The sequence below is a fragment of the Petroclostridium xylanilyticum genome (genome assembly GCF_002252565.1).
Lineage (GTDB): Bacteria > Bacillota > Clostridia > SK-Y3 > SK-Y3 > Petroclostridium > Petroclostridium xylanilyticum.
Genome location: NZ_NPML01000018.1, coordinates 1 through 57,671 on the forward strand (window position 1 = coordinate 1; position 57,671 = coordinate 57,671).

General features: G+C 36.5%; 50 protein-coding genes, 2 riboswitches and 1 other annotated feature (1 of these 53 running past the window's edge). Of the genes, 5 read left to right on the plus strand and 45 right to left on the minus strand.

Features of this window, described 5'->3' with window-relative positions:
• Window positions 1-260: 260 nt before the first annotated feature.
• A riboswitch (cyclic di-GMP riboswitch) is annotated at window positions 261-347 on the minus strand.
• A gap of 202 nt (window positions 348-549) precedes the next feature.
• From CIB29_RS10030 to rpmG, 41 genes are all read right to left on the minus strand, one after another.
• Window positions 550-1,470 (minus strand): DUF4351 domain-containing protein, encoded by a 921-nt coding sequence (locus tag CIB29_RS10030; RefSeq protein ID WP_094549313.1) that lies wholly within the window; start codon window positions 1,468-1,470, stop codon window positions 550-552.
• Window positions 1,471-1,638: 168 nt separating this feature from the next.
• On the minus strand, window positions 1,639-1,875 hold the full coding sequence (locus CIB29_RS10035; protein WP_094549315.1) for a DUF2442 domain-containing protein: 237 nt from the start codon (window positions 1,873-1,875) through the stop codon (window positions 1,639-1,641).
• A 760-nt stretch (window positions 1,876-2,635) separates the two neighbouring features.
• The gene (locus CIB29_RS10040) at window positions 2,636-3,544 is read right to left on the minus strand and encodes a DUF4351 domain-containing protein (RefSeq protein ID WP_094549317.1); all 909 of its coding nucleotides are present in this window, start codon (window positions 3,542-3,544) and stop codon (window positions 2,636-2,638) included.
• A 168-nt stretch (window positions 3,545-3,712) separates the two neighbouring features.
• A complete protein-coding gene (locus tag CIB29_RS10045) occupies window positions 3,713-3,949 on the minus strand; it encodes a DUF2442 domain-containing protein (RefSeq protein WP_094549315.1) in 237 nt (78 codons plus the stop codon).
• Between the two features lie 760 nt (window positions 3,950-4,709).
• Window positions 4,710-5,618: a DUF4351 domain-containing protein gene (locus CIB29_RS10050; protein WP_094549317.1), complete on the minus strand. Its 909-nt coding sequence runs from the start codon at window positions 5,616-5,618 to the stop codon at window positions 4,710-4,712.
• Window positions 5,619-5,847: 229 nt separating this feature from the next.
• Window positions 5,848-6,186, minus strand: coding sequence for a CpsD/CapB family tyrosine-protein kinase (locus tag CIB29_RS10055; protein WP_094549318.1), 339 nt, complete (start codon window positions 6,184-6,186; stop codon window positions 5,848-5,850).
• A 153-nt stretch (window positions 6,187-6,339) separates the two neighbouring features.
• The gene (locus CIB29_RS10060; protein WP_094549320.1) at window positions 6,340-7,002 is read right to left on the minus strand and encodes a YveK family protein; all 663 of its coding nucleotides are present in this window, start codon (window positions 7,000-7,002) and stop codon (window positions 6,340-6,342) included.
• A 250-nt stretch (window positions 7,003-7,252) separates the two neighbouring features.
• A riboswitch (cyclic di-GMP riboswitch) is annotated at window positions 7,253-7,339 on the minus strand.
• 452 nt (window positions 7,340-7,791) lie between these two features.
• Window positions 7,792-8,499: a type II toxin-antitoxin system PemK/MazF family toxin gene (locus CIB29_RS10065; protein ID WP_094549311.1), complete on the minus strand. Its 708-nt coding sequence runs from the start codon at window positions 8,497-8,499 to the stop codon at window positions 7,792-7,794.
• A 250-nt stretch (window positions 8,500-8,749) separates the two neighbouring features.
• Complete coding sequence (gene hepT, locus CIB29_RS10070) at window positions 8,750-9,160, minus strand: type VII toxin-antitoxin system HepT family RNase toxin (protein ID WP_094549322.1); 411 nt, start codon at window positions 9,158-9,160, stop codon at window positions 8,750-8,752.
• Window positions 9,150-9,569, minus strand: coding sequence for a type VII toxin-antitoxin system MntA family adenylyltransferase antitoxin (gene mntA, locus CIB29_RS10075; protein WP_094549324.1), 420 nt, complete (start codon window positions 9,567-9,569; stop codon window positions 9,150-9,152). Before mntA ends, hepT begins: the two co-directional genes overlap by 11 nt.
• A gap of 215 nt (window positions 9,570-9,784) precedes the next feature.
• Window positions 9,785-11,308, minus strand: coding sequence for a murein biosynthesis integral membrane protein MurJ (gene murJ / locus CIB29_RS10080; RefSeq protein WP_094549326.1), 1,524 nt, complete (start codon window positions 11,306-11,308; stop codon window positions 9,785-9,787).
• An 89-nt stretch (window positions 11,309-11,397) separates the two neighbouring features.
• Window positions 11,398-12,255 (minus strand): dTDP-4-dehydrorhamnose reductase, encoded by an 858-nt coding sequence (gene rfbD, locus CIB29_RS10085; RefSeq protein ID WP_094549327.1) that lies wholly within the window; start codon window positions 12,253-12,255, stop codon window positions 11,398-11,400.
• A gap of 62 nt (window positions 12,256-12,317) precedes the next feature.
• Complete coding sequence (gene rfbB, locus CIB29_RS10090) at window positions 12,318-13,352, minus strand: dTDP-glucose 4,6-dehydratase (protein ID WP_094549329.1); 1,035 nt, start codon at window positions 13,350-13,352, stop codon at window positions 12,318-12,320.
• A 12-nt stretch (window positions 13,353-13,364) separates the two neighbouring features.
• Window positions 13,365-13,922 carry a dTDP-4-dehydrorhamnose 3,5-epimerase gene (rfbC, locus tag CIB29_RS10095; RefSeq protein WP_094549331.1) on the minus strand — a complete coding sequence of 186 codons (558 nt, stop codon included), beginning with the start codon at window positions 13,920-13,922 and terminating at the stop codon, window positions 13,365-13,367.
• A gap of 34 nt (window positions 13,923-13,956) precedes the next feature.
• Entirely contained in the window at window positions 13,957-14,847 is an 891-nt protein-coding gene (gene rfbA, locus CIB29_RS10100; protein ID WP_094549333.1) for a glucose-1-phosphate thymidylyltransferase RfbA, read from the minus strand.
• Window positions 14,848-14,894: 47 nt separating this feature from the next.
• Window positions 14,895-15,947, minus strand: coding sequence for a glycosyltransferase family 4 protein (locus tag CIB29_RS10105; RefSeq protein WP_094549335.1), 1,053 nt, complete (start codon window positions 15,945-15,947; stop codon window positions 14,895-14,897).
• Window positions 15,944-16,879, minus strand: a complete 936-nt coding sequence (locus CIB29_RS10110) for a glycosyltransferase family 2 protein (RefSeq protein WP_094549337.1) — start codon at window positions 16,877-16,879, stop codon at window positions 15,944-15,946. Before CIB29_RS10110 ends, CIB29_RS10105 begins: the two co-directional genes overlap by 4 nt.
• A 292-nt stretch (window positions 16,880-17,171) precedes the next feature.
• On the minus strand, window positions 17,172-18,383 hold the full coding sequence (locus CIB29_RS10115) for a transposase (protein ID WP_094549339.1): 1,212 nt from the start codon (window positions 18,381-18,383) through the stop codon (window positions 17,172-17,174).
• Between the two features lie 172 nt (window positions 18,384-18,555).
• Window positions 18,556-19,788, minus strand: a complete 1,233-nt coding sequence (locus CIB29_RS10120; protein WP_094549341.1) for an O-antigen polymerase — start codon at window positions 19,786-19,788, stop codon at window positions 18,556-18,558.
• Between the two features lie 475 nt (window positions 19,789-20,263).
• Window positions 20,264-21,238, minus strand: a complete 975-nt coding sequence (locus CIB29_RS10125) for an SDR family oxidoreductase (protein ID WP_094549343.1) — start codon at window positions 21,236-21,238, stop codon at window positions 20,264-20,266.
• A gap of 1 nt (window position 21,239) precedes the next feature.
• Window positions 21,240-22,616: a nucleotide sugar dehydrogenase gene (locus tag CIB29_RS10130; RefSeq protein WP_094549345.1), complete on the minus strand. Its 1,377-nt coding sequence runs from the start codon at window positions 22,614-22,616 to the stop codon at window positions 21,240-21,242.
• Window positions 22,613-23,731, minus strand: coding sequence for a glycosyltransferase family 4 protein (locus tag CIB29_RS10135; protein ID WP_094549347.1), 1,119 nt, complete (start codon window positions 23,729-23,731; stop codon window positions 22,613-22,615). Before CIB29_RS10135 ends, CIB29_RS10130 begins: the two co-directional genes overlap by 4 nt.
• Window positions 23,728-24,909 carry a LegC family aminotransferase gene (locus tag CIB29_RS10140; RefSeq protein ID WP_094549349.1) on the minus strand — a complete coding sequence of 394 codons (1,182 nt, stop codon included), beginning with the start codon at window positions 24,907-24,909 and terminating at the stop codon, window positions 23,728-23,730. The genes CIB29_RS10135 and CIB29_RS10140 overlap by 4 nt, the downstream gene beginning before the upstream one ends.
• 5 nt (window positions 24,910-24,914) lie before the next feature.
• The gene (locus CIB29_RS10145; RefSeq protein WP_094549351.1) at window positions 24,915-25,544 is read right to left on the minus strand and encodes an acetyltransferase; all 630 of its coding nucleotides are present in this window, start codon (window positions 25,542-25,544) and stop codon (window positions 24,915-24,917) included.
• Between the two features lie 14 nt (window positions 25,545-25,558).
• Window positions 25,559-26,194: a sugar transferase gene (locus tag CIB29_RS10150; protein WP_094549353.1), complete on the minus strand. Its 636-nt coding sequence runs from the start codon at window positions 26,192-26,194 to the stop codon at window positions 25,559-25,561.
• A gap of 97 nt (window positions 26,195-26,291) precedes the next feature.
• The gene (locus CIB29_RS18540) at window positions 26,292-26,465 is read right to left on the minus strand and encodes a hypothetical protein (RefSeq protein ID WP_198543830.1); all 174 of its coding nucleotides are present in this window, start codon (window positions 26,463-26,465) and stop codon (window positions 26,292-26,294) included.
• Window positions 26,458-28,314 (minus strand): polysaccharide biosynthesis protein, encoded by a 1,857-nt coding sequence (locus CIB29_RS10155; RefSeq protein WP_094549355.1) that lies wholly within the window; start codon window positions 28,312-28,314, stop codon window positions 26,458-26,460. Before CIB29_RS10155 ends, CIB29_RS18540 begins: the two co-directional genes overlap by 8 nt.
• 416 nt (window positions 28,315-28,730) lie before the next feature.
• Entirely contained in the window at window positions 28,731-29,933 is a 1,203-nt protein-coding gene (gene tuf / locus CIB29_RS10160; protein ID WP_094549356.1) for an elongation factor Tu, read from the minus strand.
• Window positions 29,934-30,170: 237 nt separating this feature from the next.
• Window positions 30,171-32,255, minus strand: coding sequence for an elongation factor G (gene fusA, locus CIB29_RS10165; protein ID WP_094549358.1), 2,085 nt, complete (start codon window positions 32,253-32,255; stop codon window positions 30,171-30,173).
• A 126-nt stretch (window positions 32,256-32,381) separates the two neighbouring features.
• The gene (rpsG, locus tag CIB29_RS10170) at window positions 32,382-32,852 is read right to left on the minus strand and encodes a 30S ribosomal protein S7 (protein WP_094549360.1); all 471 of its coding nucleotides are present in this window, start codon (window positions 32,850-32,852) and stop codon (window positions 32,382-32,384) included.
• A gap of 175 nt (window positions 32,853-33,027) precedes the next feature.
• Window positions 33,028-33,465 carry a 30S ribosomal protein S12 gene (gene rpsL / locus CIB29_RS10175; RefSeq protein ID WP_094549362.1) on the minus strand — a complete coding sequence of 146 codons (438 nt, stop codon included), beginning with the start codon at window positions 33,463-33,465 and terminating at the stop codon, window positions 33,028-33,030.
• 204 nt (window positions 33,466-33,669) lie between these two features.
• Window positions 33,670-33,915 (minus strand): ribosomal L7Ae/L30e/S12e/Gadd45 family protein, encoded by a 246-nt coding sequence (locus CIB29_RS10180; protein ID WP_094549364.1) that lies wholly within the window; start codon window positions 33,913-33,915, stop codon window positions 33,670-33,672.
• 199 nt (window positions 33,916-34,114) lie between these two features.
• The gene (gene rpoC, locus CIB29_RS10185) at window positions 34,115-37,630 is read right to left on the minus strand and encodes a DNA-directed RNA polymerase subunit beta' (RefSeq protein WP_094549366.1); all 3,516 of its coding nucleotides are present in this window, start codon (window positions 37,628-37,630) and stop codon (window positions 34,115-34,117) included.
• Between the two features lie 17 nt (window positions 37,631-37,647).
• Entirely contained in the window at window positions 37,648-41,376 is a 3,729-nt protein-coding gene (gene rpoB / locus CIB29_RS10190) for a DNA-directed RNA polymerase subunit beta (RefSeq protein WP_094549368.1), read from the minus strand.
• 327 nt (window positions 41,377-41,703) lie between these two features.
• A complete protein-coding gene (gene rplL / locus CIB29_RS10195) occupies window positions 41,704-42,093 on the minus strand; it encodes a 50S ribosomal protein L7/L12 (protein WP_094549370.1) in 390 nt (129 codons plus the stop codon).
• A gap of 86 nt (window positions 42,094-42,179) precedes the next feature.
• Window positions 42,180-42,722, minus strand: coding sequence for a 50S ribosomal protein L10 (gene rplJ, locus CIB29_RS10200; protein WP_094549372.1), 543 nt, complete (start codon window positions 42,720-42,722; stop codon window positions 42,180-42,182).
• Between the two features lie 83 nt (window positions 42,723-42,805).
• Window positions 42,806-42,981, minus strand: a sequence feature (ribosomal protein L10 leader region).
• A gap of 55 nt (window positions 42,982-43,036) precedes the next feature.
• Window positions 43,037-43,732 carry a 50S ribosomal protein L1 gene (gene rplA, locus CIB29_RS10205; protein ID WP_094549374.1) on the minus strand — a complete coding sequence of 232 codons (696 nt, stop codon included), beginning with the start codon at window positions 43,730-43,732 and terminating at the stop codon, window positions 43,037-43,039.
• A 133-nt stretch (window positions 43,733-43,865) separates the two neighbouring features.
• The gene (gene rplK, locus CIB29_RS10210; RefSeq protein ID WP_094549376.1) at window positions 43,866-44,291 is read right to left on the minus strand and encodes a 50S ribosomal protein L11; all 426 of its coding nucleotides are present in this window, start codon (window positions 44,289-44,291) and stop codon (window positions 43,866-43,868) included.
• Window positions 44,292-44,483: 192 nt separating this feature from the next.
• On the minus strand, window positions 44,484-45,005 hold the full coding sequence (gene nusG, locus CIB29_RS10215) for a transcription termination/antitermination protein NusG (RefSeq protein ID WP_094549378.1): 522 nt from the start codon (window positions 45,003-45,005) through the stop codon (window positions 44,484-44,486).
• A gap of 38 nt (window positions 45,006-45,043) precedes the next feature.
• Complete coding sequence (gene secE / locus CIB29_RS10220; RefSeq protein WP_094549379.1) at window positions 45,044-45,265, minus strand: preprotein translocase subunit SecE; 222 nt, start codon at window positions 45,263-45,265, stop codon at window positions 45,044-45,046.
• 37 nt (window positions 45,266-45,302) lie between these two features.
• Entirely contained in the window at window positions 45,303-45,452 is a 150-nt protein-coding gene (gene rpmG / locus CIB29_RS10225; RefSeq protein ID WP_094549381.1) for a 50S ribosomal protein L33, read from the minus strand.
• A 284-nt stretch (window positions 45,453-45,736) separates the two neighbouring features.
• On the opposite strand from rpmG, the gene glgP reads away from it, so the two are divergent.
• Window positions 45,737-48,328, plus strand: a complete 2,592-nt coding sequence (gene glgP, locus CIB29_RS10230; protein ID WP_094549383.1) for an alpha-glucan family phosphorylase — start codon at window positions 45,737-45,739, stop codon at window positions 48,326-48,328.
• Between the two features lie 185 nt (window positions 48,329-48,513).
• Here glgP and CIB29_RS10235 read toward each other — a convergent pair whose 3' ends face one another.
• Window positions 48,514-49,572: a type I phosphomannose isomerase catalytic subunit gene (locus CIB29_RS10235; protein WP_094549385.1), complete on the minus strand. Its 1,059-nt coding sequence runs from the start codon at window positions 49,570-49,572 to the stop codon at window positions 48,514-48,516.
• 291 nt (window positions 49,573-49,863) lie between these two features.
• Here CIB29_RS10235 and CIB29_RS10240 point away from each other — a divergent pair, with 291 nt between their 5' ends.
• From CIB29_RS10240 to CIB29_RS10255, 4 genes are all read left to right on the plus strand, one after another.
• Window positions 49,864-52,329 carry a CoA-disulfide reductase gene (locus CIB29_RS10240; protein ID WP_094549387.1) on the plus strand — a complete coding sequence of 822 codons (2,466 nt, stop codon included), beginning with the start codon at window positions 49,864-49,866 and terminating at the stop codon, window positions 52,327-52,329.
• Window positions 52,330-52,400: 71 nt separating this feature from the next.
• Window positions 52,401-52,679 (plus strand): ArsR/SmtB family transcription factor, encoded by a 279-nt coding sequence (locus tag CIB29_RS10245; RefSeq protein WP_094549388.1) that lies wholly within the window; start codon window positions 52,401-52,403, stop codon window positions 52,677-52,679.
• A gap of 118 nt (window positions 52,680-52,797) precedes the next feature.
• The gene (locus CIB29_RS10250; RefSeq protein ID WP_094549390.1) at window positions 52,798-53,562 is read left to right on the plus strand and encodes a transposase; all 765 of its coding nucleotides are present in this window, start codon (window positions 52,798-52,800) and stop codon (window positions 53,560-53,562) included.
• A gap of 133 nt (window positions 53,563-53,695) precedes the next feature.
• A complete protein-coding gene (locus tag CIB29_RS10255; protein ID WP_094549392.1) occupies window positions 53,696-53,890 on the plus strand; it encodes a hypothetical protein in 195 nt (64 codons plus the stop codon).
• 80 nt (window positions 53,891-53,970) lie between these two features.
• On the opposite strand, the gene CIB29_RS10260 is transcribed toward CIB29_RS10255, so the two are convergent.
• From CIB29_RS10260 to CIB29_RS10270, 3 genes are all read right to left on the minus strand, one after another.
• Window positions 53,971-55,323, minus strand: a complete 1,353-nt coding sequence (locus CIB29_RS10260; RefSeq protein WP_094549394.1) for an O-antigen ligase family protein — start codon at window positions 55,321-55,323, stop codon at window positions 53,971-53,973.
• Window positions 55,324-55,385: 62 nt separating this feature from the next.
• Window positions 55,386-55,829 carry a hypothetical protein gene (locus tag CIB29_RS10265; RefSeq protein ID WP_094549396.1) on the minus strand — a complete coding sequence of 148 codons (444 nt, stop codon included), beginning with the start codon at window positions 55,827-55,829 and terminating at the stop codon, window positions 55,386-55,388.
• A 230-nt stretch (window positions 55,830-56,059) separates the two neighbouring features.
• On the minus strand, window positions 56,060-57,671 hold the final stretch of the coding sequence (locus tag CIB29_RS10270) for an AAA family ATPase (protein ID WP_094549398.1). The gene runs 1,997 nt beyond the window's last position; 1,612 of the gene's 3,609 nt are visible here — the last part of the coding sequence; its start codon lies beyond the right edge, outside the window; its stop codon occupies window positions 56,060-56,062.

The window sequence follows — 57,671 nt, forward strand, 5'->3', positions numbered from 1 at the left end:
CCCCTTTTTAAAATTTAATTTACATGGGTATCTTAGACTATTTTTTTGTCTCTTTTCAAATGAAATTCTTTCCTTGGAATATTATTCATCAACTAAATTAAATGCACCCTTTATTTCCTCTGCTGCGTTAACAATCTCTGAGCCTTTCCACAATATTCATAAACCAGATTAAATGCACCCTTTAATACCGGTTCTTAGATTATCAATTAAAATGGCCCAATACTCCCGTAATTACCATATTGAGCCTTAAAAACACTCTTTTCGGCAACCTGGCAATCATAGTCAAAAACAACTTTAGACCCATAGCTTTGCGTCCTTACCTTTCGATAAGTTTGCCTTTTTGCGAATTATTTTTAAATTTACCATCATTAATACATTTTACATTTCTTGTTAAATTATAAACTATTTTGGCGAATTGTGTCAAGACATATATTGTAAAAAAACAAATGTGACATGGGTGTGACATGTGTGACATGGGGACGGTTCGTGTGTCACATGTGATTAAGGAACCGTCCCCATTGTTCCGCACTAAGCACCTGGCACCGCTTCTTAGTTATTTAAGTATGGGTCCAAGTCTTCTGCCTTTTCAATATTAAATATATTCAGTGCTATTTTTTTAAGCTGTTCTTCTCCTAATCGCTCAATCTTCTGCCTGTAATCCGATGGAATGTTTTTAATTCTTTGTTCCAGTTGCATCATGATTACTTGCTCTATTCCTTTTTCTATCCCTTTTTCTATTCCTTTTTCTATTCCTTTTTCTATCCCTTTTTCTATTCCTTTTTCTATTCCTTTTTTCTCCGCAAATTTTATTACATTCAACATGCTTATCTCCTCCCATATCTCTTCATAATCATTCAAATTTAAAAACTTATCGGCCAACACAAGAACTGCCGATACTATGGCCTCATAATGGCTTTTCTTTAACTTTATTCTACTGCATAATTTTATTACTTCTTTGGTTCTCTCTTTTACAGTTTTTGTGCTTTTCATAATTGGTAGAAATATCAGGTTAAGCCAGTCGGGCTGTTGCCCACTGTTAATTTTTTGTACTTCCTGTTCATAAATTATGTCTCCATCATATTGCTTCATATGTATTATTTCAATTCTATAATTGATTGCACCCATCTCAAAACCCTGTTCCAGCTGCTCATTTTTGCCACTGTATATTACCACTGTCTTGACCGGCTTTTTATGCTGCATTATCATTCTGGCATCGTACATGAATATTCTATAAAGAGTCTCCTGTGTAAAGTCCGATTGAAACTCCAGATGCAGTAAACTGCTGTCCTTTAGTTCAAACATGAAATCAGTGTGCATGGTATTGGCTTCTATCTTAGGAAGTTCTGTAGGGAATATCCTTTCTATTTGTGCACATTTTATTCCCAGAAATTCCAATATCCTTCCCTTGAATACACCTGCCGCCAATTTGAATATTAAATCATAATTCTTATCCGTTACTTTCTTTTGCATCTTCACACCTCCAGTTTATCATATTTGCCACCTATTGTAAATCCAGTATATATCAAACATATGTTCGTGTCAATGGTGAAAATATGTGACATGGGTGTGACATGGGGACGGTTCTCTGTCACATGCTCTTTTTATGTGTCAGAAGAACCGTCCCCATGGTTTACTGGTTTACCATGGTTTACTATCCTCATAAAGAACTTCAGGGTCAATATCCGCTTGATTACTCCACTCTATGCTGTCAAAACTCACTCTAACTGACCTAAACAATTTTTCATCTTTTAATTCTTTAAAAATACCTTTGTTCAGATAAGGTTTCATATCAAATATTCTTTTTTCCCCATTTTCAAAAGTTAATAGCAATTGGTAGTCCCTTAAAGGTTCAACATCAATAATAGCTAAATACATAAACATACCTCCTTTACTTTAACGGTTCAATTTTAAAAGGAAGCTCGCCATTCATTGCTAGAATTCATGTGACATGGGGACGGTTCGTCTGTCACCTGCGCTTTTTATGTGACTGAGGAACCGTCCCCATGTCACATTTTATGTGTCAGAAGAACCGTCCCCTTGGTTTGTGTCTAAGGATTTCAAAAAGTTTTTTAATTCTAGCATCTTACTATTAAAATTAATTCCTCTTGCAGAACAAAAGTTTTCAATCCACTTGTTAGTGCCGGCTTAAAAAATCCGCAAATCTATCAAATTTCCAATGTAAAATTACGTATTTGTGTGAAAAAATAAAAAGAAAAAAAGAAAACTACTCATAACAGAGTTATGAAGTAGCAACAACAAAATCTTATTTCATATGCTTTCCGGTCCATTTCCGCCAAATCACCGAATAAGTCCGAAACCAAACACAGTAAGCCTTAGAACACTGGAAAGGTATTTAAAACTCTATTATGAAGGTGGTCTTGAGGCATTAAAGCCAAGTCAAAAGGAACGGGCCTCCAGAATACCAGTGGACTATCTGGAACAAGCTGCCCTATTAAGACGTGAAAATCCCAAGCGCAGTATTCTAACCATTATCTCTATGCTAGAAAAATCCGGACCGACGGTTCGTCTGTCACATGCGCTTTTTATGTGACTGAAGAACCGTCCCTATGTCACCCTAGAACCGTCCCCTTGGTTCATATTCGTTTTTCCATTACTAAGCGCCTGGCACCGCTTCTTAGTTATTTAAGTATGGGTCCAAGTCCTCTGCCTTTTCAATATTAAATATATTCAGTGCTATTTTTTTAAGCTGTTCTTCTCCTAATCGCTCAATCTTCTGCCTGTAATCCGATGGAATGTTTTTAATTCTTTGTTCCAGTTGCATCATGATTACTTGCTCTATTCCTTTTTCTATCCCTTTTTCTATTCCTTTTTCTATCCCTTTTTCTATTCCTTTTTCTATTCCTTTTTTCTCCGCAAATTTTATTACATTCAACATGCTTATCTCCTCCCATATCTCTTCATAATCATTCAAATTTAAAAACTTATCGGCCAACACAAGAACTGCCGATACTATGGCCTCATAATGGCTTTTCTTTAACTTTATTCTACTGCATAATTTTATTACTTCTTTGGTTCTCTCTTTTACAGTTTTTGTGCTTTTCATAATTGGTAGAAATATCAGGTTAAGCCAGTCGGGCTGTTGCCCACTGTTGATTTTTTGTACTTCCTGTTCATAAATTATGTCTCCATCATATTGCTTCATATGTATTATTTCAATTCTATAATTGATTGCACCCATCTCAAAACCCTGTTCCAGCTGCTCATTTTTGCCACTGTATATTACCACTGTCTTGACCGGCTTTTTATGCTGCATTATCATTCTGGCATCGTACATGAATATTCTATAAAGAGTCTCCTGTGTAAAGTCCGATTGAAACTCCAGATGCAGTAAACTGCTGTCCTTTAGTTCAAACATGAAATCAGTGTGCATGGTATTGGCTTCTATCTTAGGAAGTTCTGTAGGGAATATCCTTTCTATTTGTGCACATTTTATTCCCAGAAATTCCAATATCCTTCCCTTGAATACACCTGCCGCCAATTTGAATATTAAATCATAATTCTTATCCGTTACTTTCTTTTGCATCTTCACACCTCCAGTTTATCATATTTGCCACCTATTGTAAATCCAGTATATATCAAACATATGTTCGTGTCAATGGTGAAAATATGTGACATGGGTGTGACATGGGGACGGTTCTCTGTCACATGCTCTTTTTATGTGTCAGAAGAACCGTCCCCATGGTTTACTGGTTTACCATGGTTTACTATCCTCATAAAGAACTTCAGGGTCAATATCCGCTTGATTACTCCACTCTATGCTGTCAAAACTCACTCTAACTGACCTAAACAATTTTTCATCTTTTAATTCTTTAAAAATACCTTTGTTCAGATAAGGTTTCATATCAAATATTCTTTTTTCCCCATTTTCAAAAGTTAATAGCAATTGGTAGTCCCTTAAAGGTTCAACATCAATAATAGCTAAATACATAAACATACCTCCTTTACTTTAACGGTTCAATTTTAAAAGGAAGCTCGCCATTCATTGCTAGAATTCATGTGACATGGGGACGGTTCGTCTGTCACCTGCGCTTTTTATGTGACTGAGGAACCGTCCCCATGTCACATTTTATGTGTCAGAAGAACCGTCCCCTTGGTTTGTGTCTAAGGATTTCAAAAAGTTTTTTAATTCTAGCATCTTACTATTAAAATTAATTCCTCTTGCAGAACAAAAGTTTTCAATCCACTTGTTAGTGCCGGCTTAAAAAATCCGCAAATCTATCAAATTTCCAATGTAAAATTACGTATTTGTGTGAAAAAATAAAAAGAAAAAAAGAAAACTACTCATAACAGAGTTATGAAGTAGCAACAACAAAATCTTATTTCATATGCTTTCCGGTCCATTTCCGCCAAATCACCGAATAAGTCCGAAACCAAACACAGTAAGCCTTAGAACACTGGAAAGGTATTTAAAACTCTATTATGAAGGTGGTCTTGAGGCATTAAAGCCAAGTCAAAAGGAACGGGCCTCCAGAATACCAGTGGACTATCTGGAACAAGCTGCCCTATTAAGACGTGAAAATCCCAAGCGCAGTATTCTAACCATTATCTCTATGCTAGAAAAATCCGGACCGACGGTTCGTCTGTCACATGCGCTTTTTATGTGACTGAAGAACCGTCCCTATGTCACCCTAGAACCGTCCCCTTGGTTCATATTCGTTTTTCCATTACTAAGCGCCTGGCACCGCTTCTTAGTTATTTAAGTATGGGTCCAAGTCCTCTGCCTTTTCAATATTAAATATATTCAGTGCTATTTTTTTAAGCTGTTCTTCTCCTAATCGCTCAATCTTCTGCCTGTAATCCGATGGAATGTTTTTAATTCTTTGTTCCAGTTGCATCATGATTACTTGCTCTATTCCTTTTTCTATCCCTTTTTCTATTCCTTTTTCTATCCCTTTTTCTATTCCTTTTTCTATTCCTTTTTTCTCCGCAAATTTTATTACATTCAACATGCTTATCTCCTCCCATATCTCTTCATAATCATTCAAATTTAAAAACTTATCGGCCAACACAAGAACTGCCGATACTATGGCCTCATAATGGCTTTTCTTTAACTTTATTCTACTGCATAATTTTATTACTTCTTTGGTTCTCTCTTTTACAGTTTTTGTGCTTTTCATAATTGGTAGAAATATCAGGTTAAGCCAGTCGGGCTGTTGCCCACTGTTGATTTTTTGTACTTCCTGTTCATAAATTATGTCTCCATCATATTGCTTCATATGTATTATTTCAATTCTATAATTGATTGCACCCATCTCAAAACCCTGTTCCAGCTGCTCATTTTTGCCACTGTATATTACCACTGTCTTGACCGGCTTTTTATGCTGCATTATCATTCTGGCATCGTACATGAATATTCTATAAAGAGTCTCCTGTGTAAAGTCCGATTGAAACTCCAGATGCAGTAAACTGCTGTCCTTTAGTTCAAACATGAAATCAGTGTGCATGGTATTGGCTTCTATCTTAGGAAGTTCTGTAGGGAATATCCTTTCTATTTGTGCACATTTTATTCCCAGAAATTCCAATATCCTTCCCTTGAATACACCTGCCGCCAATTTGAATATTAAATCATAATTCTTATCCGTTACTTTCTTTTGCATCTTCACACCTCCAGTTTATCATATTTGCCACCTATTGTAAATCCAGTATATATCAAACATATGTTCGTGTCAATGATGAAAATATAAGCCGCCTGCCCAATTTAAAACAGGTGGCTTAACACTTGCATCCATGTCACACAATCTTCTCAACCACTCTGTGACATGTGTGACATGGGGACGGTTCGTCTGTCACATGCGCTTTTTATGTGACTAAGGAACCGTCCCCGTGTCACACAGCTGACTTCTGTATATGCTGCTTATAATCATCATGCTGCGCAAGGACATTCGTCATCCCCTTTTGATTAGACAAATAAAATGTCCTATGTACCTTTGGCTTTCTTAAATCCGCATCAATCAATAAAGTCCTGCTTCCCGACTGTGCAAAAGTAATAGCAAGATTCGCTATGGTAGTCGTCTTACCCTCCCCTGGCCCGGCACTTGTCACCACAATTACCTTCAGAGGTTTATCAACACTGGAAAACTGTATATTCGTCCTCAAAACTCTATAAGCCTCCGAGATAGGCGACTTAGGGTTGGTATGGGCAATTAACGATCTTTCACCTGACATCAAATAAACTCCCTTCTTAGAATTAACAATTCGACATACAATTCATAATCATTAATCATCAGTTATAATTCTTTCTGGTTATTTTAATAATTGCGCTTATCATATTCTTACACCCTTTGTTGTCAAAAGTAATTGACAATTGTCAATTGCCAATTATTCCGGAAATACCGGAATAGTCCCGATAACTGGTAAACCAAGGTGTTTTTGCACGTCTTCCGGCGTCTTAATCGTATTATCCAGGTATTCTATCAAGAAAATGATTCCCAGTCCTGTCATCAACCCTACGAATGCGGCTATGGCAACATTGAGTTCTTTCTTTGGCTTAACAGGGGTAAGCGGTACTTCTGCCTTGTCTATTATCTGAACGTTCTCTACGTCCATCAGTTCTACAACTTTTTTCTTAAAAACTTCAGCTACTTTGTTGGCAATCTCTTTTGCCATTTCAGGATCTGTATCCTGTGCAGTTATCTCAATCAACCTTGTATCATTTTTTAAACTAACACCTAACTTGGCTGCCATCTGGCTGGTGGTCATGTCTTTGAGCCCTAATTCCTGTATAACTGTACTGGAAACCAGCCTGCTCTTTACCAGTTCACGGTAGTCTTTTACCAGCTGATTTCCTACCAGCAAATCGTTGTAGGCAATTCCCCCCTGGGTATCTATCTTTTTAAATACATATAACGTAGTATTAGACTGATAGATAGGTTTTAGTACAAAAAAGCTAATCACTGCCGATGTGGTAGTAGAAAGTAATGTGATAAGAATGACAACCCATAATCTTTTTCTAATAATTTGCAAATACTCTCTTAACTCCATAATTAACCCCACTTCAATAAATTTTATAATATGTCGCTTTTTATGTATGATATAAACAAAATTATTATACCATTATAGCCTTTTCCCTTCAAATAAAAATTTATTTCCTCTGCTGCGTTAACAATCTCTGAGCCTTTCCACAATATTCATAAACCAGATTAAATGCACCCTTTAATACCGGTTCTTAGATTATCAATTAAAATGGCCCAATACTCCCGTAATTACCATATTGAGCCTTAAAAACACTCTTTTCGGCAACCTGGCAATCATAGTCAAAAACAACTTTAGACCCATAGCTTTGCGTCCTTACCTTTCGATAAGTTTGCCTTTTTGCGAATTATTTTTAAATTTACCATCATTAATACATTTTACATTTCTTGTTAAATTATAAACTATTTTGGCGAATTGTGTCAAGACATATATTGTAAAAAAACAAATGTGACATGGGGACGGTTCTCTGTCACATGCTCTTTTTATGTGTCAGAAGAACCGTCCCCATGGTTTAAGAACCGTCCCCATGGTTTAGTCCCCATGGTTTATGTTTGATTATTTCAAAACTTTAAAATATAATGGGTGGCCTTTGCCACCCTAAGAAATATAATGTGCTCAACCTTAATGCTGAGCTAAATACTTTCTTATTATATAATATTCCCCAGAATTATAAAAATAACCAAAAAAGATGAAAAGGACAATACAAATTGTCCTTTTCTAAAAAACGCTATTTTATAGCCACGTGCTTGACCATATATCAAGCTAAATAATTATCTTAATTTAATTATATGGGACTAGTTATGCCATGTCAAGGTTTTTCTTTAATCTATCGCAAATTCGTTTTACTGCTTCAGGTTCTAGTTCTGCAACTTTGTGTATAAGACGCGCTTTATCTAAATAATGAATTTGCTCTGTTTTTGCCTTTGAAGGAATTTTATCTAACCTACCACTTTTTATATCTTTTAATTCTATTTTTTCATGTGGTGGATATAATTTTCCGCTACTTGATATTGGTATGCAAACTACTGTATTGCCATATAAATTTCCTTTATTGTTTTGCACAATTAAAACAAGATGCTTATTATTTATTTCTTTTCCAATATTTTCCCCTAATTGGGCTAAATAAATATCTCCTCTTCTAGGTCTAATGGGATGAAATTTTTTCTTATCTTTATTCCTAATTTCCTCCTGCTCAGATGCTAATAAATTAATATCTAATTTTTCATTTAACCAGTTACAATATCTTATACTATCACTGTGCTTTCTTTTGTTAATCCCTTGTTTTAATTTCATTATACAAGATTCTAGTATTTTGATTTCTTCTAATGATAAATCATTTAAACTTGGCGAAAGGTAATACTTTAAAACATTTATTAATTCATTAAAATCATTATCACAAGCCCTTTTTTTTATTTCAGAAAAGATACTATCTAATATAGAATTCTTCTCTTTTGTTAGTTCATTAATGCCATCTTTTTCTTCAAATGTTTCAAAATTAAATTCCAATTCTTATGTTCCCCCCTTTCTTACTAAAACCGATACCCTTGTCTTTGTTTTTAATAATAGAACAACGCTATTACTCTCTAACGTATAAAGCTCTGTGAGGTATTCTCTCCAGAGCCTATATTCTTCCACATTTTATACTATATCATTTTTCTTTACATGACATGGGGACGGTTCGTCTGTCACATGCGCTTTTTATGTGACTAAGGAACCGTCCCCGTGTCACATATGTGACTAAGGAACCGTCCCCGTGTCACATATCAAGTTTTAAAACAATCTCTGCAAACGTTAATAAATCATCCAAATGCAACGCAATAATTTTCTCAATGATTTTAATATTAATAGATTGATAATCATGCACTGCAATATTACGAAATCCTACCATAGCTTTTAATTTCGCAGCTAAATCATTATCAATAATATGATGCTCATAAAGAAAATCAAACGCATCCCTGCTATTCTGCGGCAAACCTAATGCCTTTTCAGACACAATATGCATCGCAATGTCTATTGCCGCTTCACATGCTCTCTGAATATTTAGAATAATGGCATCCTGCTTTGTAAAATTGTTTAAGTTCTCAAGGTTGTTATCATATTCCTCGTGTATTCTCTTTATACAGCGCCGGATTATACTAACTTTGTTTAAAATAATATCAGTTGGCATAATCTACACCTCGTCCCTTTATCCTATCAATGACACACTGCCGTTCTTCATTCAATAAAGCATATTCCTTCAATGCCTTCATTTGAAATATCATTCTCTTATAAGGTTCTTTATCATAAATTACTTTTCCATTGGCAACAATTTGTGCTTTAAAAACCGTAGACGCTTTATTTAGATCAATCAGATCTACTTCCCTACCTAATGTATCCGCAAGCTCCTGAGCAATCATAAAAACGTGATATTCATCACAGCTACAATTGCTCATAAACGCAATGTCAACATCACTATCATCCCTTAGTTTACCTTTTGCTGCAGAACCAAATAGGATGGTAAAATCCGGCGACAGCTTATCTTTTAATAAATCATTAATTTTCTCTATATCGGTTGATTCTAAACTTCTATTTTTCATCCTAATCACATCCCGATTCCTGTTATTCTGTGTGTCATGGGGACGGTTCGTCTGTCACCTGCGCTTTTTATGTGACTGAGGAACCGTCCCCATGACACATCTCCACTCTCGCTGTCCTTGGCATTTCTTCCACCCCATTTACCTCCTCTCAATTTATCTTATCATAGTATTAAATTCAATTCAAGAACCGTCCCCAAATTCACCCCCAATGCGCTTTAAACTGCAGCACCTTTCAACTTTCTCTTAAGTACGTTTACCATTGTGTCAACTTCTTCTATATTCATAAAGTAAATAATTATAAAATAGGTTAATGTACCTATTCCTATTGAAATGATTAAAGATAAATTAGCGTTTATACTGTTAAGCAATGCATTATAAGAAACCTTTGCTATTATCCCCATCACCAATGAAGCACACAGGATTTTTACAAAGGAAATGGTTATGTTCTTCATGCCATATGGACCAATCTTTTTTCTTAAGCTGATAAATAATAATACGGTACAAAATATAGCCGATATACTTGTTGCTAAAGCAAGCCCTCCTATACCTAAAAATTTAGATAGAATGATGTTTAAAATAATATTCATACCCATGGCTATAGCAGCATTCATCATAGGTGTCCTGGTGTCGTGCAGGGAATAAAATGCTCTTGATAGCACTTCCCTTAAACCAAAACCAATCATACCCATGGAGTAAAAGAATAAAGCATAAGAAGTCATAAATATGGCATTGGTATCAAACGCCCCTCTGCCAAATAAAAGTCTAACCACTGGTCCTGCAAAAATCATAGCTCCAACAGTAGTGGGTATGACTAACAAATTAATAGAGCTTACAGCTTCTGACAGAGATTTTTTAAGCCCGGTCATATTGTTTTCCGCTGCCATTTTGGAGATCATAGGATACATGACAGTAGCAATTGATGAGACAAATATCCCCTGCACGAACCCATTAAGCCTGTTGGCATAGTTAAGAGCAGATATCCCACCTTCAGCTATTTGAGAAGCCAAGGTCCTGTCCACCAAAGTATTGATTTGATTGACCGATACCCCTATTATTACCGGAAGGGCTATACAGGCCATAGTCTTTATATGTTCATCTCTTATGTTTAAAACAAACTTATATCTATATCCTTTTTTATATACATATGGTAATACAAAAAATAATTGAGATGCAATTGCTGTCACGCTGCCTATGGCTAATACGAATATATTCGTCTTAGCACTTAAAAATATAAATAGTATTACCAAAAAATTAAAAGGGAATCCCACAAGTGCAGGAATAGTATAGTTCCCTTTTATTTGAAGAAATCCATTAAATACATATGCAAGTCCTGTAAAGTATATCCCAAATAAACTTATTCTTGTCAACTTAACAGCTAATGCTAAAGTTTCTCCTTCAAAACCTGATGCAAAAACTTTTACTATTGGATTAGTAAATAAAAGTCCTAGAATCACTATGATAGTACAAATTACTATTAATACATTTACAAGATTATTAGTATATCTATTGGCCTCTTTTATCCCATTACTATTTTCTATTTTGCTGTACATGGGAATATAACCTGTAGTTATACCTGTCCCTATAAAAGCAAATATCACCATCGGTATAGTAGTAGATATTAAATAGGCATCACTAATATTAGATGCTCCGTAAAAGTATGATAGCGTAATATCTCTAGCAAAACCAAATATTTTCGAAAGTATTGTGATTAACATTAAAAGCATTGCCATTTTTTTCATGTGTTTTACCTCTATTACTTTAACGGTGTTTTCAAATATTTTATATTAAAATCACTCTAACTCAAATAGTAATATCCCAGTGCCTATCACTATTTTTCGTTTACTAAATCCAATTCGTCTAAATACCTTTTTAAAGCATCCTTCCATTCAGGAAGCCTTGTAAACAAAGACCTATCAAGACTCTTTTTTGACATTCGTGAATTTTTCGGCCTTATTGCTTTTGTTGGATACTCTTCTGTACTTATAGGATTAACACACACATCAAGTCCAGTTAAATTAAATATTTCTTTGGCAAACTCGTGCCAGCTGCAATAACCTTCATTTGTGGCATGATACGTCCCATATTTGTTTGTAACAGACATATCTGTTATAAGACGTGCAACGTCAAAAGTATATGTTGGAGAGCCTATTTGGTCACAGACAACATTCAGTTGTTTTCTTTCTTTTCCTAGTGTCAGCATAGTCTTTACAAAATTATTTCCGTTCTTTCCGAACACCCATGAAATTCTGATTATAAATGCTTTATCGACCAGTCTCTTAACTTCGAGCTCACCTTCATATTTAGTTTGACCATAGTAGTTTATAGGGGCAGGCATATCAGTTACTTCATATGGCACTTCTCCTTTACCATCAAAAACGTAGTCAGTGCTAATATATACCATCTTTGCTCCTACCTCCGAACAAGCCTGAGCAACATATCTGGTTCCAAGTACATTTACGGCATAACACACAGCTCTGTCTTCTTCTGCTCTATCAACTGCGGTATATGCAGCACAGTGAACAACTATATCAGGTCTATAGTTTCTAATAAAGTCCATAGTCTGTCTTTCATCGGTAAGATCAAATTTTTCTTTATCTACCCCAAGGCATTCAACATTTAAACTCTTAAACCTTTTTACAACATCATATCCAAGCTGACCTTTAACCCCTGTCACAAGAACTTTCAAATAGCATCACCTTTATTCCTTTATTTTTGTAAATCTGTTAACCAGTCTGATTATAAACACAATTAACCGGCAATTACCTGCCTGTTGCCATACATCTTTTCATAATAGCTGCTGTACTCACCGTTAATAATATTTTTCCACCATTTACTATTTTGAAGATACCATTTTATGGTCATCCTTATTCCTTCATCAAATTTAACTTGTGGCTTCCATCCAAGTTCCCTTTGGATTTTCGATGAATCGATGGCATATCTAAGATCATGACCTGGCCTGTCAGTAACAAAGGTAATAAGAGAGTCTGGTTTTCCAAGTTCCTTTAAAATTGTCTTTACAACCTCAAGGTTAGTCCTCTCGTTATGTCCTCCTACATTATATACCTCACCTTCGGTACCTTTATGTATAATGAGGTCAATTGCACTACAATGATCTTCGACATAGAGCCAATCTCTTACATTTTCACCTTTACCATAAACCGGTAGGGGTTGATCATTAAGAGCCCGTGAAATCATAAGTGGAATAAGTTTTTCCGGGAAATGATATGGACCATAGTTGTTGGAACATCTGGATATTGTTACAGGAAGTTTGAAAGTCCTATAGTATGATAGTACCAGCAAGTCAGCAGAAGCCTTTGAAGCAGAATAGGGTGAGGATGTATGTATCGGACTTTCTTCAGTAAAGAACAGGTCAGGTCTATCAAGAGGAAGATCGCCATAAACTTCATCTGTCGAAACTTGATGATATCTTTTTATCCCGTATTTACGACAAGCATCCATAAGTACCTGTGTCCCAAAGACATTAGTTCTCAGGAATATGCCAGGGTTCTCAATAGACCTGTCAACATGAGATTCAGCTGCAAAATTAACTACAATATCAAATTTTTCTTCTTCAAATAAATCAAATATAAACTCCCTATCAGCAATATCTCCTTTTACAAATTTAAAATTAGGGTTGTCCAACACAGGTTCTAATGTAAATAAATTACCTGCATATGTAAGTAAATCTAAACATACAATTCTATAATTTGGATACTTCTTTAACATATAAAATATAAAATTGCTACCAATAAAACCAGCTCCACCAGTAACTAATAAATTCATTGAACTGTCCCCCTATTCATTATATTCAAAATTATGATCACTATCTTTAAGTAAAGGTGCTTTTAAATCTTTTTCTGAAAGAATAGGATTATCAATTCCCCAATCTATTCCTATATCAGGATCATCATATCTAATACTGCGATCATGCTCTTGAGAATAATATTCGTCTACTTTATATTGTACTTCCACATTATCTGTTAATGTAAGAAATCCGTGTGCAAAACCCTTTGGAATTAATAGCTGCTTTTTGTTTTCCTCTGAAAGCTCAACAGATATCCATTGTTTATATGTTGGTGAACCTTTTCTTATATCTACAGCCACATCTAAAATTCTACCCTTTGTACAACGAACAAGCTTTGTTTGAGCTATAGGATTAATTTGAAAATGTAATCCTCTTATAGTTCCTTTTTTAGCCGATAACGAATGATTATCTTGAACAAAATCTATATCTATTCCATTTTTTTTAAATTTAATTTTAGAGTAACTTTCCATAAACCAACCACGATGATCTCCAAAAACTTTAGGTTCTATAATGTATACTCCTTCTAACTTAGTTTTTATTATTCTCAAAATATCACCTCAATTTCTAAGTCAACCTTATAGTTTAATATCTAATTTTTCCTTCAGCTACCTTTGTAAGGTGTTGACCATAAGGAGACTTGCCATATCTGTTTGCTGATTCTAATAGTTGTGCTTTTGAAATCCACTTATTTATATATGCAATTTCTTCAAGAGCAGCTATTTTTATTCCCTGTCTTTTCTCAATCATTCTTACAAACTCAGCTGCCTCAACAAGGGTATCCATAGTACCAGTATCAAGCCAGGCAAAACCTCTTCCAAGAAGTTTTACATCCAAATCCCCTTGTTCTAAATATAACTTATTTAAATCAGTTATCTCCAGCTCTCCTCTTGCACTGGGTTTTAATGTTTTTGCATATTCAACCACACGATTGTCATAAAAGTATAAACCTGTAACTGCGTAGTTTGACTTTGGATTTTTAGGCTTTTCTTCTATTGAAATAACTTTGCCATCATCATCAAATTCAACAACTCCAAATCGTTCGGGGTCATCAACATAATAACCGAAAACAGTCGCCCTCCCTTTATTTTCAACTGCTTCTTTTAAAATCTTTCCAAAGTTATTGCCATAAAAGATGTTATCTCCAAGAATTAAAGCGCAGTCATCATTGCCAATAAACTCTTCGCCAATAATAAATGCTTGAGCAAGTCCGTCTGGTGACGGCTGTTCTGCATAAGATAAATTAATGCCAAATTGACTACCATCCCCTAATAGTCTTTTAAAGTTTGGTAAATCAACAGGAGTTGATATTATTAAAATATCTCTAATACCAGCTAACATCAATATAGATAATGGATAATAAATCATAGGTTTATCGTAAACAGGTAGAAGCTGTTTACTTGTTACCATTGTTAAAGGATAAAGTCGGGTTCCTGAGCCACCAGCTAGGATTATCCCTTTTGTTTTTTTTATCATTAACATCTACCTCCTAAATCAAATCGTCAATAATCTATAGAAATGTCTTAATCTATTATTGCATTTTCAACAAATTTTACATATCTTTTACCCCATACTTGATATGAATAGTTTTTTTCTATCCTGTCTCTTCCTTTAGAGCCTAGCCTAATGCGCATATCTTTGTCTTCTAATAATGTTTTTAGATACTCATACCAATCTTCATGGTCCTTTGCAATAAATCCCGTTTCTCCGTGTATAATAATTTCTTCATTGGCTGGTGAAGATGATGCTACTACTGGTAAAAAAGATGCCATATATTGAATACATTTAAAACCACATTTACCACGTTCCCATAATGTGTCCTCTAGTGGCATTATTCCTATATCACTGGAATATAAATATTCAAATTCCTTATCTTCAAACCACTGTAAACACTCTATATTGACTCCTTTGATATCTATAACACTACCTATTACTCTTAATTTAAAATTAAACTCTTTGCTCAGCTCAATTAATACTTGTTGTACAGTATATAAATATTTAACTGTAGATGGAGAACCTATCCAAACAATAATTGGTATATCATTAATCCTCTTTCGAATGTTTTGGATTGAGTACTTTTCCATATCAACTACTGTTGGTAAGTATTTTAACTTGCCTTGGGTTATTTCCTGCCAGTACCACTTATTACCCACTGTTGTTAATATAGCACTTCTAGATAATTTATTTATCTTATTACCTAGCAATATTCTTTTTATAAAATTGACTTTATATCTAGTACTTATAGCATCATCAAAATCTAACGTATATCTACTACCCACCAAAAGCATTCTTTCTATAAAATATGGAAAATATGGGAATAATTCTTTTTCGATTATTAATACATCATATTTAGCCTTATATAGTAAAAGATATTTAACTCGATTTAAAATATCTGTTAGTATTTTTATATAATTTTTAGATTTTTTCTTATATAAATTACTAACATATCCATCATGAAAGAGAGGCTTTATTGTTATCTCATATCCCGCATTTTTAAAGTATTTTATATAGTTGTGTGTTCTATATCTAGAACTAGGTCCTTCTTTGTGGTATTTAGGAAGAAAAAGTATTCTCATATTATCATCCTTACTATATTAGGAATATCTTTAATTAACATTCTATACGCTTTTATAACCTCTCTAATATCTTTTAAAGATAATCTCATTATGCCTAATCCTATTCTTGACATTGGCTCGATAAATAAAGTAGCCAAAAATAATATTATAGCAGACCCTAAACTAAAATGTTTAAATCCATATAGAATCCTGCTTCTAATTGAATAAAATAAACGTGTAGCTTTTACTTGCTCAGAAGTCCCTCCACCTTTATGAAAAGCTTGAACATTTGCTAAATACATGCTTTTGAATCCTATTTCTTTTACGCGATACGATAAATCTACTTCTTCAAAATATACAAAAAATCGTTCATCGAAACCACCCAATATTTCAAATAAACTTCTTCTAATCAGAAAAAATGCACCTATAACTTGATCAACTTCTAAATTTTTCTTATGATCCCATTCTAACATGTGATGGTTTAAGTTAGGAAATAGCTTATTAATTAGAAACATCTTTGAAATAAAGTATTTTGTTCTAGGAAAACGAGAACATGTACGTGTAACTTTTCCGAATTCGTCTATAAGCTGAATACCGCATATTCCAACATCTGTATTCTTATCATCTTGCATAAATTTCATAGGAATATTTAAAGATTCCTCATATAATATAGTATCCGGATTTAAAAACAATATGAAATCTGAATTACTTAATTTTGCTCCCTGATTGCATGCTGTTGCAAATCCTAGATTTGATTTGTTGCGAATGATTTCTAACGGAATATCTAATTTTAATAAATTTTTCAGAGAATCATCAGTTGAAGCATTATCGACTACAATTACCTTGTTCAGCTTAAAAGATTCTTTATTAGTATTTTGTATAGATTCTAGACAATCATAAAGTTGTTTTCCTGCATTCCAATTAACAATAATAATATCTAATGTCTTTTTCATTCTAATCCCTCAATTATTTATTAGTTTTTGTTTGATAACTAAGTAATACTATAACTACAAGAAACCTTTATTTTACTGGTTTATAGATTAGGATTTTATTTTCTTTTAAAAAACATTTAAATCAATTGAGGATATTTCATAATTCAAAAATCAAGAATGTGGATAACATTTGCTAAAATAACTGAAAATGTGCAAAAAAAGGGTAGACTATCCCTGCAATAGATAGTTATCCACAATTATGAAGTTTCTAAATTAATGAAATATCATCTCCTGTTCTTTGATAATTAAATTATTAAGCTGCAATATTTTTTGATTGTTCTGCTTTTGCAATTCTTGCAGCAATAATTGCAATGCAGGTCAAGTCCACAAATACTTTTGCTTTTTTTAATCCTGCTACTCGTAGATTATTCAAAGCATAGTTTTCTTTTCCATTACCAAAGAAACGTTCAACAGATGTTCTTTCGTCATATAGATTATCCCATGCTTCTGTTCCTCGTAATGGATAAGAAATAAACCTTGGATTGTCTTTGATTTTAACCTTGCCAACATACCCTGATTTTGCAGTGGTACACCAATTTGAACCCATAGGACAATTAGCTTTTCCGCAAGTATGAGGACATAATAACCGAATGGTTCCATTATCATTGCCGCCATTCACATATGGAAAATTCATGGTGCAAACAAGTTGACCTTCCCAGTTGATGCCTTCAGGCGGAATTTTTGTATTTCTCCAATTAATGGATATGATGGCTTGAGCACCAAGCAATATGGCATGCTGATAGATGGCTGGTGTATCATAGCCTGTATCCATAATGTAATATGATGGTTTGAATAAGTTTTCATAATCTTCTTTAAGCTTATTCATGAGTGGTATTGCCATTACCATATCTGCTATATTTGCAGGGGTTATGATATACCCTAATGGTATACCGCTTGTTGTATCAACTACGGCGTGCATCTTCCAGCCAAACCATTTTATCATATTACCGTTGGTATCTTGCTTGGCACCCCAGTGAGGAAACTCAGGATTGTTTTCTGGTATCCTCGATTTTGGTATAGCATGCTCAAAAGCATCAATTTTTGATGCATCAATAGAAACGTGAGTACCATCAATAAGTCCCAAGGTTTTAGCTCTACGTACCATTCGGTGAAAAGTCTTTTCAAGCACATTTGTTTTAGAAAGCTTTTCAATAAATCTTGAAAAAGTTGCTGCACTGGGTGTTTTACCAACAGCATCAAAACCACAGGTTACTCTTAAAACAGGGTCGGTTTTTAACCTTTTAACCAATGCCTTAACGGTAGGAAGTTGTTCAATCTGCATTGCAAGCAAGGCATTGAGCAAGCTGGAATATGAAAAACCTTTAGGACCTCGCTTGCTGGCATCAATTTTAAAAGCTTCAAGCATAATTGAATAATCAACAAATGTTAAAATAGCTTGTAATTTTGTTAATGGTTGAATTTCTAAAATTTGATCTAAAGTAAATAATGTTGTTTGCCGATACATAATTCGTAGTTTACTCCTTTCTGTGGATTATTTGGACGAATTATTTATCGGATTGGGGTAAACTATTTTTTATACCCTTTTCTAATCCTTTGATTTCAAGGGTTAGAAATTATGAAATTAACTCAATTAATATAAACATATATAATAGAAAAATGATAGAAAAATGCCTATTTTATATTTTGATTTCTCTTAGTTTTTTCTTTTGATAATATATCTCTGAAAATATCTTTAAAATGATAATAATAAATGCATAATATATCCAACTTAAATACTTAAACGTATATTCAAAAAAAGATATTATTAAAGGAAATAATAGAAGACTATAATAAACACTTATCAAGAGATTAGCCTTTCTCACTTGAATATAAAGTAGCTTATAAAAAATTCCTAAAAATAGTGGGATAAAAAACACTCCAATAATACCAAAATCTAAGTATGGATCGCTTATTACAGTAAATACATTAAAAGCGTTTCGTTCTAAGAAAATAATCTCAGCTTTTGGCACAATTCTCTCATTAGTAAAGATATTAAAAATCTTTATTATTGGATAAAATACATTTTTTCCTTTTCCATGTCCTGCATAACTTAAAATATATTTGTCAAAAGCTATTATTGGATATCCCAAATAACTCATAAATGTTGATATAAAATTCTCTTGAATTTTTCCTGTTGCAATACCGAATATCCAAAAACTGATTATTAAAAAAATACTTACTAATATAAACGGTTTGGATTTTATTTTCGATTTTTTCTCAAAATATCTGTAACGAATGAAATAACTTGCTAAAATACTAATTATAGCGGCAAACAAACTCGTTCTTGCCATTGTAAATATACTAGAAAAACACCATATCATAACTAATAAGACTAATTTGTTTCTTTTTATATTCCAAGATTGATTATTTATAATTGCTAGTAAAGTAGCCACATGAAAGAATAAAAATAAATGCTGCCCATAAAGAATTTTCCCCTCTACAGTATTAGCATATCTTAGATTAAAAAAATAACTTCCTGGACCAGTTATCGCGTATCTAAATGCAAAAAAAAGATCTATGAAAAAACCTATTAAACCAATAATAAAAAATAGTTTTATAACTGTTATATATATATTGTTATTATGGATTGCGTTTTGTTTGCTATAGTCACTTCTTTTAATAAATATTAATGACAAATAGAAATAACCTATCATAAATGATAGTATAGCTAACAGATATAAAAGATACGTCTGATTGTTCAAAACAGGTATTGATTTATATTTGTAATAGTAGAAGAAATAACTCAAGTAACCAATGCTTAAGGATAGTACATATATATGCACAGGATTTAAAAAATCCCTAATTCTAATAGAATATATAACAGTTAATATATAAATAATTAAAATTAATACTAATGTTATTTCCGCCATTTAACAACATACCTCTACTTTTCTAATTTAGTTAAAAAATCTACTTAATATATTTTTAACTTAAATTTTTAGCTAATATTGAGAGCCTATCTATTTTCACAATTACTAGACATTACATTTTACTGTAATATTCTCTATACCAACTAATAAATTTATCTATCCCATCGATAAGATGAACCAAGGGGACTGTCTCTGAAACTGCTAAAAAAGTACTTGTTTTGAAAAAATACTAACGAAGTTATGCGAGTTTCAGGCCTCAATTTTCAGAAAAACATGACTTTTTCAGTGGTTTCGGCTTGTTTCGCTGGTTTTCTGCGATATTATTCATAGTGGTAAAGATTTTTCTATTAATTTTTCAGCTCCTCCAGAATCTAAATTGTTTATAATATGAAGTACTTTCAAATATATCACCCTTTAAGTTTACTTAGCTTTAAAATTTGAACTTCGTCATTTAATAAAGTAGCTTTAATCTATTTTAAATCTTATCCATATACCACTTAACAGCCTCAGTAAACCCTTTAATAAAATCCCAATCTGGTTTATATCCTAATAGTTTTTCTGCCTTTGATATATCCGCCAAGCTATGTTTAATATCCCCTGCACGTGGTGCTACATACTTAGGTTTCAAATTAGCGCCTAAATGCTTACACATTAAATTATACATCTGATTTACAGTAAATCTTTCACCATAGGCAATGTTATAAGCTTGTCCACAAGCTATTTTTTGTGCTAAACAAGATTTTAGATTTGCTTCAATGACATTTTCTATATATGTAAAATCTCGTGATTGTTCACCATCCCCATATATTTCAACTTGTTCTCCATTTTTCAATGCTTTAATGAACTTTGGGATTACTGCAGCATATTGTGAGTATGGATCTTGCCTACGTCCAAATACATTGAAATATCTTAATCCTATACATCCTAAACCATAGACTTCTGTATAAAGCTTACCGTACTGTTCATTTACCTTTTTTGTTAGAGCGTAAGGCGATAATATATTTCCTTCCTCACCTTCTACTTTGGGAAGTTTTTTTGAATCTCCATAAACTGACGAAGATGAAGCATAGACAAACCGTTTTATTCCTAATTGTCTAGCTGCTTCCATCATATTAGAAGTACCTTTAATGTTATTATCCTCATAAATTAATGGCTCTTTCATCGAACGTGGAACTGATCCTAAAGCAGCTTGATGGAGTACATAATCAATTCCATCGCATGCCCTTAAACAAATTTCAAAATTCCGAATATCTCCTTCAATAAATTCATAGTTAGGATTATTAAGAAACTCTTCTACGTTTTCTTTTTTGCCTGTTGAAAAATTATCGAGGCCACGAACTTGATAACCCATATTAAGTAATGCTTCAACAAGATTAGAACCAATAAATCCTGCAGCGCCTGTTACTAAAAACTTTGTTTCCTTAGGAAAAATAACATTTTCATATCCCATCTTACAGCCTCCAGTATAAGTAGTTCATATCCTCTGCTTCCTTGCGATCAAAAATTCCTTTTACATCAATTAAAACTTGTTTGCCATTATCACAATTATTATCTAATATTGCTGCTACTTCTTCTAATACTTCATTATTTTGTTCATAATAATCTTTATACAACTCTTTTAAATCTTCTAATTTAATGTTTGTAAATTCTTCATGGGCTACAGCAACAACTACTGCATCAACATCTTTAATTTCTTCTATGTTGTATAACTCTATTCCATATTCTTCTTTTACTTCTTTTTGATCTGCTACAGGGTCTACTACTTGAACTTCAACCCCATATTCTTTTAGTTCTTGTATAATATCTACAACCTTAGTATTACGACTATCAGGGCAGTTTTCCTTGAAGGTAATGCCCAGTATTGCTACTTTAGCTCCTTTTATTTGTTTATTGGCTTGTATCATTTTTTTTACTGTATTTTCTGCTACATATTTACCCATATCATCATTAATCTTTCTTCCAGCAAGTATTATCTGTGAATGATATCCTATCTGCTCTGCTTTATATGTAAGATAATATGGGTCAACACCTATACAATGTCCTCCAACAAGACCCGGGCTAAACTTTAAGAAATTCCACTTGGTTCCTGCAGCCTCTAATACTGCCTTTGTATCGATTCCCATTTTATTGAATATAATGGAAAGTTCATTCATAAATGCAATGTTGATATCTCTTTGAGAGTTTTCGATTACCTTTGCTGCTTCGGCTACCTTTATACTTTCTGCTCTGTGCACTCCAGCTTCAACTACCATTTCATAAACTTTAGCTATTTCCTCTAATGATTCATCATCCATTCCGGATACAACTTTAACTATGGTTTCAAGTCTATGAGCCTTATCACCCGGATTAATTCTTTCAGGAGAATAGCCTACTTTGAAGTCCAAACCACATTTTAATCCTGATTCTTCTTCTAATATAGATACGCATATATCCTCTGTAACTCCTGGAAATACTGTAGATTCATATACTACTATAGAACCTTTAGTAAGATTTCTTCCGACAGTCCTACTAGCCCCTATTACAGGTCTTAAATCAGGAGTTTTATCAGGATTTATTGGCGTTGGTACTGCCACAATATGAAATTTAGCCTCTTTTAAATATTTTTCTTCCCAAGTAAAAAATGCAGTAGTTTCTTTTAAAGCTTTATTTCCAACTTCATTTGTTACATCTATTGCTTTTAAATATTGCTCTACTTTTTCTTTATTTATGTCAAATCCTATAACAGATGCTTTTTTTGCAAATGCTATGGCTAAAGGCATACCTACATAGCCTAGACCTATTACTGAAATTTTTTCTTTTCTGCTTTTTATTTGCTCATATAAATTCATTTTTGACACCTCTTGTTCAAGATATCGTTTATAACTTTCATATATTCATTTATAACTATATTTCTATCAAATTCAGCTTCAACTTTTTTTCTAGAATTTATACCCATAAGGTCTTTTTCTTTACTATCTAATCCTATAAATTGAATAAGCTTATTTTCTAATGATACTGCTGACCTAGCTTCAAACAAATAGCCATTATATCCATCTTCTATAATTTCTTTACATCCTGGTATATTAGAAGCTATAAGGGGTTTGCCCATAGCTGCTCCTTCTAATAGGACATTTGACATCCCCTCATGATATGAAGGATTTACTATACAATCTGCTTCCCTAATTTCGTTTCTTACATCATTGGATATTCCGAGATATTTTATTCTGGAATTTTTATTGTTTAAAATAATATCTTTGTATTTTTCTTCCTCAAATGAACCTAATATTTGAAATTCAATATTCGGATATTTTTTAGTTAAAATTTCTGCTACTTCAAGATATTCTTCTATTCCTTTTTCTTTCATTATTCTTCCTATGAATAAAAATCTGATTATTCCATCTTGATTTTCTTTTTCCATAGGCTTGAATTTATCAATATTAACTCCTGAACCTGGTATTATTTTTGTTTTATCGTGGTCTACCATTTTATTTGAAACAAATAATGAATAGTTGCTTTCATTTTGGAAAAATACAAATTTTGCTTTTTTACAAGCATATTTATATAATCTAATAACTATATGTCTTAAATTTGCATCAGTCAGGGATGTTCCTATTCCAGTTATATTCATCATTACAGGCTTTTTTTGTCTACTCGCTGCATATGTACCATATATATTAGGTTTGATTGTATATGTTAAAACAACATCCGGATTTACCTCTTTAAGTATTTTTTTATATTCTTTAATTAACTTTAAATCTTCAAAAGGGTTTATTCCTCTTCTATTAATGTGGGTGTGTATATATTTAGCTCCCGATTCTATAATTAACTTTACTTTTTTATCTTCTATTGTTTCAGGTAGTGAAAAGAAAACTTCATTACCTCTATTTATTAATTCTTTTATCAATTCAAATCTAAAATTATATAAACCTACTGCATTATTAGCTAATATTAAAATCTTCTTCATCTTACCACTCTATTCTTGTATATTCTTAACCTCTCTACCACTATCTCCACATCTTCATCTGCTAAATTACTACTACAAGGCACATTTATCAAATTCTTTTCATAATAATACGCCTTTTCAATCTTATAAGCCTGATTCTCCATATACGGCTTTTGCTTATGTATTAATCCCCAAAGAGGTCTTGTTTGAATATGGTTATCATTTAACTTTCTTAATAGTTCATCCCTATCCATTCCATATTTCTCTTTATCTACTATCACCGAATAAAACCAGTGGTTTGCCCTTGTGTCCGACCTAAAAGATAATAAAGTTAGACCTTCTATGTTTTCTATGGCTTCTTTATACAACTTATAATTTCTAATCTTGGTTTCAATAAAACCTTCTAATCTATCTATCTGGTCTACTCCAAAGGCAGCCTGTATATTGGTCATACGGTAATTATATCCCACTTCATCATGGATGAAGTATAGTGGGTCTGTTTTGGCTTGGACAGATAAAAAAGCTACCTTATCAAGTAACTCTTTATCATTAGAAACTACCATTCCACCGCCACCGGTGGTAATAATCTTATTGGCATTGAAGGAATATACGCCTATATCTCCAATAGTCCCACAATACCTTTCTGCATATTTACCCTCAAGATAATATGACCCAATGGCTTCTGTAGCATCTTCTATTACTCTTAAATTGTATTTTTCCTTAATCTCCATTAGTTTTTCTATATTTGCCGGGTTACCGAAAACATGAACAACTATAACTGCTTTTATTACTTTATTAGTTTTTTTATTCATCAATTTTCCATCAATATAATAACACTCATTTTCTAAAAATTCTTCCAGCTTGTCCATATCCATATTGAGGGTATCGTCACAATCCATAAATACGGGTTCTGCTCCCACATATCTTACAGGGTTTACTGCTGCTATAAATGTTACTGTAGGAACAACGACTTCATCACCCGACCCTATTCCAAGGACTCTTAATGCAAGATGTAGTCCTGCTGTACCGCTCTGGCAGGATACTGCCTTTTCTACTCCTACATATTTGGCTGTCTTTTCTTCAAATTCTTTTATAAATCTTCCTCCGGTAGATACCCAACCTGTTTCTATAGTTTCTTTGATGTTTTTTAGGATGTCTAGTGAAAGGTTTGGAACTGAAAGAGGTATGACTTTATTCATTTTGATCACTCCATACGTTTTTTAAAAACTGCCGGTACTCCTGCAAACATAACATTGTCAGGAATATTTTTAGTAACTGCTGCTCCAGCTGCAATAATTACGTTTTTGCCAATTGTAGTATTATTTGCAACACTTGATCCAATACAAACCCAAGTACATTTACCTATATTTACTGTACCTCCTATATGTACACCTGGAGATATATGTACACCATCCTCTAAAGTACAATCATGGTCGATGCTGGCTGAAGTGTTTATAATACATCCTCTTCCAATATTCGTGTTGGCATTAATTACTGCCCCTGCCATAACAACTGTGCCTTCATCAATATTGCTTGTTTTACTAACAAAACTAAAAGGATGAATAATAACTGGTATAATAAATCCTGCTTTAGATAATCGTTCAATCCACTCTAGCCTTAATTTGTTATTTCCAATGGCTACAAAAATATGTTGAAATTCTTCTCTAAAAGACGTATAGCTATTTAATTTTCCAACAATAGGTATTCCTGCCACTTCTTCAAGTTCTTTTCTATCATCTAAAAATGCTATTTGTTCCCATTGTCCAGTCGCCAACGCTGTTTCAGCAATAACTTTCCCGTGACCGCCTGCACCTAAAATTAATAGTTTAGACATTTCATTACCACCAATCAAAAATTCACCTGATTTGCTTCTTTATTAAGACTTCCCACAAACAAAGGCATCGTATCCCTTTGAGAATTATTTATGCCTTTTCTACTTAGAACATTGTATATTGTCATAAATAATATTTTGAAATCCACCAAAAAAGATTGATTATCCACATACCAAATATCAAGCTTAAACTTTTCTTCCCAGCTTATTGCATTTCGCCCATTAACTTGAGCCCACCCGGATATCCCTGGTGTTACTTCATGGCGTCTCATCTGTTCTGGAGTATAAAATTCAAGATACTGAACTAACAAAGGCCTCGGCCCTATAAAGCTCATCTCTCCACGAATAATATTAAAGAGTTGCGGAAGTTCGTCTATACTTGTTTTTCTTAAAAATGAACCTACTTTTGTCATCCTTTCCATATCAGTAAGGGGTTTACCATCCTTTTCAGTTTCAACTCTCATGGTTCTGAATTTATAAACTGTAAAGATTTTAGCATTCTTTCCTGGGCGTTTCTGCTTAAATAGCACAGGTCCCTTTGGATCTTCCAACTTTATAGCTATTGCTGCTAAAAGCATAATAGGAGATGTTATTATTAGCAAAATCACTGCAAACACAAAATCCAACACTCTTTTTACGTATTTTCTATACATTGCTTTTTAACCCCCAAGTGGTACTCATCTGTGTCTGTTTTATTTTGAATAATCGTTCAGGCGAGACATGGGGACATCGTGCAGCACGGGGACGGAGCTACAGCTTCCCCAAAACCAGGCGCAGCAGTATCTCCATCCCCATGCTGCATTCCTTCTTCCTGCTGAACCGGACTTTTTCAGTGGTTTCGGACAGTTCCTCAGTTGCATGAAAAACACCTGAGACAGACCAACCGTCGCCATGCCGCATATTTACCCATCCCTGCTTATCCAACCTTACTATACGTCGGCACCAATCGCTCAATATAATCAGAGATGTCCTCTCCACTTCCAAATATCAATCCTCTTAAGGAATTGATCTCCTGCATCAGCTTTTTATGATCTATATGTACCGGTTTGCCGATAAATATCTTCTCGTGCTTTGTTGCGGTAAGCCCTTCTTCTGCCATAAGCAGCTCTTCATACAACTTTTCTCCGGGTCTTAACCCTGTAAACCGTATCTCTATATCTATATCGGGTTCCAGTCCCGATAACCTTATAAGATCTTTTGCAAGATCCACTATTTTGACAGGTTGTCCCATATCCAGGATGAAGATTTCCCCGCCTTTTGCCATGGCTCCTGCCTGGATTACCAATTGTGCTGCTTCGGGTATGGTCATGAAGTACCTTGTAATCTCGGGATGGGTGACGGTAACCGGGCCGCCCTGGGCAATCTGCTTTTTAAACAAAGGAATGACGCTTCCGTTGCTTCCTAATACATTACCGAATCTAACTGCCGCAAATTCTGTCCTGCTGTGCCTGCTCATATTCTGTATAATCATTTCTGCTATTCTTTTAGTTGCACCCATGACATTGGTAGGATTTACAGCTTTATCGGTAGAGATGAGTACAAATTTCTTCACTCCGTATTCATCTGCACATTCTGCAGTATTGAGCGTGCCGAATACATTATTTTTAATTGCTTCTGTGGGGCTTCCCTCCATTAACGGCACGTGCTTGTGTGCTGCTGCATGGAATACCACCCCGGGTTTATATGTACCAAACACGTACTCCAATCTTTTTTTATCCTGTACCGAGCCTATCAATACTTCCAAGTCCAACTGCTCTTTATATATGAATTTAAGCTCATTTTCAAGGTCATAGGCATTGTTTTCATATATATCAAATATGATAAGTTTCCTGGGTTCGAATCGGGCGATCTGCCGGCATAATTCGGAACCAATTGAACCGCCGCCCCCGGTAACCAACACTACTTCATCTTTTAGATATCCGGATATTTCTTGGGTATTCAGCGTTATTGGCTCTCTTCCTAACAGGTCTTCTATATTTACATCTCTTATCTGGTTGATGTCTACTTGTCCATTTATCAGTTCATGTAATGCAGGCAACGTTTTTAGCTTGCATCTTGTTTTTTTACATTCATCCAGTATTTCCTTAAGCTGGCTTCTGGTTGCTGATGGAATTGCAATAATAATCTCATCTATTCGATATTGTTCTGCTATTTCTTGTATTTTTCTTTTATCCCCTTTTACAGTAAGTCCGTGTATGTGAGAACCATGCTTCTTTTCATCATCATCTATTATGACAACAGGGGTACTTTTCAGTTCTGGACGTTTTTTTAATTCCTTAATGACCATGGAACCGGTGTAGCCTGCTCCCACTACCATCACTCTTTTTTTAGCAGTCCCATTAATGAAGGGTGCATTTTTTAATTTTCTTATTATTCTATAACTCAGGCGGCTGGCACCGATTAATAAAAAGGTTAGCATCCATGAGATTGCATAGACTGTTCTGGGTAATGTAAGATGTGTAACTACTCCAAAGGCAACTGACCCTACGGCTCCTGTAAGTGTTGCAAAAAATATCTGAAGTAGTTCTTCAATACTGGCATATTTCCACAGGCTTGTGTAAAGGCGAAAGATATAATATACAGAAATCTTAATAAGGGTAAGCCATATGAAAGTATTCATGTAAATATTTATGTATTGGACAGGTATTTTGCCATCGAATCTGAAAAATAAAGCAATATAAGTGGCAAGATTTATTAAGATAATATCGGTTGTTAACAGAAAAAGCTTATAAACACTAAACCTCAATATTGTCCTGCTTGAACAATTTAACATATTGCCCCCCCCTTAAAATGTGCCATTCTAAAATTATATCATGCGGCATTAGTTCTATTATATATGTCTGCATAATATATTAATTATTCATTTGTTAACCTATATTACTGCACTAAAATAGTACTTTTGGCATAGGCTGTAGGCCTTAAGTCTTACTCAGATAATTATACCACCAAAGAATACATAATGTAAACATTTTTTTGGTAAATTAACAGTATTCGACATTTTTCAACAATTCTTATTTTCTTTGATAAAAAATGCTATTTTTATCAACCCACACCATGGGCACACCCGGCATAAATAATGATGAAAATATGCTTGATTGTTCGGGCGAAACATGGGGACACACCACTACATCGATAGCCCTAAAATAACAAAAACGCACCTTTTACAAGATGCGTTTTTTGATAAGTATATTATTTTTCGATAGCAGTTACAACGCCGGATCCTACAGTTCTTCCACCTTCACGGATAGCGAATCTTAATCCTTCTTCGATAGCGATAGGAGTGATTAATTCTACTTCCATGCTGATGTTATCACCAGGCATGCACATTTCCACGCCTTCCGGCAAGTGAACTACGCCGGTAACGTCAGTTGTTCTGAAATAGAACTGAGGTCTGTAGTTGTTGAAGAAAGGAGTATGTCTTCCACCTTCTTCTTTGGTCAATACGTAAACTTCACCTTTGAATTTAGTGTGAGGTTTGATTGAACCTGGTTTAGCCAATACCTGTCCTCTTTCGATTTCGTTTCTTTGTACACCTCTTAAAAGAGCACCGATGTTGTCACCAGCTTGAGCTAGGTCAAGAAGCTTTCTGAACATTTCGATACCGGTTACAACAACTTTTCTTGGGGCATCTGCGAAACCAACAATTTCAACTTCATCAGAAAGTTTTAATGTTCCTCTTTCTACTCTACCAGTAGCAACAGTACCACGTCCGGTGATGGAGAATACGTCTTCTACAGGCATTAAGAAAGGCATATCGGTTTTTCTTTCTGGAGTTGGGATGTATCTGTCTACTTCTGCCATTAATTGAAGTATTGGTTGATATTCTGGAGCGTTAGGATCGTTTGAAGTAGATTCAAGCGCTTTTAAAGCTGAACCCTTAACGATTGGAATCTCATCTCCAGGGAATTCGTATTCATTTAATAATTCTCTAACTTCCATTTCAACTAATTCTAATAATTCTTCGTCGTCAACCATGTCAGCTTTGTTCATGAATACAACGATGTATGGAACGCCAACCTGTCTGGACAGAAGAATGTGTTCTCTTGTCTGAGGCATTGGACCGTCAGCAGCAGATACAACAAGGATAGCGCCGTCCATCTGAGCTGCTCCGGTGATCATGTTTTTAACGTAGTCAGCGTGCCCAGGGCAATCAACGTGTGCATAGTGTCTTGCATCTGTCTCGTATTCAACGTGAGCAGTAGAGATTGTGATACCTCTTTCTCTTTCTTCCGGAGCCTTATCGATTTGGTCATAAGCAGTATATTGTGCTTTACCTTGTAAACCTAATACTTTAGTAATAGCAGCTGTTAATGAAGTTTTGCCGTGGTCAACGTGACCGATTGTACCAATGTTAACGTGGGGTTTTGTTCTTTCGTATTTAGCTTTTGCCATTTTAAAAATCCTCCTTCTTTTCTAGTGGGGAGTGAGGAGTGGGGAGTGAGAAAGTAATTATTCCCTCTTTCCACACACTCCTGTACCCTCACACCGTTCATTTATTTATTATTAATGTTTTAAACTATTTTATTACTTTTGTTTCCAATTTTCAAGAGAAAACTGATAAGTGACTACTAGTTTAGAGTCAACAGCATATTGTTTACAGGGGTTTTACTCCCCACTGTCCACTCCTCACTATTCAGATTTCTTCGCTCTTGCACTAATAATTGTTTCCTGGATGCTCTTTGGTACTTCTTCAAAGTGGCTTGGTTCCATACTGAAGGTACCTCTACCCTGCGTCCTTGAACGCAGCGTAGTAGCATAACCAAACATTTCAGCAAGAGGAACAAATGCTGTTATTTGTTGTGCTCCAGGTCTTGCTTCCATTCCCTGAATCTGGCCTCTTCTGGAGTTAAGGTCACCCATAACGTCTCCCATGTAGTCTTCAGGAACAACGACTACTACTTTCATAATTGGTTCCAACAGCACAGGGTCTGCCTTCTTCATACCTTCTTTGAAGGCCATGGAAGCGGCAATCTTAAACGCCATTTCCGAAGAGTCAACTTCGTGATAAGAACCATCGTATAAGGTTACTTTGACGTCAACTACATTGAAGCCTGCAAGTACACCGGACTGCATTGCGCCCTGCACACCGGCGTCAACAGCCGGGATGTATTCCTTCGGAATAACACCACCAACAATCTTGTTAACAAATTCGTAGCCTTTTCCTGGTTCTTGAGGCTCAAGCTCAAGGAATACGTGTCCGTATTGACCTTTACCACCCGACTGTCTGGCATATTTATGTTCAATCTTAACAGCTTTTCGAATAGTTTCTTTGTAGGAAACCTGAGGCTTGCCTACATTGGCTTCAACCTTGAATTCTCTTAAGAGACGGTCAACAATAATTTCAAGGTGCAATTCACCCATTCCGGCGATGATTGTCTGGCCGGTTTCTTCATCGGTATATGTCTTAAAGGTTGGGTCTTCTTCTGCAAGCTTGGATAATGCAATGCCCATTTTTTCCTGACCGGCTTTTGTCTTTGGCTCGATAGCAACCTTGATAACCGGTTCCGGGAATTCCATGGATTCAAGGATAATTGGATGAGCTTCATCACAAAGTGTATCCCCGGTGGTTGTATCTTTCAAACCAACTGCTGCAGCAATATCCCCGGCATATACCTTTGAAATATCTTCTCTGTGGTTTGCATGCATCTGCAGTATACGTCCTATACGTTCTCTCTTACCCTTTGTAGAGTTAAGGACATAGGATCCGGAATCAAGTGTACCGGAATATACTCTGAAGAAGCACAGCTTACCTACATATGGGTCAGTCATGATCTTAAAAGCCAGTGCTGCAAATGGTTCCTCATCGCTTGAAGGACGTTCACCTTCTTCTCCACTGTCAGGAATAACACCTTTAATTGGAGGTATATCCAAAGGTGATGGCATGTAATCAACCACAGCATCAAGCAGTTTTTGTACACCTTTATTTCTATAGGATGTACCGCATAAAACAGGAATCATCTTAACAGCTATAGTAGCCATTCGGATACCTTGCTTGATTTCGTCAATGGTTAATTCTTCGCCTTCAAGATATTTCATCATGAGTTCTTCATCTTGTTCAGCAACAGCTTCAACAAGCGCTGCATGGTATTCTTCCGCCTTATCTTTCATATCAGCAGGAATTTCTTCTTCTCTGATATCTTTTCCCAAATCATCATAATACATATATGCTTTCATTGTTACCAGGTCGATGATACCTTTGAAGGTATCTTCACTTCCTATTGGAAGTTGAATTGGAACAGCATTACATTTTAATCTGTCCTTCATCATGGCAACAACATTATAGAAGTCTGCTCCCATGATGTCCATTTTATTTACATATGCCATACGAGGAACCCCGTATTTATCCGCCTGACGCCATACGGTTTCTGACTGAGGCTCAACTCCTCCTTTAGCACAGAACACTGTTACAGATCCGTCAAGTACTCTAAGAGATCTTTCAACTTCAACTGTAAAGTCAACGTGCCCTGGTGTATCTATAATGTTAATTCTATGACCTTTCCATTGCGCTGTAGTAGCAGCAGAAGTAATGGTTATACCTCTTTCCTGCTCCTGTTCCATCCAGTCCATGGTAGCAGCACCTTCGTGAACTTCACCAATTTTGTGAACCCTACCGGTATAGAAAAGTATTCTTTCGGTAGTGGTAGTTTTACCAGCGTCAATGTGAGCCATTATTCCTATATTTCTGGTTTTTTCTAATGGAAACTCTCTTGGCACAGAATGCCTCCTTTCCTCAATTAGTTCATAGTTCACTGTTCACAGTTCACTGACCATAGTTTAGACAGCTTTAATATGTTTAATACAAAGATTCTGTGAACTGTTAACTGTAAACTGTTAACTATCCTACCATCTGTAATGTGCAAATGCTTTATTTGCTTCTGCCATTTTATGTGTATCTTCTTTTTTCTTAACTGCTCCACCAGTGTTGTTGATAGCATCAAGAATTTCAGCAGCAAGTCTCTCTTTCATGGTTTTTTCACCACGGGTGCGTGCATAGGCGACAAGCCATCTTAAGCCCAATGCTTGTCTTCTATCAGGTTTTACTTCTACAGGCACCTGGTAGGTAGCTCCACCTACTCTTCGGGCTTTAACTTCAAGAACTGGCATGATGTTATTCAAAGCCTGTTCAAAAGCTTCAAGAGGATCTTTGCCGGTTTTTTCCTTAATAATATCGAATGCATCATATACGATGCTTTGTGCTACACCTTTTTTTCCATCATACATAACATTGTTAATAAGCTTTGTAACAACTTTATTATTATAAATTGGATCAGGCAATACGTCTCTCTTCGCTATATATCCTTTTCTTGGCACTTTACTTCCCTCCTTTTCATGATAAATAATTATCACAGGTACTCAGCAATTGCTTTAAGCGATTGCTGTCAGTGCTGACTACTGCAATTTATACAAATATTTTAAATATATATATAAACTCCGTACGTCGCACTTTGAATTTTTCGTGCATGCGCACGAATGGATTTAGGTCTTATTATTTCTTTGCTGCACCGGCTGCGCCCGGTTTAGGTCTCTTAGCTCCGTATTTTGACCTTCCCTGCATTCTCTTAGCAACTCCGGCAGTATCCAGAGTTCCTCTGATGATGTGATATCTCACACCAGGAAGGTCCTTAACTCTACCACCTCTGATGAGAACAACGCTGTGCTCCTGAAGGTTATGCCCTATTCCAGGAATATAAGCTGTTACTTCAACACCATTGGTAAGTCTTACTCTGGCAATTTTTCTTAATGCAGAGTTAGGCTTTTTAGGAGTCATGGTTTTAACTGAAGTACATACTCCTCTCTTTTGGGGTGAGCTCTGGTCAGTTGGTCTTTTCTTCAATGAGTTGAATCCTCTTTGAAGCGCAGGAGCAGTAGATTTCTTTTCAACTGTCTCTCTTCCCTTCCTAACAAGCTGGTTAAATGTTGGCATCCGTACACCTCCCTTCACAAGTATCAATTAATAATTAATAAGCTAACTATTAATTTAAAGCTATTTAAAATTAGTTTTGAACCTCCCACAACTAAAGGCGCAGGATTCCTAATTCATCGACTGCTTTGCAGTCTCCAAAGGATTAACGATGAATTGCTGCAACTATTTTGTATTTTAAAGCAATTACTCATTGTTAATTGTTAATTATTCATTAACAATTACTGCTACTGCAGCGCCTACATCAATGCCGCAAGCTTTTCCTAGTTCTTTCATGGAATCTACGTATTCAATTTCGATAGAATTGCTTGAACAAATCTGTTTAAAAGAGCCTACCACTTTTTCTTCTGCGTCCTTTGCAATAAAAGCTTTTCTTACATTGCCATTTTGCGCTGCTTTTACAGCCTGCTTAATTCCTACGATTTTCTTTGCATTCTTGAGTTCATCTAACATCAAGTATTATCCCCCTGGAAAGCATATTATGAAAATGTATAACTTCACACACTGCAATATTCTATCATTGAAGTACAGAGGTGTCAAGAAAAAAATTGACAATTGACAATTAATCAATTGACAATTTGACTGTATATTTACTGAATTTTGATTTAATGTCAATTGCCAATTGTTAATTGTCAATTAAAATTATTCACCATTAAATATTCGCTGGCTGTCCTTCCACTACTTCTACACTTATATCCCTGTATCGTGCCATGCCTGTTCCAGCTGGAACAAGTTTACCGATAATTACATTTTCCTTCAGGCCAACCAATGGGTCCACTTTTCCTTTAATGGCGGCTTCTGTAAGCACTCTTGTTGTTTCCTGGAAGGATGCTGCCGACAGGAACGAATCCGTCGCCAGGGATGCTTTGGTAATCCCCAGGAGCACCCTTTTGCCGTCTGCCGGTTGTAATCCCTGTTCGATTGCCTTTTTATTTGCTTCTTCATATTCAAACATATCTACCAAACTGCCAAGTAACAGGTCGGTATCTCCCGGGTCTTCAATCTTCACCTTTCGCATCATTTGTCTTACAATCACTTCAATATGCTTATCGTTGATATCAACACCCTGTAACCTGTAAACTCTCTGTACTTCCTGTATCATGTACGCCTGTACGGCAGCACTTCCTTTAATCTTCAGGATATCATGAGGATTTACAGAACCTTCTGTTAATTCATCCGCAGCTTCTACTACATCGCCATCAAATACCTTGATTCTTGAACCGTAAGGTATGAGGTAGGTTTTGGATTCCCCGGTTTCTTCATTTGTAATAATAACTTCTCTTTTCTTTTTGGTTTCATTTACTTTTACGGTACCGGAAATTTCCGCAACAATTGCCAATCCTTTCGGTTTTCTTGCTTCGAATAGTTCTTCTACTCTGGGAAGACCCTGTGTGATATCGTCTCCGGCAACGCCACCGGTGTGGAAAGTTCTCATTGTAAGCTGGGTACCAGGTTCCCCGATGGATTGGGCTGCAATAATACCTACGGCTTCTCCTACATTTACTTCCTCTCCACTTGCAAGATTAGAGCCATAACACTTCGCACATACTCCGAACCTAGAACGGCAGGTCAGTACAGAGCGGATCTTTACTTTCTTAACTCCGGCTTTTACAATTTTTGCCGCATCATCATCACTCATCATATGCCCATTTGGAACAATGATCTGACCGGTTTCAGGGTGGATAACATCTTCCATGGTATAACGGCCCAGTAATCTATCCTGCAAGCCTTCTATTATTTCATTGCCGTCTCTGATATCTGTAACCACTATTCCTTCGGTTGTTCCGCAGTCAATCTCTCTTACGATAACATCCTGACTGACGTCAACCAATCTTCGGGTGAGATATCCGGAGTCAGCAGTTCTTAGTGCTGTGTCTGCAAGCCCTTTTCTTGCACCATGGGTAGATATAAAATACTCCAATACATTTAAACCCTCACGGAAATTTGCTCTTATGGGTATTTCGATAGTACGTCCGGAAGTATTCGCCATCAAACCTCTCATGCCGGCTAACTGGCGGATCTGGTTAATACTACCTCTTGCTCCCGAATGAGCCATCATGTATATTGGGTTAAATCTATCCAGATGGTCCATCAGAGCGTTGGTAACATTGTCAACCGTCTGATTCCATGTAGAGATAACCAGGTTATATCTTTCATCATCGGAGATAAGCCCTCTTTTATATTGTTTGGTTATCTTATCGATTCTCTCTTCCGCTTGTGCCAGGAATTCCTTCTTAGCTGCCGGAATTTCCATATCGGATACACTAATCGTGATAGCTCCTCTAGTGGAGTATTTAAACCCCAATGCTTTAATTTTATCTAACACAATAGCAGTCTTGGTTGTCCCATGAATCCTGATGCACCTATCTACAATTTTTCCTAGTGGTTTCTTATCAACCAGGAAGTTTATCTCCAAATCAAACATTTTTTCAGGATCAGTCCTGTCCACATATCCTAAATCCTGAGGAATCGCTTCATTAAATATTATTCTTCCTACTGTAGCATCGATAATTTTGCTCTTTATTTCTCCATCTATTGCTCTTGTAACTTTGACCTTAATAGGTGCATGTAAGGTTACGTCACCATTGTCATAGGCTAATAGAGCCTCATTAAAGCTGCTAAATATCTTACCTTCACCCTTGTCACCTTTTTTCTCAAGTGTCAGGTAATAGCTTCCTAATACCATATCCTGGGTTGGAACGGTAACCGGGCGTCCATCCTGAGGCTTGAGCAAGTTATTGGCGGAAAGCATCAAAAATCTTGCTTCTGCCTGTGCCTCTGCAGAAAGGGGTACGTGTACAGCCATCTGGTCTCCATCGAAGTCTGCATTATAAGCTGTACATACTAATGGGTGCAGTTTTATTGCCCTACCTTCTACCAGTATTGGCTCGAACGCCTGTATACCTAATCTATGCAGCGTAGGAGCACGGTTCAACAGTACAGGGTGTTCCTTGATTACCTGTTCTAATACATCCCATACTTCATTTTTTACCCTTTCTACCATTCTCTTTGCACTTTTTATGTTATGGGCAAGGCCGTCATTTACCAGCTTCTTCATTACGAACGGCTTAAATAACTCAAGCGCCATTTCCTTTGGAAGACCACACTGGAATATCTTAAGCTCAGGACCTACGACAATAACTGAACGTCCTGAATAGTCAACACGCTTACCCAAAAGGTTCTGTCTGAAACGTCCCTGCTTTCCTTTCAGCATATCAGATAAGGACTTGAGAGGCCTGTTACCAGGTCCGGTAACCGGCCGGCCCCTTCTACCATTATCAATAAGCGCATCTACGGCTTCCTGCAGCATCCTCTTTTCATTTCTTACAATAATATCAGGAGCACCTAAATCCAGAAGCCTTTTTAAACGGTTGTTTCTATTGATTACTCTTCTATATAAATCGTTCAGGTCAGAGGTAGCAAACCTTCCACCGTCTAATTGGACCATCGGCCGCAATTCCGGCGGAATTACCGGTACAACATCCATTATCATCCACTCCGGTCTGTTGCCGGAATTTCTAAAAGCTTCAACAACTTCAAGCCGTTTAATTGTTCTTACCTTTTTCTGCCCGGAAGCATCTTTTAGCTCTCTCCGCAGTTCTTTTGAAAGGGCCTCAAGGTCAATTTCCTGCAGGAGTACCTTTATTGCTTCTGCTCCCATTCCTGCAACAAACTTATTGTCGTATTTTTCTACTGCATCTCTATATTCCTTTTCAGAAAGCAGCTGTTTCTTCATGAGTGGAGTTTTTCCCGGATCAATGACTACATAAGAAGCAAAGTATAGGATTTTTTCCAATGCCCTTGGAGACATATCCAGGATTAACCCCATCCGACTTGGTATACCTTTAAAATACCAGATATGGGATACCGGAGCAGCCAACTCGATGTGCCCCATACGTTCACGTCGAACCTTTGAACGCGTTACTTCAACACCACAGCGGTCACAAACAATTCCTTTATATCTAATTCTTTTGTATTTACCACAGTGGCATTCCCAGTCCTTCTGGGGGCCAAATATCCTTTCGCAAAACAATCCGTCTCTTTCAGGCTTTAAAGTCCTGTAGTTGATTGTTTCGGGCTTTTTCACTTCCCCTCTGGACCATTCTCTTATTTTTTCCGGAGAAGCCAGTCCTATCTTTATTGCTTGAAAATTATTAAACTCAAACACGGCTTCATCTCCCTTCCTTAAAATTCATCATCTAGATCATCAAAATCATCAGAAGATTCATCAAAAAGATCATCCGGAAGGTCCTCATTGAGATTATTTACGCTATCCAGGTCATCTATATCCAGGTCATCAATGAGTACTTCATCTTCGTTGTAAGCATCCACATCATCATAATCGGTTAGAGGTTCTTCATCTTCTCTGCCTTCAATATTGACATTCAGGTCATCCAGGTCGTCATCCACTGATTCTTTAATTTCTATTTCTTCGTTTTCTTCACTGAGCACCTTAATATCCAAGCCCAGGCTTTGAAGTTCTTTAATCAATACTTTGAAGGACTCCGGTACGCCCGGTTCGGGAACATTTTCACCTTTTACGATAGCTTCATAAGTTTTTACACGTCCTACTACATCATCGGATTTAACAGTGAGTATTTCCTGCAGCGTATATGCAGCTCCATAGGCTTCCAGAGCCCAAACTTCCATCTCACCAAAACGCTGTCCGCCAAACTGTGCCTTACCTCCCAGCGGCTGTTGGGTAACCAGCGAATAGGGACCGGTAGAACGGGCATGAATCTTATCGTCAACAAGGTGAGCCAGTTTGAGGATATACATATATCCTACGGTAACCCGGTTATCAAAGGGCTCTCCTGTTCTTCCATCATACAATATTGACTTACCATCCGGGTCTTTTCCTGCTTTTATTAATGTTTCCATAATGTCTTCTTCTGTTGCACCATCAAATACCGGGGTAGCTATTTTCCATCCTAGCGCTTTTGCAGCATAACCCAGGTGGACCTCTAAAACCTGACCGATATTCATACGTGAGGGTACGCCCAGAGGATTAAGAACAATTTCCAATGGTGTGCCGTCGGGAAGGAACGGCATATCCTCTTCCGGCAGAATTCGGGAGATAACACCTTTGTTTCCATGACGTCCTGCCATCTTATCTCCTACGGAGATTTTTCTCTTTTGGGCAATATAAACTCTTACCAGTTGATTTACTCCTGGCGGCAATTCATCACCATTTTCCCTGGTAAATACTTTAACATCGACAATAATACCCGCTTCGCCATGAGGTACTCTTAAAGATGTATCCCTTACTTCTCTTGCCTTTTCACCAAATATTGCCCTGAGAAGCCTTTCTTCTGCTGTCAGTTCAGTTTCCCCTTTTGGAGTTACTTTACCTACCAGAATATCCCCTGATCTTACTTCGGCTCCTATACGGATAATCCCTCTTTCGTCAAGGTCTTTTAATGCATCTTCTCCTACATTCGGAATATCCCGGGTGATTTCTTCCGGACCCAGCTTGGTATCTCTGGCTTCTGCTTCATATTCTTCTATGTGTATGGAAGTAAATACATCTTCTCTTACGAGCTTTTCACTAATGAGAATAGCATCTTCGTAATTGTAACCTTCCCAGGTCATAAAACCTATCAGTATATTTCTGCCCAAAGCAATTTCACCATTATCGGTTGAAGGGCCGTCAGCTATAACCATGCCTTTGATAACTTTATCTCCCCTTGACACAATAGGTCTCTGGTTAATACAGGTTCCCTGGTTGGAACGCATAAACTTAAGAAGTTTATAGACGTCTCTTTTTCCACTTTCTGTTCTGATTACAATTTCATTGGCCGAAACCTTTTCGACAATACCATTTTCCCGTGCCAGTACAACAACTCCGGAATCCTTTGCAGCCTTATATTCCATACCGGTTCCTACAATAGGTGAATCGGTTCTTAATAGCGGAACAGCCTGACGCTGCATGTTGGATCCCATTAATGCACGGTTTGCGTCGTCATTTTCCAGGAACGGTATCATCGCTGTAGCTACAGATACTACCTGCTTAGGCGAAACGTCCATAAAATCCACTTTTTCGGACTCTACTTCGAGAATCTCTTCTTTGAATCTTGCAGTAACCTTTTTGCTGATGAATCTTCCTTCCTCATCCAATGGCTCGTTTGCCTGTGCTATGATATACTCATCTTCTACATCTGCAGTCATGTAGATGATCTCGTCAGTAACTACGCCGCTCTCTTTGTCAACACGTCTGTAAGGTGCTTCAATAAATCCATATTCATTGATCCTTGCATATGTACTTAGAGAGCTGATAAGACCAATGTTAGGCCCTTCAGGCGTTTCAATAGGACACATACGGCCATAGTGGGAATGGTGAACGTCACGTACTTCGAAACCGGCTCTTTCTCTGCTCAAACCACCAGGTCCAAGAGCACTTAGCCTTCTCTTGTGGGTTAATTCTGCCAATGGGTTGGTCTGATCCATAAACTGAGAAAGCTGGCTGCTTCCAAAGAATTCCTTAATCGCTGCAGCAACCGGCCGTATATTAATAAGGGCTTGAGGAGTAACAATATCAAGGTCTTGAATTGTCATTCTCTCTCTTACTACCCTCTCCATTCTCGCCAAACCGATTCTAAATTGATTCTGCAGTAATTCACCTACTGAACGCAATCTTCTATTTCCAAGGTGGTCAATATCATCTGTTGTACCAATTCCATAGGAAAGATTGTTATTATAGTTAATAGATGCTATAATATCTTCAATGGTAATATGTTTTGGAATGAGCTCATCAATCTTTTCTTTAATTGCAGCTTTAATATCTTTTTCATTTGTGTTTTCTTCCAGTATCTTCTTCAGGACATCATATTTAACCTGTTCTGTAACACCAACTTCTGCAGGATCAAAATTAACATGTACCTGCATGTTAACCATTCCGTTACCTATTACTTTTACCCTTTTTCCCTCAACATCGAGATATACAGTGTTAATTCCGGCATTTTGTATTCTCTCTGCCATTACCCTGTCAATTCGGTTGCCTGCTTCAACCAATATTTCTCCTGTTTCAGGGTCAACAATATCATCTGCTGCTCTATGGTTGTTAATTCTTGCAGAGAGAGCCATTTTCTTATTGAATTTGAACCTTCCTACTTTCGCCAGGTCATATCTTTTTGCGTCGAAAAACAAACCATACAATAAGGATTTCGCACTTTCAACAGTAGGAGGTTCGCCGGGTCTCAACCTCTTATAAATTTCTAATAACCCTTCTTCTTCTGATTTGGTATTATCCTTTTCAATCGTTGCTAATATTCTTTCATCTTCCCCAAGGATATCTATAATCTGAGCATCCGTGCCAAACCCAAGGGCACGGATTAATACAGTAATCGGCAATTTTCTGGTTCTATCTATTCTTACAGAGAAAATATCATTGGAATCAGTTTCATATTCAAGCCATGCACCCCTATTGGGAATAACTGTAGAAGAGAACAACTTCTTTCCTGTTTTATCAAATTGCATTGCATAATAAATGCCAGGCGACCTTACTAACTGGCTGACAATAACTCTTTCAGCCCCGTTAATAATAAATGTCCCCTGGTCCGTCATAAGCGGAAAATCCCCCATAAATATTTCCTGCTCTTTAACCTCTCCGGTTTCCTTATTAATCAGCCTCACCTTTACTTTAAGCGGTGCAGCATATGTAGCATCTCTTTCTTTACACTCTTCAACAGAGTACTTGGGGTTGTCATCAAGAGAATAATCTATGAACTCAAGAATTAGATTTCCGGTATAGTCAGTGATGGGTGATACATCTCTGAACACCTCTCTTAGGCCTTCCTCCAGAAACCACTTATAGGAGTTCTTTTGAACCTCTATAAGATTTGGCATGTCCAATACTTCGTCAATTTTCGAATAACTCATTCTGACATTCTTTCCAAGTTGCACGGGATGTACCATAGTTTGATCACCTCATTTTATTTTATAGGGGGAATTTTATATATGATATTGTATATTTTTTTATAAAACTACATAAATTATAAATAAGTATAATATAGTAAACACACTAAAATATTATTAACAAATATTGCCTTGGTTATTCATATATGCTATAATTTATGTAGTAGAATAGATAAATTATCTTTACAAAACGCACATTAAACATTTGTTCACAATGCAATTAATAATTTTAACATATCAACAATAAATAGTCAACAATTATTTTTGACTGTTTTTTTATGAAATAAAAAACACCTCGTGCGAGGTGTTTTTTATTATAGAAATGAATTATTTAAGTTCAACAGTTGCTCCAACTTCAGCAAGTTTAGCTTTCATTGATTCAGCTTCTTCTTTAGAAACATTTTCTTTAATGGTCTTTGGAGCGCCATCTACTAAATCTTTAGCTTCTTTTAAGCCTAAACCGGTTAATTCTCTTACTACTTTAATAACTTTGATCTTTTCTGCCCCAGCATTTGCAAGAACTACTGTAAATTCAGTCTTTTCTTCAGCTGCAGGAGCTGCTGCTGCACCACCTGCTGCAGGAGCTGCTGCTACTGCTACAGGAGCTGCTGCAGATACTCCAAATTCTTCTTCAAGAGCTTTTACTAATTCAGATAATTCTAATACAGTTAACGCTTTAACATCTTCAATTAATTTAGTAACTTTTTCACTTGCCATTGTTTTATACCTCCACTTATTTTTTATTAATAATTAATAATTAACAATGAATAATTATTGTTAGTTTTTCTGCTAAAATAATTAAATCACGCCTGTCCTTCCGCCGCTTTCTTTTCAGCGATTGCATTCAAGGCTACTGCAAGACCTCTGAGGTTTGCATTAAGAACATTTACGAAACCAGATATTGGAGCGTTGAATCCACCCAGTACTTTTGCAATAAGTACTTCTCTTGGTGGCAAATCAGCCAATGCTTTGATTCCATTAATATCGATTACTTTACCATCAACAAAACCAACTTTGATTTCGAGTTTTTCATTTTTCTTTGCAAATTCAGTTAATACTTTAGCTGCGGCTACAGGATCTTCATAGGTTAAAGCCAATGAAGTAGGACCATGCAAAAATGGATCTAAACCTTCATATCCTGTTTCCTTTGCTGCAAATCTTGTTAGAGTATTTTTTACAACTTTATACTCAACTCCAGCTTTTCTTAACTGATTTCTTAACTCAGTATCCTGTTCAACTGTTAACCCTCTGTAGTCAACTAAAATACCAGAACTAGCTTTTTTTAATTTCTCAACCAGTTCTTGCACAACTTCCTTTTTTTGTTCAAGTATTTTTTGGCTTGGCATCTAAACACCTCCCGTCGAATGAATTAAGAATTGAGAATGCAGTTCGAGTCCTTAACTCTACCGAAGTCACAAGTATGCGGACACTATTCATCAAAAAAGGTTCTCTACCCGTAGACGCAGAGAACCTTATAATATAAAATTGAACAGCATTTAGAACTTAATCTAAATCTGAACCTTAATCTTATACATTTCTCCTCGGTAGGATGTTAATCTATTAAGCATACGCACCTACTGTCTACGGAATTCGTATTCATTTTTTACTTTTAAGATAATACCATTTAAATATTATCTTGTCAAGGATTTTTAATAACCAATTATTCACTAACTCTTGCCGGATTGATTTTAATCCCCGGTCCCATGGTAGAAGCTACAACAACACTTCTCAGGTATTGCCCTTTTGCCGCTGCTGGCTTAGCTTTTATAACGGCATCCATAAGGGTATGGAAGTTATCAGCAAGCTTATCTGGACCGAAGGATACCTTACCGATAGGACAGTGAATAATGTTTGTCTTATCCAATCTATATTCAATCTTACCGGCTTTGATATCTTTAATTGCTTTCGCTACATCCATAGTAACAGTACCGGCTTTTGGGTTAGGCATTAATCCTTTAGGACCCAACACTCTCCCCAATCTACCAACTACGCCCATCATATCAGGAGTAGCAACCACAACATCGAAATCAAACCAGTTTTCATTCTGAATTTTTGCAACAAGATCTTCAGCACCCACATAATCAGCGCCATTTTCTTCAGCTTCTTTTGCTTTATCGCCTTTTGCAAACACAAGCACTTTTACAGTTTTACCTGTTCCATGTGGCAGAACAACTGCACCTCTTACCTGTTGATCAGCATGCCTGGAGTCAACACCCAGTTTTATATGAGCTTCAACAGTTTCATCGAACTTAGCTTTTGAAGCTTGTTGTACCAAGCTAAAAGCTTCTTTAGGATCATAAAGCTTAGTTCTATCTATTAGCTTTGCACTCTCTAAATATTTCTTTCCTCTCTTCACTACAAAATCCTCCTTCTGTGGTTACTTACGGAATTTTTATTCCTCCCACGCTTTAAAGAATTGATAATTGACAATTGAGAATTGACAATTACCAATTTTAGCAATACCCATTTAAAACTAATTTCCTAAAATATTAGTCTTCAACAACGATGCCCATGCTTCTTGCAGTTCCTGCAATCATGCTCATTGCAGCTTCAATGCTTGCAGCATTTAAATCAGGCATTTTTTGTTCAGCAATTTTTCTAAGCTCTGCTTTGGAAATCTTTGCAACCTTTGTTTTATTCGGCACTCCAGAACCGCTTTCAATCTTGCATGCTTTTTTGAGTAATACTGCTGCCGGAGGAGTCTTAGTAATAAAGGTAAAAGACCTGTCCTGATATACAGTAATTACAACAGGAATGATAAGTCCAGCATCTTTAGCTGTCCTTTCATTAAATTCTTTACAGAATGCCATGATGTTAACCCCATGCTGACCAAGAGCCGGTCCAACTGGTGGTGCCGGTGTTGCTTTACCTGCAGGAATTTGTAATTTGATAAAACCTGTAACTTTTTTAGCCATTGCTTGCACCTCCTTATAACACAATGTGGTATGGCGGGTTGTTAGCCCTCCCACTTACGGCAATTTCGCTGCCGCTCCAGTGGGGAGTGGAGATCATTCTCAACTTCCCACAACAAATAATTATATAATAAGCAAGATATTCTTGCAAATTACCAATTGTAAACAATTGAGAAGTTTCATACTAATTCTCAATTAAAGAATTCCTTCCACTTGTCCAAATTCTAATTCAACTGGAGTTTCGCGCCCAAACATGGATACCGCAACTCGCACTTTTTTCTTTTCAAGGTTTATTTCTTCTATTACTCCAATGAAGTTTTCAAGAGGTCCGGAGACAACTTTTACACTATCACCAACTTCAAACTCAAACGGAGGAAGCCCAATTTCAACACCCATCGCCTTTACTTCCTCTTCTGAAAGTGGAACAGGTTTAGAACCGGGTCCGACAAAACCAGTTACTCCACGTGTATTGCGTACTACATACCAGGTTTCATCTGTCATTATCATCTTTATCAGGACATACCCCGGGAAAACTTTTCTCATTACAGCTTTTTTCTTGTTATCTTTTGTTTCAATAACCTCTTCCATCGGTACCTGGACCTCAAGGATTTGGTCACCCAAGCCACGGTTTTCTACCATTTTTTCTATGTTAGCCTTTACCTTGTTCTCATACCCGGAGTATGTATGCACAACATACCATTTAGCATTATCCGTCATAAGTCTAAGAAGCAAATATGAGCTTCCTTTCCTCCTTTTTATTTAATGAGATAGTTCAAAGCCCCACCAAAAATAAAATCGAGAGTCCATATTACAATACCCACCACAATAATTGAAATCATAACAACTATTGTATTATTTCTAACCTGTTTCCATGTTGGCCATACAACTTTTTTCATTTCTGCTTTAACTTCTCTAAAATATTTCGCTACTTTAGAAAAGGAAACATTTTTCTTTGTCTGCTTTGCAGCTTCAGCCATGGTACTTCACTTCCTCTTTTTAAGTTGGTATTGATAATTATTTTGTTTCTTTATGAACAGTATGTTTTCTACAGAACTTGCAGTATTTATTCATTTCCAATCTGTCAGGATCATTTTTCTTATTCTTCATAGTGTTATAATTTCTCTGCTTGCATTCAGTACAAGCTAAAGTAATTCTTGTTCTCATATTGGCACCTCCTACAAATTAATAGACAATTTTTAAAAAATAAGAATATTAAAAATAATTGCTTTATATAATGTTCATGTACTATTTATTTTGAGCATAAAAAAAAAGACCTATAGAAAGCAATACTCAATATATCATATTTAATTGTATTAGTCAAGTTTTTTAAGCAAGTTTTTGCATACAATTTATAAAAGTTGGTTAATTATAAAAATAAGTTTATAGTTCTTAAATTCAGCATAACGTCCTTATATATTAAAATAAAGCGTAAAAACGGAGGTTCAACTATGTATGCATACGAAAAAATTACCGTAGTTCCTAAACTGCCTGAGAGAATCAATAAGCTAAATGAATTGGCATATAATCTCTGGTGGTCCTGGAATACCCATGCAGTAAGCGTTTTTGAAAGTATCGACCAGGAGTTATGGATAGAATGTGAGGAAAATCCTGTACGCTTTCTACAGCAGGTCAGCAGTAAAAAGCTAGAGGCTGCTGCTGATAATCATGAATATTTGCTGATATATGATAATATTATAAACCAATTTAATACTTATATGAATGCAGATGATACATGGTTCATTAGAAACTTCCCGGATAAGAAAGATAATATCATCGCTTATTTTTCCGCCGAATATGGATTGCATGAAACTCTCCCTATGTATTCGGGAGGTTTGGGTATTCTCTCTGGAGACCACTGCAAGTCCGCCAGCGATTTAGGCCTGCCTTTTGTTGCAGTTGGTTTGCTTTACAAGCAGGGATATTTTAGGCAGCAGCTCAACCAAGAGGGATGGCAGGAAGCTAAGTTTATAAAGCAAAATATCTCCGAATTACCCATTCAAGCGACAAAAGACCAAAATGGCAATGACGTAATTATATCTACTGATTTCCCGGGTAGAACAGTGCATGCAAAGGTGTGGGAAATACATGTAGGGCGAATTAAAATTTATATGATGGATACTGATATTCCAGAAAACAACTTCGACGACAGGCATATTACATCCATACTTTATGGTGGAGAGCAGGAAATGCGAATCTCCCAGGAAATCATTCTGGGAATCGGTGGAATAAAGACGCTGGACGCTCTGGGAATTAAACCATCCGTCTATCATTTGAATGAAGGACATTCCGCTTTTTGTACTTTAGAAATAATGCGCAAGTTAATTCAATACGAAGGCCTGTCCTTCCATAATGCCCGGGAAGTAGTTGCTGCCTCTACAGTTTTTACCACTCATACCCCGGTACCAGCGGGAAGTGACCGTTTCCCTCTTTATTTAATGGACAAATACTTTAGCAATGTATGGACTTCCCTGGGTATTAACCGCCATCAGTTTATGGAGATGGGCTCAAGCACTCACCCCGATTCCCGCGATGTATTTAATATGACTATTCTAGCCCTGAAAACTGCCGGTCAAAGAAATGGTGTGAGCAAGTTACATGGAATGGTATCCAGAAACATATTTAATCACGTATGGGAACGTATCCCTGAAGAAGAAGTACCTATCGGTTCCATCACCAACGGAATTCATACCGCAACATGGCTGAATCCATCCCTGAAGGATTTATATGGAAAGTATCTGGGACAAAATTGGGAGGAAAATATCCATGATACAAAAATGTGGCGTAATATAGATAACATTCCTGATGAAGCTTTATGGGATGCTCATATGGCAAATAAACAAAAAATGATCGACTTCATCAGGGATAGAGTGAAAACTCAAAAAATAAGAAACGGGGAAGCCCCGGAAGAAATTGAAAGTATCGATAAAATGCTGGATCCCAATGCACTCACCATCGGTTTTGCCCGCAGATTTGCTACTTATAAAAGAGCTACACTGATTTTTCGCAATCTGTCAAGACTGCAGAGAATACTCAATAACCCTGCAATGCCTGTGCAGATCATTTTTGCCGGTAAAGCACACCCTGCCGATTATCCCGGCCAGGAATTAATCAAGCATATTCATGACCTGGCACATCAGGAAGGTTTTAAAGGTAAAGTATTCCTGGTGGAAAACTATGATATGAAACTTGCCCGTCATCTCCTTTCAGGAGTTGATGTATGGCTTAACAATCCTAGAAGACCCCTGGAAGCTAGCGGCACCAGCGGCCAGAAAGCGGCTCTAAATGGGATTATCAATTTTAGTGTTTTGGACGGTTGGTGGGTTGAAGGGTATAATGGGCATAACGGTTGGGCAATTGGTGATGAGACCTATTATTCAAATACCGAACAGCAGGATAATGTAGATGCCCAATCCCTATATGCCACTTTGGAAGAGCAGATCGTCCCGCTATATTACGAGAGAAATGAGAAAGGTATACCCGTTAATTGGGTAAGGACCATGAAAGCATCTATTAAAACCTGTGCCCCTGTTTTTAGTACTGCAAGAATGGTACAGGATTATGTAAAAGACTATTATGTGACAGCTATGAGAAGGAAGGATGAGATCACTAAAAATCACTATGCCCTGGCTCAAGAACTATCACAGTGGAAGTCACATGTAAGTAACGAGTGGAGCCAGGTAAGAATTATTCCTGACAGGAAGCTAAATTACTATTCAGATCAGAAAATTTTTGCCGGCCGTCCCGTGGAGTTAAGCACCATCGTATACCTCGGCAATATTAACCCAAACAATGCCCGGGTAGAAGTATATTATGGAAAGATCGGTCAGGACGGTATGATTGAACAACCGGAAATAGCCGCCATGGAACTACAGGGGCAGGGCGAAGGTAATAACTATCACTATAAAGGGACTATTCATCTTGATACTGGAGGAGAATATGGATATACCTTTAGAGTACTTCCATATCACTCTGGACTCATTAATGAGTACGACCTTGGGCTTATTAAGTGGGTCGAAACCAGTGAATACAATATTCAGTGATGAAAATACATTCACCCGGCTGGGTACCATCATATACTCCATGTTTTGCCGTCGGCTTATACCAGCATCCGTGCCGGGATAAGCCTAAAATCACCCTCCATGGTGATTTTCCGGCTGCAACATTCCATATATGATGGTACCCAGCCGTATCGGTCCTATTGTGCAACATGGGGACAGTGCTATTTTCATACTATCCCTCCGATTTTCTTCAGTTCTTCATCACTTATCCCCTTCTCCTTTAATGGCTGGATAATATCTTCAGAAATATCAGGGACATAACTTTTAATTACAGTACACTCGCCAGCTATGATGTAATTCCCCATATTAGCAGGGATGAGGAAAGAATCTCCGGCTTTAAAGGCTTCTGCTCCACCGTTATATTCTATCTTGCCTTCTCCTTCGATAGCCATAATAATGTCAAACTTTTCACCATTTAGTTTCTCATGACTAACCTGCTTAATTTGGACTTTTTCTGTAATAAAATACTTACAGGCAACCAGATAAGTTCTTATGTTCTCTCCTTCACAAACTGAAAGACCTTCTACTTTTTCTCTACCGGTTACGTCAGACAGGTTGGTTACCTCCAGCGCCTTATCTATATGTAACTGCCTGGGTTTACCGTCATCCCCTATCCTGTTCCAGTCGTATACCCTATATGTAGTATCCGAATTTTGCTGTATCTCTGCAATAAGCAGTCCTGCTCCAATGGCATGTAAAGTGGTAGCCGGAATAAAAAACACATCTCCAGCCTTAACATCAACAAAATTCAAAAGTTTTTCCAGGGAACCGTTAATAATCCCTTGCTTAAACTGTTCCTTTGAAACTCCCGGCTTAACACCGTATACCAGCTGTGCTCCGGGCTCAGCATCGATGACATACCACATCTCTGTTTTGCCCAGTTCGCCGTTTTCATTTTTAAAAGCATATTCATCCTCCGGGTGAACCTGAACCGACAGTCTATCCGATGCATCCAGTATTTTTACCAGTAAAGGGAATTTTTTAATTCCTTCTTCTCCTGTACGAGTCCCTAATAAATCCATCCCATACATTTCTATTACTTCTTTTAAAGATTTACCTTTCAGGCTGCCATTTGCAATAGTACTTGTCCCATTGTCGTGACATGCGATTTCCCAACTTTCGCCTGTACTGTCAGAAGGGATATCTTTCCCAAACTTTTCCCTAAGTTTTTTACCGCCCCATATAGGTTCTTTATATACTGGCTGTAATTTTAACGGATATAACATTATTGATCACTCCTTTTTATACCAACCGATGATATTATATCACATATAATAAAAAAATTAATAGTAACATAATGTTAATAGGGCACATATTTAATATTTGAAGAAAATAATTCCAATGCAACTGATACAATGTAGTTTGGGAGAAAGGTTGGTGAGGGTTGTATGGATAAATTTTCATAAATCGGACCATACGGAAAATATGTACTCATGTTAATAAATTAACATTGACAACTATATCGTAATATTGTAATATGATAATATATAGAACGTATATGAAAGGAGTCTAAATATATGAAAGTACTGATTATTGGAGGCGTGGCCGGTGGAGCCAGTGCAGCCGCGCGGTTAAGACGTCTTGATGAAAAATGTGAAATCATACTTTTCGAAAGAGGAGAACATATTTCATTTGCTAACTGCGGCTTACCCTATTATATAGGGGAAGTGATCAAAGAAAAAGAAAAACTTTTGGTCCAAACGCCCCAGGCAATGAAGCAAAGGTTCAATATAGATGTAAGAGTATTCAGTGAGGTTGTATCCATTGATCCACAGAAAAAAGAAGTTAAAGTCCATGACCTTAAAAACGGCAAAAGCTATACCGAAACATATGATAAATTAGTGTTATCTCCCGGTGCTGCTCCTATTAAACCGAACATTGAAGGAATTAATGCCCCCAATGTATTTACACTGAGAAATATTCCGGATACTTATGCAATAAAAGATTTTGTAGACAATCACAAGCCTAAAAGGGCGGTTGTTGTAGGCGGTGGATTTATAGGGCTTGAAATTGCCGAAAATCTTCACGAAAGAGGAATTGTTGTAACTGTAGTAGAGCTGGCAAACCAGGTAATCGGCCCAATTGACTATGAAATGGCTGCCCTGGTGCATGCACATCTGAAAGAAAAGGGTGTTGAATTCTATCTGGAAGATGGTGTGAAAGCCCTGCAGCATAATTCAAAATATTCGGTAGTAGAGCTGAACAGCGGTAAGGAAATCAAAACCGATATGATTGTCTTAGGTATTGGTGTCCGCCCTGAAACTGAACTTGCAAAGAAGGCAGGGCTGGCTTTGGGTGAACGCGGAGGAATCAAGGTCAATAAGACATTACAAACTTCCAACCCGGACATCTATGCTGTTGGGGACGCCATTGAAGTCATAGATTATGTAAATGGTAATCCTGCACTGATTCCTCTTGCAGGACCGGCTAACAAACAAGGTAGAATTGTAGCAAACAATATCTGCGGCATCAAAGAAGAGTATGAAGGTACCCAGGGTACTTCCGTATTAAAGGTATTTGATATGACTGTTGCCTCTACAGGAAACAACGAAAAGATCCTCAAGAGGTTTAACATTCCATACCAGAAATCCTTTACCCATTCAGCTTCCCATGCCGGATACTATCCTGGAGCTATGCCCATATCCTTAAAACTCCTGTTCTCTCCTAAAGATGGGAAGATATTAGGCGCACAGGCTGTGGGTTATGAAGGTGTTGAAAAAAGAATAGATGTTATTGCTACGGCAATCCGGGCAGGAATGACGGTGTATGACCTTGAAAAACTGGAACTGTCTTATGCTCCTCCTTATTCTTCTGCAAAAGATCCGGTTAACATGGCGGGATATGTTGCTTCCAATATTCTAAAAGGTGATGTGGCAGTTATTCACTGGGATGAAATCGCCAACCTGGACAAAAACAAATCCATATTGGTGGATGTTAGAACTCCGATGGAATTTAGCATGGGTACCATACAAGGTGCAGTAAACATTCCTGTAGATGAATTAAGAAACAGAATGAATGAAATTCCGAAGGATAAAGAAGTAATTATCTTCTGTCAGGTAGGCTTAAGAGGATACCTTGCCTGCAGAATACTCATGCAAAACGGCTATAAGAATGTTAAGAACCTCAGCGGCGGATACAAGACTTATTTCCCTGCTGTTCAAAAACAGGGTAACCAGGACATCTATGACTATGAAAGAATTGATAATTCCGATTTAATCCATGCATCATCTCCGGATCCTGAAAATTGCGATGCAGTGGTGGATATTAGGCTGGATGCTTGCGGTCTCCAGTGTCCCGGCCCAATTATGCAGGTAAATAATGCAATCAATTCAATGAATGTAGGGGAAGTGCTGGAAGTAACGGCTAGTGACCCTGCTTTCGGTACAGACATCAAGGCATGGTGTGAACGCACCGGTCACCAGTTAATTAAGGTAGGTAAAGAAGGCAAGAATATAAAAGCATGCATTAAGAAAGGGAATGGAAGGATGAGCCAGCATAATGTAACCAGTTCGGGAAATGATAAAACTATGATTGTATTTAGCGGAGACCTTGACAAGGCGATTGCTTCCTTTATTATAGCAAACGGTGCTGCAGCAATGGGAAGAAAAGTAACCATGTTCTTTACCTTCTGGGGACTAAATATTTTAAGAAAACATAACAAGGTTAAGGTTAAAAAAAGTCTGCTTGAATCTATGTTTGGCATGATGATGCCCAGAGGTTCCAGAAGGCTCGGCCTTTCCAAGATGAATATGGGCGGTATGGGCGGCAAAATGATTAGATATATCATGAATAAAAAGAATGTATCTTCCCTTGAAGATTTAATTGAGCAGGCAAAAGCCCAGGGTGTCCGAATTGTTGCATGCAGCATGTCCATGGATGTAATGGGCATCAAGGAAGAAGAACTGATTGATGGTATTGAAATAGGTGGCGTTGCAACCTTCCTTGGAGCCGCTGAATCGGCAGATACGAACCTATTTATATAATCTATTTATATAATCTATTTATATAATTGAGAATTTTATTCTGACAATGTTTGAAGGATTGAATTAAAGAAATGAAAAATATTAACATTAAAGACTACGATCAAAAAAGTGAAATCCTGAAGGCACTGGCTCATCCTGTCCGGCTTTGCATTGTCAAAGGGCTGATTGAAAACCAGTGCAATGTCACCCACATGCAGGAATGCTTGAATCTGCCCCAATCCACCGTCTCACAGCATCTGTCAAAATTAAAAGCTGCGGGAATTATTGAAGGGGACCGGAATGGGCTGGAAATCTGCTATAAAGTTGTAAATGAAGATGTAAAAAAAATAATAGAGGTACTGTTCGGATAGCAGTACCTCTATTGAAAAAATATTTAAACTTTATTCAGACAATAGTCTCAGACAATAGGGACGGTTCTTATTGACAAATCACCTAGAGCTATTATAAAATTAGTTTGAGGTGATTTATGTGCCAAGAATAGCAAGAGAGAAAAGCAGTTCGGGGATATATCATATTATGGTAAGAGGAATCAATCAACAAGACATTTTTGAAGATGATGAAGATAGACAAAGATATATAGAAACATTAGAGAGATTTAAAAAGGAAACTAATTTTGAAATTTATGCGTATTGCTTAATGAATAATCATGTCCATTTGCTCATAAGAGAAAAAGAAGTGGAAATATCAAAAATATTGAAAAAGATCGGTACAAGTTATGCCTACTATTTTAATTGGAAGTATGAAAGGAACGGACATTTATTTCAAGATAGGTATAAGAGCGAAACGGTGGAAAGTAATAGCTATTTTTGTATGGTAATAAGGTATATACACCAAAACCCTGTAAAAGCCGGATTATCGAGTATGGAAGATTATAAATGGAGTAGCTACAATAGTTATATACATAGAGATAGACAAACAATGATTGATGCGGAATTTTTTCTAGGAATGCTATCAGAGAATAAAGACCTGGCAATAAAAAGGTATATTGATTACATGAACGAGCCTAACAATGATAAATGCTTAGAAATAGAAAATAAAGTTAAATTAACCGATGAGAAAGCAAGAGATATTATAAAAAAAATAGGTAATTTAAAAAACATATCGGATATACAAAGATTAGATATCGAAAAAAGAAATAGTATTTTGAAAAAAGCCAAGGAAATAGAGGGCATGTCTGTTCTGCAGATATCAAGAGTAACGGGTATTAATAGAACTGCTATTAGTAAAGCTTGACAGCAAGAACCGTCCCTGTTGATCGTTTGTTGATCTGTTGTAAAAATATTTTCAAATGACCCCGTTTTTTATAAATGTCTTTTCGAATTATTTTATTATTAACTATATCTAATAAATATAACGAGGGTCTGCTATGTATGGTACAGATATTAACGTATTAAATTCACAGATTTATTTATTAAAAGTGAAGCTATGCAATCTTTTCCATAACCCGGATGTCCCATATGAAACTAAAGTATTAGTAAGCCAAAAACTGGATGTTTTAATTGAAGAATATTATAAACTTCAAAATAATATAGAAAATAATTCTAAAAAGTATTATGGTTGATTCCTTAAAGGGGCAACATACGGTGATAGGTCCTCTGTCTTGTAAAAACCGCACAAGACAGGAGGTCCAGTCCCCGAGCCTTACCCCTTCTTCCTGCTAAATCGGACTTTTTCAGTGGTTTCGAACCGTCCCCTGTCGCAAATCATTCCGCAGTATAAGAAAAAGATAATTGAAATAAGTTGAAAATGCATGTCTACATCTATCAATGAATGGGACAAGATTGTTAATATAACTATCAAGTAGTACCAGTCCTTTTGTTTTGCTCTTGCAAATCTCACTAAAGTACTAATAATAAATACCATGAGAGAAGCAAAACCGGTCAGTCCTACATCGGTTAATACCTGTAAGAAATAGTTGTGTACGTATTTTACATAATCTGCCGCATATTGCTCGCATAGCACTGCCCATCCCATCGCCCCTGCACCAAAAAGGGGATAGTCGGCTATAAGCCTTAGAGCCCCTTTATAATAAGCCATTCTCGCTGCCCATTCAGTAACATCAAAACCGATATCTGTTATTCTACTGTAAACCGGATTTCTCACAAGGTTAATAGCTGCAAGCCCGATAACCATTAATACTTTTAATGAATTCATATAAAACGGCATACCCAGGTATTCAGGAAGTATGGCCGTGATTGCTCCAATTAACAGTACTACTGTAAACCGTATTTCTCCAGAGTTAGATACTAAGAATAGAGAAACAATCGCTGATAGTGCTAATAAAAACAAATATCTTATTTTACTATCTTTATCCAGTAACCTCCCGGACAATAATATAAATAAGCTAAAAAGAGAGAATATTATCCACATTCCACGGGAATAAGTCAGGACCAATCCACAGGTAAGGATATATATGCACAGGTTTAGCACCACTCTCCACTCCCCACTCCTCACTTGACTCAGATACTTTAAACATAATATAATCCCTATCATAAAATATACAGCTGCAGTATTTGCATAGTGAAAAGTCGATTGTACTCTTTCATCAAATACCGCTCCTTCAATAGGAAATATACCTGATAACGCCATCAATCCTAATAGGCTTACAATGACACCTGAAATTATAATGCCCTTATCTATCCATTGTTTATGATGGTTGTGGCACAATGAACCAATCATAAAGACAGGTGTAAATGCGATTACTCTTAACGCTTCCCGCAGTGCTCCTTCTTTGTTTACTCCATATAGAACTGATACAATATACAGGACTGAAAATACAAAAAGAGATATAACTGTCCTGTTAAGAAACAGTTTATCTCTTTTTTGATATATAATATAACCCGCATATATCATAATGACGATATTTGCTATAAGGTATTGATGAAAAAAGTATAATCCCTGAAAAATAGACGCAATAATAAAAAATAGAATTACTGCGGTTTTCTCAATACATGTTTTTATTCTGCTATTCTGCCCGTTTGTCTTAGCTACCATCTTCTATCCCGCTTATCTTAAAAATACTTATTGTTACAAAAATTAACTCACTTGCATCAAAACTATTGGGCTTTTTGGTATATATCCTTTTGCACATCTGATTGTTTATTTGGTTCTGAAGGCTGAGGGGATTGCTGCTTTGATTTGGTTTCTTTGGGAAGCTCGTTTAGTTCTTCAGCAATCATCTTTGAATATTGTTCTTTATCTTTCAAATCTGCTATAATACCCTCGTACTTTTCAATTCGCAGCTTTAAATTTTCAATTTCTTCGTCTTTAGCACTCAGCTGATTTTTTAGTTCATTGATTTGTACAGCCTGTTCTTTTATTGTTTCATTTGCATTTTTGCTAAGCTTCCGGTCAGCAGAAATCTTATTATAGGATATAGAAAATGAAAGAAAAAATATAATGGATAATGCTGCAACAGCACCTGTAATTAAAAGGATGAGTTTATGCGGCTTCATCTTCTTGTCTCCCGGCACTCTTCTGGAATATGCATACTCGTTCATCTTAAACCTCCGTATTACTATTAAATACTTTTTTAATTATATCATATATAGAAAAATTTTAAATATGATTTATTTGTTTTTATAAATGCTGCATGAGAACCATACGATAACACTGAAAAGGTACTTAATCGGCCAGGGTTTCGACATAAAGACAGTTCCTTAGTCGCATTGAAGAACATCGGCAAGCGAATCATCTTCCTAGAACGTGACAGTGAGAACCGTCCCCACTGTCACGCTTTTTCTATTCTCACCTGGCTGCCCTTTCCATCGGAAGATGGTGGCTCGACGATAAGGCGGCGGGTTATCCTGCTCTTTAGTTCTGGCACATGGCTGATAAGGCCGATGACTCTTTTTGTGGTACTTAATCTCTCCAGCGAATCTATTACGGTATCCAGAAGATTCGTATCCAGCGTCCCAAAACCTTCATCCAGGAAGAAAAATTCCAGAGGACTCTGGCCTTTTAGCTGGATTTGCGATGACAGAGCCAATGCGAGCGATAGAGATGTTAAGAAGGTTTCGCCTCCGGATAAAGATGATACAGGCCTGTGTACGCCCCCATTGGCATTATCCCTGATTACAAATCCGTTTTCGGTATCCAGTTCCAACGTGTATCTGTACCTTGTCAGTACTCCTAAAAGTTCAGAAGCTTCTTTTGCGATATACCTTAATCTCTCCTCGGATATAAACTCTATAAAGCTGTTCCCTTTAAGCAGCTTTTGTATCTGGTCCAGCATTTCCTTCTTTTTACTATATTTTTGCCATTCTTTGTTCAGTTCAACCCATTGATCAAAATTCTTTTTGATATTGTTGTAAATGCTTTTTGCATTTTCATACCGTGAGATGCTGTCTTCCTTCTGCTGCTTCTTTAATAGATAGTTCTCACTGATTGTCTGCCATTGCTCTTCCGTTATCCTTCTCCCGTTCAGCTTTTTATTCAATAGATCTTTTTGAGTTTCCAATTTCTTTTGAATATCTTCATACTGTTTTATCTCTTCATGCAGGCATTTCTGCTGTTCACCGGACAATAAGCAGTTTTCAACCTCGTCTACGCTTGCAAAGCCCCTTTGTTCAAGTGCTGTATGCAATCTTTGCATTTCATCATGCAAATTTGTGACATAAATTGTTTTTTGATTCTCCAAAGTGCTTTTCTGCGTGCTGATATTATTAAACTGTTCCCTTATTTCTTTCAGATACTCCGTAAGCCGCTGTTTTTCTTTCTGCAATAGTGCGATTTTCATATCTATTTCTTTGAGTCCTTCTTCTATATCTTTATCCCCCGTGAGTTCCTTCAACTTCTGAATTTTTTCCTCCTGCTGTTCTCTTAGACTCCTCCCTTCCGTTTGGACATCGGCAGCTTTACTTTCCCATGCCTGCTTATCGGCTATCAATTGTTCAATCTCTTTTTTTATAGTTTCTGAGGACTTTTGCAGCTGCTCCATTTGCTGCTGTCGTTTTTCTATCTTCCTGTCATTTTGTTCAATCCTGTCCAGTTCACTGCTGATACTTTGAATACCCAGTTTCTTAATAAATATATTGTAGGATTCAAATATATGCTTGAAATGATGAATGCATTCATTAAGTACCTTCTCCTGCTGGAGCAAATTATCTTTATTTATTTCCAGCTCAGCTCTTCTAACACTTTCTTCAATTTTCTGCCCGGATAATGCATCTTCTAGTTTTGATATGCTTTTCTTTATCTCTTCCAGTTTTGTTTCCCATTGCTCTATTGCTTTCAGCTTCTTCTCGTTTGTTTCTCTGACATGATCTAAAACTGTCTCCAGTTGTTCCAGTGCCAAGTCCTGCATATGCCGAGGAAGTGTGTTAACCAGCCGGACATATTCA

What these genes read in the sequence shown, in the direction of transcription:
- CIB29_RS10030 (WP_094549313.1), bottom strand. Translation starts at nt 1,470, where the DNA reads ATGCAAAAGAAAGTAACGGATAAGAATTATGATTTAATATTCAAATTG.
- CIB29_RS10035 (WP_094549315.1), bottom strand. Translation starts at nt 1,875, where the DNA reads ATGTATTTAGCTATTATTGATGTTGAACCTTTAAGGGACTACCAATTG.
- CIB29_RS10040 (WP_094549317.1), bottom strand. Translation starts at nt 3,544, where the DNA reads ATGCAAAAGAAAGTAACGGATAAGAATTATGATTTAATATTCAAATTG.
- CIB29_RS10045 (WP_094549315.1), bottom strand. Translation starts at nt 3,949, where the DNA reads ATGTATTTAGCTATTATTGATGTTGAACCTTTAAGGGACTACCAATTG.
- CIB29_RS10050 (WP_094549317.1), bottom strand. Translation starts at nt 5,618, where the DNA reads ATGCAAAAGAAAGTAACGGATAAGAATTATGATTTAATATTCAAATTG.
- CIB29_RS10055 (WP_094549318.1), bottom strand. Translation starts at nt 6,186, where the DNA reads ATGTCAGGTGAAAGATCGTTAATTGCCCATACCAACCCTAAGTCGCCT.
- CIB29_RS10060 (WP_094549320.1), bottom strand. Translation starts at nt 7,002, where the DNA reads ATGGAGTTAAGAGAGTATTTGCAAATTATTAGAAAAAGATTATGGGTT.
- hepT (WP_094549322.1), bottom strand. Translation starts at nt 9,160, where the DNA reads ATGCCAACTGATATTATTTTAAACAAAGTTAGTATAATCCGGCGCTGT.
- mntA (WP_094549324.1), bottom strand. Translation starts at nt 9,569, where the DNA reads ATGAAAAATAGAAGTTTAGAATCAACCGATATAGAGAAAATTAATGAT.
- murJ (WP_094549326.1), bottom strand. Translation starts at nt 11,308, where the DNA reads ATGAAAAAAATGGCAATGCTTTTAATGTTAATCACAATACTTTCGAAA.
- rfbB (WP_094549329.1), bottom strand. Translation starts at nt 13,352, where the DNA reads ATGAATTTATTAGTTACTGGTGGAGCTGGTTTTATTGGTAGCAATTTT.
- rfbA (WP_094549333.1), bottom strand. Translation starts at nt 14,847, where the DNA reads ATGATAAAAAAAACAAAAGGGATAATCCTAGCTGGTGGCTCAGGAACC.
- CIB29_RS10105 (WP_094549335.1), bottom strand. Translation starts at nt 15,947, where the DNA reads ATGAGAATACTTTTTCTTCCTAAATACCACAAAGAAGGACCTAGTTCT.
- CIB29_RS10110 (WP_094549337.1), bottom strand. Translation starts at nt 16,879, where the DNA reads ATGAAAAAGACATTAGATATTATTATTGTTAATTGGAATGCAGGAAAA.
- CIB29_RS10115 (WP_094549339.1), bottom strand. Translation starts at nt 18,383, where the DNA reads ATGTATCGGCAAACAACATTATTTACTTTAGATCAAATTTTAGAAATT.
- CIB29_RS10120 (WP_094549341.1), bottom strand. Translation starts at nt 19,788, where the DNA reads ATGGCGGAAATAACATTAGTATTAATTTTAATTATTTATATATTAACT.
- CIB29_RS10125 (WP_094549343.1), bottom strand. Translation starts at nt 21,238, where the DNA reads ATGGGATATGAAAATGTTATTTTTCCTAAGGAAACAAAGTTTTTAGTA.
- CIB29_RS10130 (WP_094549345.1), bottom strand. Translation starts at nt 22,616, where the DNA reads ATGAATTTATATGAGCAAATAAAAAGCAGAAAAGAAAAAATTTCAGTA.
- CIB29_RS10135 (WP_094549347.1), bottom strand. Translation starts at nt 23,731, where the DNA reads ATGAAGAAGATTTTAATATTAGCTAATAATGCAGTAGGTTTATATAAT.
- CIB29_RS10140 (WP_094549349.1), bottom strand. Translation starts at nt 24,909, where the DNA reads ATGAATAAAGTCATACCTCTTTCAGTTCCAAACCTTTCACTAGACATC.
- CIB29_RS10145 (WP_094549351.1), bottom strand. Translation starts at nt 25,544, where the DNA reads ATGTCTAAACTATTAATTTTAGGTGCAGGCGGTCACGGGAAAGTTATT.
- CIB29_RS10150 (WP_094549353.1), bottom strand. Translation starts at nt 26,194, where the DNA reads ATGTATAGAAAATACGTAAAAAGAGTGTTGGATTTTGTGTTTGCAGTG.
- CIB29_RS10155 (WP_094549355.1), bottom strand. Translation starts at nt 28,314, where the DNA reads ATGTTAAATTGTTCAAGCAGGACAATATTGAGGTTTAGTGTTTATAAG.
- tuf (WP_094549356.1), bottom strand. Translation starts at nt 29,933, where the DNA reads ATGGCAAAAGCTAAATACGAAAGAACAAAACCCCACGTTAACATTGGT.
- rpsL (WP_094549362.1), bottom strand. Translation starts at nt 33,465, where the DNA reads ATGCCAACATTTAACCAGCTTGTTAGGAAGGGAAGAGAGACAGTTGAA.
- CIB29_RS10180 (WP_094549364.1), bottom strand. Translation starts at nt 33,915, where the DNA reads ATGTTAGATGAACTCAAGAATGCAAAGAAAATCGTAGGAATTAAGCAG.
- rpoB (WP_094549368.1), bottom strand. Translation starts at nt 41,376, where the DNA reads ATGGTACATCCCGTGCAACTTGGAAAGAATGTCAGAATGAGTTATTCG.
- rplL (WP_094549370.1), bottom strand. Translation starts at nt 42,093, where the DNA reads ATGGCAAGTGAAAAAGTTACTAAATTAATTGAAGATGTTAAAGCGTTA.
- rplJ (WP_094549372.1), bottom strand. Translation starts at nt 42,722, where the DNA reads ATGCCAAGCCAAAAAATACTTGAACAAAAAAAGGAAGTTGTGCAAGAA.
- rplK (WP_094549376.1), bottom strand. Translation starts at nt 44,291, where the DNA reads ATGGCTAAAAAAGTTACAGGTTTTATCAAATTACAAATTCCTGCAGGT.
- nusG (WP_094549378.1), bottom strand. Translation starts at nt 45,005, where the DNA reads ATGACGGATAATGCTAAATGGTATGTTGTGCATACATACTCCGGGTAT.
- secE (WP_094549379.1), bottom strand. Translation starts at nt 45,265, where the DNA reads ATGGCTGAAGCTGCAAAGCAGACAAAGAAAAATGTTTCCTTTTCTAAA.
- rpmG (WP_094549381.1), bottom strand. Translation starts at nt 45,452, where the DNA reads ATGAGAACAAGAATTACTTTAGCTTGTACTGAATGCAAGCAGAGAAAT.
- glgP (WP_094549383.1), top strand. Translation starts at nt 45,737, where the DNA reads ATGTATGCATACGAAAAAATTACCGTAGTTCCTAAACTGCCTGAGAGA.
- CIB29_RS10235 (WP_094549385.1), bottom strand. Translation starts at nt 49,572, where the DNA reads ATGTTATATCCGTTAAAATTACAGCCAGTATATAAAGAACCTATATGG.
- CIB29_RS10240 (WP_094549387.1), top strand. Translation starts at nt 49,864, where the DNA reads ATGAAAGTACTGATTATTGGAGGCGTGGCCGGTGGAGCCAGTGCAGCC.
- CIB29_RS10245 (WP_094549388.1), top strand. Translation starts at nt 52,401, where the DNA reads ATGAAAAATATTAACATTAAAGACTACGATCAAAAAAGTGAAATCCTG.
- CIB29_RS10255 (WP_094549392.1), top strand. Translation starts at nt 53,696, where the DNA reads ATGTATGGTACAGATATTAACGTATTAAATTCACAGATTTATTTATTA.
- CIB29_RS10260 (WP_094549394.1), bottom strand. Translation starts at nt 55,323, where the DNA reads ATGGTAGCTAAGACAAACGGGCAGAATAGCAGAATAAAAACATGTATT.
- CIB29_RS10265 (WP_094549396.1), bottom strand. Translation starts at nt 55,829, where the DNA reads ATGAACGAGTATGCATATTCCAGAAGAGTGCCGGGAGACAAGAAGATG.